Annotated in this window: 50 protein-coding genes and 7 tRNA genes (2 of these 57 running past the window's edge); 44 read left to right on the top strand and 13 right to left on the bottom strand. The window is 62.2% G+C overall.

Annotation, left to right across the window (positions count from 1 at the left end; all coding sequences use genetic code 11):
- The 5 genes from ACIQUF_RS16110 to ACIQUF_RS16090 form a co-directional block, all read right to left on the bottom strand.
- On the bottom strand, positions 1-3,460 hold the 5' portion of the coding sequence (locus ACIQUF_RS16110; RefSeq protein ID WP_403133083.1) for a hemagglutinin protein. It extends 179 nt beyond the left edge of the window; 3,460 of the gene's 3,639 nt are visible here — the first part of the coding sequence; it begins with the start codon at positions 3,458-3,460; the stop codon falls past the left edge of the window.
- A gap of 13 nt (positions 3,461-3,473) precedes the next feature.
- A complete protein-coding gene (locus ACIQUF_RS16105; RefSeq protein WP_403133081.1) occupies positions 3,474-6,704 on the bottom strand; it encodes a hypothetical protein in 3,231 nt (1,076 codons plus the stop codon).
- A gap of 75 nt (positions 6,705-6,779) precedes the next feature.
- On the bottom strand, positions 6,780-8,594 hold the full coding sequence (locus ACIQUF_RS16100; RefSeq protein ID WP_403133078.1) for a Hint domain-containing protein: 1,815 nt from the start codon (positions 8,592-8,594) through the stop codon (positions 6,780-6,782).
- Positions 8,595-8,888: 294 nt separating this feature from the next.
- Positions 8,889-9,299 (bottom strand): PA2817 family protein, encoded by a 411-nt coding sequence (locus ACIQUF_RS16095; RefSeq protein WP_403133076.1) that lies wholly within the window; start codon positions 9,297-9,299, stop codon positions 8,889-8,891.
- Between the two features lie 78 nt (positions 9,300-9,377).
- Entirely contained in the window at positions 9,378-11,825 is a 2,448-nt protein-coding gene (locus ACIQUF_RS16090) for an acyl-CoA dehydrogenase (protein WP_403133074.1), read from the bottom strand.
- 183 nt (positions 11,826-12,008) lie between these two features.
- Here ACIQUF_RS16090 and ACIQUF_RS16085 point away from each other — a divergent pair, with 183 nt between their 5' ends.
- The 3 genes from ACIQUF_RS16085 to ACIQUF_RS16075 all read left to right on the top strand — a co-directional run bounded on the left by ACIQUF_RS16085 (position 12,009) and on the right by ACIQUF_RS16075 (position 14,497).
- Positions 12,009-12,632 carry a glutathione S-transferase gene (locus ACIQUF_RS16085; RefSeq protein ID WP_403133071.1) on the top strand — a complete coding sequence of 208 codons (624 nt, stop codon included), beginning with the start codon at positions 12,009-12,011 and terminating at the stop codon, positions 12,630-12,632.
- A 156-nt stretch (positions 12,633-12,788) separates the two neighbouring features.
- Positions 12,789-13,721, top strand: coding sequence for an ABC transporter ATP-binding protein (locus ACIQUF_RS16080; protein WP_403133068.1), 933 nt, complete (start codon positions 12,789-12,791; stop codon positions 13,719-13,721).
- Positions 13,718-14,497: an ABC transporter permease gene (locus ACIQUF_RS16075; RefSeq protein WP_403133066.1), complete on the top strand. Its 780-nt coding sequence runs from the start codon at positions 13,718-13,720 to the stop codon at positions 14,495-14,497. Before ACIQUF_RS16080 ends, ACIQUF_RS16075 begins: the two co-directional genes overlap by 4 nt.
- Here ACIQUF_RS16075 and ACIQUF_RS16070 read toward each other — a convergent pair.
- Positions 14,381-15,019 (bottom strand): DUF2062 domain-containing protein, encoded by a 639-nt coding sequence (locus ACIQUF_RS16070; RefSeq protein ID WP_403133064.1) that lies wholly within the window; start codon positions 15,017-15,019, stop codon positions 14,381-14,383. The genes ACIQUF_RS16075 and ACIQUF_RS16070 overlap by 117 nt on opposite strands.
- A gap of 142 nt (positions 15,020-15,161) precedes the next feature.
- Between ACIQUF_RS16070 and ACIQUF_RS16065 the strand changes: the two genes are divergently transcribed.
- From ACIQUF_RS16065 to murB, 8 genes are all read left to right on the top strand, one after another.
- Complete coding sequence (locus tag ACIQUF_RS16065) at positions 15,162-17,387, top strand: DNA internalization-related competence protein ComEC/Rec2 (RefSeq protein WP_403133061.1); 2,226 nt, start codon at positions 15,162-15,164, stop codon at positions 17,385-17,387.
- A 67-nt stretch (positions 17,388-17,454) separates the two neighbouring features.
- Positions 17,455-18,090, top strand: a complete 636-nt coding sequence (locus ACIQUF_RS16060; protein WP_016391244.1) for a MotA/TolQ/ExbB proton channel family protein — start codon at positions 17,455-17,457, stop codon at positions 18,088-18,090.
- The gene (locus ACIQUF_RS16055) at positions 18,087-18,521 is read left to right on the top strand and encodes an ExbD/TolR family protein (RefSeq protein ID WP_403133058.1); all 435 of its coding nucleotides are present in this window, start codon (positions 18,087-18,089) and stop codon (positions 18,519-18,521) included. The genes ACIQUF_RS16060 and ACIQUF_RS16055 overlap by 4 nt, the downstream gene beginning before the upstream one ends.
- Entirely contained in the window at positions 18,521-19,531 is a 1,011-nt protein-coding gene (gene lpxK / locus ACIQUF_RS16050; protein ID WP_403133056.1) for a tetraacyldisaccharide 4'-kinase, read from the top strand. The genes ACIQUF_RS16055 and lpxK overlap by 1 nt, the downstream gene beginning before the upstream one ends.
- Before the next feature lie 43 nt (positions 19,532-19,574).
- Positions 19,575-19,760 (top strand): Trm112 family protein, encoded by a 186-nt coding sequence (locus ACIQUF_RS16045; protein ID WP_003247142.1) that lies wholly within the window; start codon positions 19,575-19,577, stop codon positions 19,758-19,760.
- Positions 19,757-20,521, top strand: coding sequence for a 3-deoxy-manno-octulosonate cytidylyltransferase (gene kdsB / locus ACIQUF_RS16040; RefSeq protein WP_403133053.1), 765 nt, complete (start codon positions 19,757-19,759; stop codon positions 20,519-20,521). Before ACIQUF_RS16045 ends, kdsB begins: the two co-directional genes overlap by 4 nt.
- Positions 20,521-20,985, top strand: coding sequence for a low molecular weight protein-tyrosine-phosphatase (locus ACIQUF_RS16035; RefSeq protein ID WP_403133050.1), 465 nt, complete (start codon positions 20,521-20,523; stop codon positions 20,983-20,985). The genes kdsB and ACIQUF_RS16035 overlap by 1 nt, the downstream gene beginning before the upstream one ends.
- Positions 20,982-22,001 carry a UDP-N-acetylmuramate dehydrogenase gene (gene murB, locus ACIQUF_RS16030; protein WP_403133047.1) on the top strand — a complete coding sequence of 340 codons (1,020 nt, stop codon included), beginning with the start codon at positions 20,982-20,984 and terminating at the stop codon, positions 21,999-22,001. Before ACIQUF_RS16035 ends, murB begins: the two co-directional genes overlap by 4 nt.
- An 82-nt stretch (positions 22,002-22,083) precedes the next feature.
- Here the strand turns inward: murB and rne are convergent, their stop codons facing one another.
- Complete coding sequence (gene rne, locus ACIQUF_RS16025; RefSeq protein WP_403133043.1) at positions 22,084-25,338, bottom strand: ribonuclease E; 3,255 nt, start codon at positions 25,336-25,338, stop codon at positions 22,084-22,086.
- Between the two features lie 743 nt (positions 25,339-26,081).
- Here rne and rluC point away from each other — a divergent pair.
- Genes rluC through ACIQUF_RS16010 form a run of 3 tightly spaced genes read left to right on the top strand, consistent with a single transcriptional unit; the run spans position 26,082 to position 28,731 of the window.
- The gene (gene rluC, locus ACIQUF_RS16020) at positions 26,082-27,038 is read left to right on the top strand and encodes a 23S rRNA pseudouridine(955/2504/2580) synthase RluC (RefSeq protein WP_400798978.1); all 957 of its coding nucleotides are present in this window, start codon (positions 26,082-26,084) and stop codon (positions 27,036-27,038) included.
- The gene (locus ACIQUF_RS16015; protein WP_403133037.1) at positions 27,028-27,699 is read left to right on the top strand and encodes an HAD family hydrolase; all 672 of its coding nucleotides are present in this window, start codon (positions 27,028-27,030) and stop codon (positions 27,697-27,699) included. The genes rluC and ACIQUF_RS16015 overlap by 11 nt, the downstream gene beginning before the upstream one ends.
- A gap of 6 nt (positions 27,700-27,705) precedes the next feature.
- Positions 27,706-28,731 (top strand): S49 family peptidase, encoded by a 1,026-nt coding sequence (locus ACIQUF_RS16010; protein WP_403133034.1) that lies wholly within the window; start codon positions 27,706-27,708, stop codon positions 28,729-28,731.
- Between the two features lie 6 nt (positions 28,732-28,737).
- Here the strand turns inward: ACIQUF_RS16010 and ACIQUF_RS16005 are convergent, their stop codons facing one another.
- Positions 28,738-29,316, bottom strand: coding sequence for a Maf family protein (locus tag ACIQUF_RS16005; RefSeq protein ID WP_403133032.1), 579 nt, complete (start codon positions 29,314-29,316; stop codon positions 28,738-28,740).
- A 96-nt stretch (positions 29,317-29,412) separates the two neighbouring features.
- On the opposite strand from ACIQUF_RS16005, the gene ACIQUF_RS16000 reads away from it, so the two are divergent.
- The 17 genes from ACIQUF_RS16000 to ACIQUF_RS15920 all read left to right on the top strand — a co-directional run bounded on the left by ACIQUF_RS16000 (position 29,413) and on the right by ACIQUF_RS15920 (position 43,174).
- Positions 29,413-29,940, top strand: a complete 528-nt coding sequence (locus tag ACIQUF_RS16000) for a YceD family protein (protein WP_403133029.1) — start codon at positions 29,413-29,415, stop codon at positions 29,938-29,940.
- 13 nt (positions 29,941-29,953) lie between these two features.
- Positions 29,954-30,136, top strand: coding sequence for a 50S ribosomal protein L32 (rpmF, locus tag ACIQUF_RS15995; RefSeq protein ID WP_346613720.1), 183 nt, complete (start codon positions 29,954-29,956; stop codon positions 30,134-30,136).
- Positions 30,137-30,139: 3 nt separating this feature from the next.
- Positions 30,140-31,150, top strand: a complete 1,011-nt coding sequence (gene plsX, locus ACIQUF_RS15990; protein ID WP_403133028.1) for a phosphate acyltransferase PlsX — start codon at positions 30,140-30,142, stop codon at positions 31,148-31,150.
- Positions 31,151-31,277: 127 nt separating this feature from the next.
- Positions 31,278-32,216 (top strand): ACP S-malonyltransferase, encoded by a 939-nt coding sequence (gene fabD / locus ACIQUF_RS15985; protein ID WP_403133027.1) that lies wholly within the window; start codon positions 31,278-31,280, stop codon positions 32,214-32,216.
- Between the two features lie 16 nt (positions 32,217-32,232).
- Positions 32,233-32,973 carry a 3-oxoacyl-ACP reductase FabG gene (fabG, locus tag ACIQUF_RS15980; protein ID WP_264362267.1) on the top strand — a complete coding sequence of 247 codons (741 nt, stop codon included), beginning with the start codon at positions 32,233-32,235 and terminating at the stop codon, positions 32,971-32,973.
- A 203-nt stretch (positions 32,974-33,176) separates the two neighbouring features.
- Entirely contained in the window at positions 33,177-33,413 is a 237-nt protein-coding gene (gene acpP, locus ACIQUF_RS15975) for an acyl carrier protein (RefSeq protein WP_403133025.1), read from the top strand.
- A gap of 174 nt (positions 33,414-33,587) precedes the next feature.
- Positions 33,588-34,832, top strand: a complete 1,245-nt coding sequence (gene fabF / locus ACIQUF_RS15970; RefSeq protein ID WP_403133022.1) for a beta-ketoacyl-ACP synthase II — start codon at positions 33,588-33,590, stop codon at positions 34,830-34,832.
- Positions 34,832-35,647: an aminodeoxychorismate lyase gene (pabC, locus tag ACIQUF_RS15965; RefSeq protein WP_403133019.1), complete on the top strand. Its 816-nt coding sequence runs from the start codon at positions 34,832-34,834 to the stop codon at positions 35,645-35,647. Before fabF ends, pabC begins: the two co-directional genes overlap by 1 nt.
- Positions 35,648-35,651: 4 nt before the next feature.
- On the top strand, positions 35,652-36,815 hold the full coding sequence (mltG, locus tag ACIQUF_RS15960; protein ID WP_403133017.1) for an endolytic transglycosylase MltG: 1,164 nt from the start codon (positions 35,652-35,654) through the stop codon (positions 36,813-36,815).
- 9 nt (positions 36,816-36,824) lie between these two features.
- On the top strand, positions 36,825-37,457 hold the full coding sequence (gene tmk, locus ACIQUF_RS15955) for a dTMP kinase (RefSeq protein WP_403133014.1): 633 nt from the start codon (positions 36,825-36,827) through the stop codon (positions 37,455-37,457).
- Complete coding sequence (locus ACIQUF_RS15950) at positions 37,450-38,436, top strand: DNA polymerase III subunit delta' (RefSeq protein WP_403133012.1); 987 nt, start codon at positions 37,450-37,452, stop codon at positions 38,434-38,436. The genes tmk and ACIQUF_RS15950 overlap by 8 nt, the downstream gene beginning before the upstream one ends.
- A gap of 30 nt (positions 38,437-38,466) precedes the next feature.
- On the top strand, positions 38,467-39,252 hold the full coding sequence (locus tag ACIQUF_RS15945) for a TatD family hydrolase (protein WP_403133009.1): 786 nt from the start codon (positions 38,467-38,469) through the stop codon (positions 39,250-39,252).
- 444 nt (positions 39,253-39,696) lie between these two features.
- A complete protein-coding gene (locus ACIQUF_RS15940) occupies positions 39,697-40,332 on the top strand; it encodes a TetR/AcrR family transcriptional regulator (RefSeq protein WP_400683149.1) in 636 nt (211 codons plus the stop codon).
- 107 nt (positions 40,333-40,439) lie between these two features.
- Positions 40,440-41,408, top strand: a complete 969-nt coding sequence (locus tag ACIQUF_RS15935; RefSeq protein WP_403133006.1) for a GTP 3',8-cyclase MoaA — start codon at positions 40,440-40,442, stop codon at positions 41,406-41,408.
- A gap of 65 nt (positions 41,409-41,473) precedes the next feature.
- Positions 41,474-42,079: a DUF4823 domain-containing protein gene (locus ACIQUF_RS15930; protein WP_400799018.1), complete on the top strand. Its 606-nt coding sequence runs from the start codon at positions 41,474-41,476 to the stop codon at positions 42,077-42,079.
- Positions 42,080-42,089: 10 nt separating this feature from the next.
- On the top strand, positions 42,090-42,650 hold the full coding sequence (locus ACIQUF_RS15925; RefSeq protein ID WP_403133004.1) for a DUF1285 domain-containing protein: 561 nt from the start codon (positions 42,090-42,092) through the stop codon (positions 42,648-42,650).
- Between the two features lie 107 nt (positions 42,651-42,757).
- Positions 42,758-43,174, top strand: coding sequence for a cupin domain-containing protein (locus ACIQUF_RS15920; RefSeq protein WP_403133002.1), 417 nt, complete (start codon positions 42,758-42,760; stop codon positions 43,172-43,174).
- Between the two features lie 57 nt (positions 43,175-43,231).
- Here ACIQUF_RS15920 and ACIQUF_RS15915 read toward each other — a convergent pair.
- A tRNA-Asn gene (locus tag ACIQUF_RS15915) sits at positions 43,232-43,307 on the bottom strand.
- A 74-nt stretch (positions 43,308-43,381) separates the two neighbouring features.
- Positions 43,382-44,578 carry an amino acid aminotransferase gene (locus ACIQUF_RS15910; protein ID WP_403132999.1) on the bottom strand — a complete coding sequence of 399 codons (1,197 nt, stop codon included), beginning with the start codon at positions 44,576-44,578 and terminating at the stop codon, positions 43,382-43,384.
- Positions 44,579-44,865: 287 nt separating this feature from the next.
- On the opposite strand from ACIQUF_RS15910, the gene uvrB reads away from it, so the two are divergent.
- Complete coding sequence (gene uvrB / locus ACIQUF_RS15905) at positions 44,866-46,881, top strand: excinuclease ABC subunit UvrB (RefSeq protein WP_403132996.1); 2,016 nt, start codon at positions 44,866-44,868, stop codon at positions 46,879-46,881.
- Positions 46,882-46,964: 83 nt separating this feature from the next.
- Here the strand turns inward: uvrB and ACIQUF_RS15900 are convergent, their stop codons facing one another.
- Positions 46,965-48,455: an MDR family MFS transporter gene (locus ACIQUF_RS15900; RefSeq protein WP_403133558.1), complete on the bottom strand. Its 1,491-nt coding sequence runs from the start codon at positions 48,453-48,455 to the stop codon at positions 46,965-46,967.
- Between the two features lie 49 nt (positions 48,456-48,504).
- Complete coding sequence (locus ACIQUF_RS15895; protein WP_403132993.1) at positions 48,505-49,560, bottom strand: HlyD family secretion protein; 1,056 nt, start codon at positions 49,558-49,560, stop codon at positions 48,505-48,507.
- Positions 49,561-49,703: 143 nt separating this feature from the next.
- On the opposite strand from ACIQUF_RS15895, the gene gltX reads away from it, so the two are divergent.
- From gltX to ACIQUF_RS15835, 12 genes are all read left to right on the top strand, one after another.
- On the top strand, positions 49,704-51,185 hold the full coding sequence (gene gltX, locus ACIQUF_RS15890; RefSeq protein WP_400799035.1) for a glutamate--tRNA ligase: 1,482 nt from the start codon (positions 49,704-49,706) through the stop codon (positions 51,183-51,185).
- Positions 51,186-51,418: 233 nt separating this feature from the next.
- A tRNA-Ala gene (locus ACIQUF_RS15885) sits at positions 51,419-51,494 on the top strand.
- 72 nt (positions 51,495-51,566) lie between these two features.
- A tRNA-Glu gene (locus tag ACIQUF_RS15880) sits at positions 51,567-51,642 on the top strand.
- A 53-nt stretch (positions 51,643-51,695) separates the two neighbouring features.
- Positions 51,696-51,771: transfer RNA gene (locus tag ACIQUF_RS15875), tRNA-Ala, on the top strand.
- Between the two features lie 42 nt (positions 51,772-51,813).
- Positions 51,814-51,889 (top strand) — tRNA-Glu (locus ACIQUF_RS15870).
- 65 nt (positions 51,890-51,954) lie between these two features.
- Positions 51,955-52,030, top strand: a tRNA-Ala gene (locus ACIQUF_RS15865).
- A 42-nt stretch (positions 52,031-52,072) separates the two neighbouring features.
- A tRNA-Glu gene (locus ACIQUF_RS15860) sits at positions 52,073-52,148 on the top strand.
- 174 nt (positions 52,149-52,322) lie between these two features.
- On the top strand, positions 52,323-52,862 hold the full coding sequence (locus ACIQUF_RS15855; RefSeq protein WP_403132990.1) for a TetR/AcrR family transcriptional regulator: 540 nt from the start codon (positions 52,323-52,325) through the stop codon (positions 52,860-52,862).
- A gap of 16 nt (positions 52,863-52,878) precedes the next feature.
- Positions 52,879-53,712 carry an alpha/beta fold hydrolase gene (locus ACIQUF_RS15850; protein WP_403132988.1) on the top strand — a complete coding sequence of 278 codons (834 nt, stop codon included), beginning with the start codon at positions 52,879-52,881 and terminating at the stop codon, positions 53,710-53,712.
- 43 nt (positions 53,713-53,755) lie between these two features.
- A complete protein-coding gene (locus ACIQUF_RS15845; protein WP_403132986.1) occupies positions 53,756-54,190 on the top strand; it encodes an acyl-CoA thioesterase in 435 nt (144 codons plus the stop codon).
- Positions 54,191-54,241: 51 nt separating this feature from the next.
- Positions 54,242-55,213: a tRNA dihydrouridine synthase gene (locus ACIQUF_RS15840; RefSeq protein ID WP_403132985.1), complete on the top strand. Its 972-nt coding sequence runs from the start codon at positions 54,242-54,244 to the stop codon at positions 55,211-55,213.
- 237 nt (positions 55,214-55,450) lie between these two features.
- A complete protein-coding gene (locus tag ACIQUF_RS15835) occupies positions 55,451-55,894 on the top strand; it encodes an Hsp20 family protein (protein WP_403132982.1) in 444 nt (147 codons plus the stop codon).
- Between the two features lie 45 nt (positions 55,895-55,939).
- Here ACIQUF_RS15835 and ACIQUF_RS15830 read toward each other — a convergent pair whose 3' ends face one another.
- Positions 55,940-56,530, bottom strand: the final stretch of a protein-coding gene (locus ACIQUF_RS15830) for a PAS domain S-box protein (protein ID WP_403132980.1). 2,706 nt of this gene lie beyond the right edge of the window; the window shows 591 of its 3,297 coding nt (coding positions 2,707-3,297); its start codon lies off the right edge, out of view — the gene reads right to left on this strand; its stop codon occupies positions 55,940-55,942.

Genomic DNA, 56,530 nt, shown 5'->3' with positions numbered 1-56,530 from the left:
GCAACAGGTCGCTATTGCCCGGTGGAAAGCTCCAAGCCAATACCGAGAGGGCAAAGCGGTGCATGCGCAGCAGATAATTCAAACGATTGTCAGCATCGCGCCAAGTCTCGAACTGGAAGCTGCGAAAACCCAGCTTGAGCACACCCTGCAACGGCAGGCTGCCGTTGAGTGCGTTGGATATGCCGAGCTTGAGCCCTAGATATACGGCGGCAGTGCCGGACTGCGGTTGCGGATCCCAGGCGGCAAGCAGGGTGACCTTGAGCCCGATCGCGCCGCTGAGGGCGCCCAGGGTGCCCACATTCAGGGCCAGGCTCAGGCCGAACCAAGGTGCCTTCAACGGTGTTTGTTCCAATGGCGCGCCGATGGAGGTGAACCCCAGGCTTTCCGGTGTTGCGCCTTCTGGCGGCTGACCTTCGGCGCCCAGGTCTGGCGCTGCCACCAGGCCGTCGACCGACAGCGGGAAGTTCTCCACCAGTGAGCCGCGGCGGGCTAGCGAGGCACCCGGCGCGTTCCCCAGCTCTACCCCGGCTTCGAATGAAGTGAAGTGCTGCTGATCAGGCGTTCCCAGGGGGAAGGAAATCGCCACCACCAGACCATGGAAGCTCAGGTAGCCGTTGAAGTCCGTACCCGGGCCGTAGCCGAACAGGTCGAACTCCGGCAACTCGACAAAGGCCAACCGCCCCGACAGCACAAAGTTGGCCGTAACCATCCCGTCTTCCGCTGCTTCGGCTATCTGCAGCCGGCAGTCACGGATGTCGACGGATGACAAGGCGGCGCCAGCGGTCTGGTAGCGGTTATCGCCGAGGACGCGAAATGCATAGTTCGGCTGGCCTCCAATGCGCTGGTAGCTGCCGGTCAGGATCAGGTTGTTGCCATGGACGGCCTCAACCTTGGTTAGCCAGGAGCCGAACAAGCGGTTGACCATCAGTTCGGCGTGCGCGGAAAAGTCCACTACTCGCGCATTTTCGAAGCGCACCTGCAAACCCTGGATCTTGTAGCCGAAGGGCACGTTGGTGGAGGCTAGAAGATCGTCCGGGTCGTTATAGTCGATCAGGCCGAACACAGCGGTCTGCCCGAGTTCGAGGAGAGCGTCACGAGGCATGAAGGGGGTATCGGAGAAGCCCAGATGATGGGCGTAGAAGTCTGTCGGGTCGACCCCGGCAGCGACGAAGGCCAAGGCAGTCGGCAGCGCCTGCAGATCGACCGGCGCATTAAGGAACAGCACGCCGCTCCAGCGTGGGTTGTCCAGTACGTCTTGATAAAAACGCTTTAGCGGGTTGTCGGCGGGTGTCGTGGGGTCCTGCGCGACCAGGCGCGCCTTGCTGATGATTGCCGCAAGCGCAGCCTGGGTCGATGTCAGCGAGCCGTCTGGCCCCTTGGCCACTTCCTGCCATGACCAGGCATCGGTGTCCGTCGCAAGGTCAGTGATGGCCCGGCTGCAATATTTGAACAGCATCAGCGTATCGGGGCGCCAGGCGCGTGGCGACAACTGGAAGGTCCAGCCCTCGATGTCGGCACGCAGCAGGCTGGCCGCAGCGCGGGCTTGTGGCAGGTAGTCGCTGGCGCCAGCGTACCTGATGACGCTGTCGAACGCCTTCTCATGGTCGAAGCGTGGATAGTGCGGCGTCATAGACGCCAGTACTGTTCTGATCTTCTCTATCTTCTCATCCGGGACACCTGCGGCCATCAACCGCTTGGAGGCGTTGTCGGCAGTGAGCTGATACGCCACCGAAGTTCCTTCCGTCATGAAGGTGTCGACATTGGCCACCACCATGAACAACTGGTTCGACTGCAGCGCTACCTGGAGCGGCGGTTTGACCTCGGTCAGGATCAGTTGCGCGGGGGCGGACTGTGGGAGGTTGGCGAACAGCACGCCGTTCCAAGCGGTTCGTGCGGGGTTAAGCAGGGCGACCAAACCGTTGGCGGTAACCCCCCAAGGCGGACTGTCAGCAGCTTGTTCGCTCGCCGTCAGAGTCGTTGAGCCCGGCTGCGTTTGTGCGCCGGTCTGACCGATCAGTCGTCTGCGTCGAGGTGCCAGAAAGGCGTCCTCCAGGTGCATCACCCTATCGATCGCTGCGGCGGCGATACGCCCGTATACCCCCATAGGCCAGACGGTAGGCGGGGTTTGCTGGCTGGCCTGAAGGGTCGGCAGGGTGGTTGCGGTCAGGTTCAGGTAGGGGAGAACCCCTTCTGCCGATGCCGTCGTTACGTCGAATAATGGCGAGCTTGGCGGCTGAGCCTGATAGTCGAAACCCTTGTCGCTGTCCGATAGCACGGTGGCGTAAGCAGTGGTGCCGAGGTCGGTCAGTGACATCATCGCGTTGTCATTGCTGGCGGGCGGCAAGTAGGCCGCGCCATTGGCCTGGAACAGCAGCAAGGCGACACCTGCCCGGGGCAGTACCACGGTTTCCGTACCTGTCATGCCGAGGGTCAGCCGGTAATGCTCGTCATTGCTCTGGTCCTCCAGCGATGGTTCCAGAACAAACAGGCCGTCCGGGGCGAGGTGGTATATCATGTCGGCGCTGTACGGGGCCTGGTTGTGATGCAGCGGTGTGCGGCCAAAACACAAACGCCCGCCAGGGAGCACGCCACTACCGGCACGCGGCGTCGCACGGGTGGCATGGCCATTGTTGGTGCGCTGGGCGAACTGCAGTGCCGGGGCCGGGCCGTCCTGGGTGTCAAAACTCAGTGCGGTGCGGCCTGGAGTGTGCGGGTTGAGCGGATCGAAGCTCAACAGCAGGTTGAACGGCGTTTGCTGAAGTTGCTGGAACAACGGCATGTCGATGATATTTACCGCATCCACCGGGCTTTGTGCCTCAGGCTCGCTGTAGCGCAGCATGACCCCAAGGCGTTGCATGTCGTCGTTGGGCGTCTCGCTTCCATGGCTGGCGTTGACAGTGAATGTCAGGCAACCCAGCTGCGCGCCGACCAGAGGCAGTGGGCAAAACTGCGAGATTGAGGGGTAGACATCGCCCGGTGCGGCAAAAGCCACCTCAGAACCGAGGAATGCAATGAAGTCAGTGCCCGCCTCGAGAATCGCCCCTGCGTTAATGACCACCGCATATCCGCCCAGGGGAAAGCGCGCGTTACGCACCACTCGCCAGGCGTGCGCCGGAAAGCTGTCGTTCACTGGCCGTGCGTCGATGCTCTGGGTGTGCCACTGGCTGGGGGCAGACATGGGATTGGAGATCCACAGAAAACGTAGCCAGCCTTCGGCCGACAGGGTAGGCCACAGGTTGCGTAGCTCGCTGACGAAAGTACTAGGGTCTGCAGGCGTGGCAGCCAGGAACAGATAAGCGCCGCCCTCATCTGCCCAGGTCTGTGCCAAGCTGGCACTCTGGCCCAGATTGCTGTCAGGGCTCGCCAGGTATCCCGCCCAATAGTTGGCCACGCCGCTGTCGCCAAGGCTGGACAGGCGGTACAACCCCGTTGCGATCTGTTCGAACGTCGCTTCACTCATGGCGGCTTCCTGCTCAGTGATCGAGATCGTCGGTCGACGTTGTGGTTACTCTGTCGCCAGGTAGCAGCGGCAGTGACAGCGGCGTCCAGCCCGGGCCGTAATGGCCAGCGCTATGCCAATCCAGGCGTAGCGGCCAGTGTGTCGCGCCGGCGGCTGCCTGTGGGTCAAGTACTGCCGCGCCAAGGCCGCGGAGCAGGCTAATGCCGGGGATCGGGAGGGGGGCGGCCATCGGCATGCGCCCTGACTGGGCCAGCAGATTGGCCACGGTGGTGCCCACGGGCACTACCAGGGGTGAGCCGTCAAGCGTCACCCGCAGGCATGCCCGCGGTACCGCGCGGCCGCGGAAGTAGGCCACGGGTACTGTGCCACCCTGGGCATTGCTGGCACTGGACAGCGCAGTGAAGCTGTTGGCAGCGGCAAGAGTGAAATTGCTCGATGGGGCGGTGGACGCAGGATCGCTGGCACTGTCCAGGCTGGTAGGCACAAACAGACGGTAGAAGGGGGCAATGAAGGCCGGGAAGTACAGGTCGGCGGCATCCGCCACACCGCCCATCTGCTGGGCGGTGGCGTGGGCGGGCGGCGGGTTGACCGAGAGCGCGCCGCCCGCCACCAGTTGGCCAACGAAGGAATCCCAGCCGGTGGTGATATTGCCGGAACTGTCGATGAACTGACCGATCTCATAAATCGCCATCGGCCCGTCAACGTAGCCGTTGCTCTGACGCAACGCAGCGGACGCCGAGATCGCCTGGTGGGAGCTGGCCGAGACCTGCAGGATCATGCCTGGCCGCAGGTCGACCGAGCCCAGGGCAACTTCGAGTTCTGCGGAAGGGATGGACAGGCCGAAGCCATAGTACAGGGTTTCCTCGAACGTCTGAGGCATCACCCGGGCCAGAGCATCCTGCAGCGCAAGAATGCCCCAGGCTGCAGCCCCCGCGCTTTCCAGCGCCTTGAGAAAGGCCACATAGGCCTGGCGCAGGGCCGAGCGGACCGGTTGTTGGTCGAACGTCCACGGCGAATCGGCGCCCGATGAGGCGATGGATAGGCAGTAGGGGTAATGAGTGTTATTGATTGCTGCCAGCGAGAACGGTCCTTCAGTGATGGGCAGGCCTGTGAGGGTGTCAGTCTTGCCGATTTGCGGCAGATACAGGGTCAGCGGCTGGCTCGGCGTGCCGCCGTTCAGGGCGGTGCGCAGGTCCTGGGCAGGGATGATGTGCGGGAAGACGCTGGTGGCGCTTTGCGTTGATGGAATAAAGGCGCTGTTATACAGGTCGACAGCCTGGCTGATCGGGCCGATGTTGTCGGCGCCAGTCACTTGCTGGTTGGCTTGGACCACCACCTTAAGAGCCGCCGAGGTATCGGTTGGGGTATAAGCCCAGTGCTGCTCGAGTACCCCAGGGTTGGAAGTGAAAGACGCATCCACGGACACGGTGCCTTGCACCGATTTGAGCACCGATACCTGGTAACTCCTAGCATCGGCTACGGCATTCCAGCGCGCGCCGAGGGTAGCGCCATCGTAGCTCACCGCGACTCCCGCTACCGGTGTGTTGGCCAACGCAAATCGGGCACTGGATGGACCAATCAGGGTACAACCGTCGACCACGCTACAGGCACGTACGGTTACCCAGGAAGGTGTTCCTGCGTTGCCCCATTGGCTGGCAGTCAAGGTAGTGCTGGCCTCGCCGACCTCAATCTCCTGGCCGTTGGGCAGGCGCAGGCGATAGCGGGTGATTCCCTCTAGCGCACCCCATTTCAGAGTCCCTTCACTGTTCAAAGCATCGACTTGCCAAGCGTTGAACTGCGGGGTCGCCAATGGTGCCGATACAGTGGCAGCAGCGGTATTGCGAGCCAGGAGTGTGCTGGGCGCCAAGCCGACGGTGATGGCAGGGGGGGCACCGCTGGCAAGCTGCATAGGCAGCGGCAGGCGCGCGGTGCTGCCGTTGACAGTGACACTGCTGCTCGGGACGCCGTCGAGTAACAGGGTTACGACAGTGCTGTCTGGCGCAACCTGGGATGCGGGGGGCTGCCAGGTCACATCCAGGCTACTGTTGTCGGCGCTTACCACCAAGCTGGTGAAGGTGGGTTTACCGGTGATGATGGGCACCCAGTCGCCTTCGGCGCCGACACCATCCGCGTTATTGGCGATGACCTGTGCGATCCAGTTGTGGTCTTCGGCCAATGGCGTTTCGAGCGTCACGCTACCGGACACCGTTAAAGGGTCATCAATGACTTGCCTAAAGCTCTCTCCGCTATTCAGGGAAACCGCCTGCAATAGGTAACCGCTCACGCCGGAGGTACTCGGCATCGACCAGTTCAATTTCAAGGCGCTACCGCTGTAATCTACCGCATTGATCACGGGACGCTTCGAAACAACGAGCTTCTGCTTACTGGCCAGGCCAGCGCCGTTGGCTGTTAGGGCGGTCACCGTCAGGTAAAAGGTATCGCTGACTGCAAGAGGGGCGGGTAGCGCCAAGGAGCCACTAAAGGCGCTACCGTTGGGCACCCTTACGCTATAGCAAGTTTCGGAGTATGGCGCAGCGGCAGTTATGCAAAAGCCGGTAATCTCGGGTGTTTCCATGCCTGCCCAGACCGTGATGATACTGGTGCCGCCGCGATACAGACAGGAGGTCAACGTTGGGCGCGTCATTTTAGTTGGGAAGACCGCCTTGTTCGAGCGTGCCGAAGCTGTATTTGCACCGAGAGCATCGACGCAGACAGCCCAATTAGCGTCGTCGCCCAGACCTCCGCCCAGTTTCGAATTGTCCATTATTGCGCTGGTAGTGCCCTGACCTGTAACCCGCATCTCGTACGTGGTTCCAGAGCTCTGCGAGTACACCACGATGTTATAGTCAATGGCCTGCCAGGACGGCTTCCAGTTAATGTGCAGGGCATCACCGTCATATTCCGCCGAAATCAGGGTGGGAGGGACGGTGGGTAGAATCACGGCAGTGCTTATCGGCCCCACGGTCTGGCCAATGTAAGCCTGGAGCCTGACCTGATGGATAACGGCAGTATTCAGCGGTTCACTCAGGTTAATGCTACCCAGCGAGAGGAAAACGGCGTCAAAGAGTTCGCTCTGTCTGATTAATGTCTGATCGTCGTTGAAATACTCGAGTTGAATGATATAACCGGTGACTTGAGAGTCCGACGAGGGAATCCAGGTGACCGTCACCTTGCTGCCGTCATAGATGGCCGAACGAATGGTTGGAACATTTTCATCGGTCAGCACTTGAGCGTGGGCGGCCATGTCAGCCTCCTGGAAAAAGGTGTTACCGAAGGATTGTGGGAAGTTGGGAGAGCGCGCTGGAGCGCTCCCCGTTAGTCATTGATTGTTGTCAAAGTCCTTCAACCATTCCTTTGGCACTAAGGCGCGTCGTTCCTCTCGGGTTAGCAGAGGCGCCCGTTCAGTGGTTTCGGCCAGTGCCTGCTGCATCGTGACGTCGCCTGTGAGGATGCCGCCAGCATAATAGGTACCGGGGGCCATGCGGGTCCCGACCACCAAATTGTGCACTTTGCCTGTGTATTTCTCGTAATCAACAGTGGTGATGGTCGCGACACCGTTCAGGGTGACAACTTCGTCACCGGGTTTCAGGTAACGCGCTTGCAGTTCAAGGCCGTTAGAAAGTACTACTGGGTGTGAGCGAGTCATCAACACATTCTGTCCGGCGTCCGTCTTGACCCGAATCATGGGGTGCGGCTCCGAGCCGGCGGTGGTACCAATCACCGGCTTATCCGTTCCATTGGCGGTTTTGACCAGCTCCCCGGCAGTGCCTTTGAAGGCTTCCACGCTCTTTGTACTGCCATCAGCCAGGGTAATCGGCGTACCTTCAGCAAGACAGCCCTGCATGACGTCCAGCTTTGGAATTATGGCAACTCCGGGCAGGCCTATAAAATTCTGATCACTAGTGAATATCACGCTCCCAAGTGATGGCTCTTCGGTGGGCGATCCATTCAGTTGGATGATGTGCTGGACGAACAGGTCGACAATTGCTCCATTCAGCGTTTGTACGCAATCTTGATCGTTTTCGAAGGAAGTCGCGTCGAATTTCCAGTTAATTCGTTCTTTGCCCTCCACCTGTTCTACTGACCAGTATTTAGGATCGAGGAGTCCGTCTTGTTCGGCTTTCACCGTGCAGCCGCCACCGGTGGAGTTTTTGATATAGATGGTTGTCTGCCCTGACAACGTGTTGGGGACGGAATTTTTGAAATTTACCCAGCCACTCATTGGGAATACAAAGTTTTCCGGGTACCCGGTGCTGTTCCAGTAATCGCACTCCTGTTGGCTACCGCGGTTCCAGCACAGTTTAACCGCTGGTTTTCTGGTTGCTTTGTTCGTACAGCTGGTTTCGTGCTCGCTTGTGCAAGAGCCGTCACCGTTGCGTTTGCAATAGTTGGGTTTATCAAGGCAACTATCCAGCGGTAGAGCGCTAAACTCGGCACTCTGCGTAATGATCTCTGGGACGTCGCTATTTTTGGGGTAGACCACGAAAAAGGCCATGGCTCGCGTGGTGAGATTTTGAACATCGGCCGGGGGCTGGCCAGAGACAGTGACGCTGAAGTTTGTGCCCTCGGCGAACTCCTTGCCTTGATTAGTGGCATAGATGTTGCCGGTCTCGACGGAGTACAAGTTCATGAGGATAGTAGTATTGTCGGAGCCGTTAACAGTCGAGGACATACCCACGGCCTTGAAGGTTGGGGCCACCTTCTCATTGCCTTGGAGCGTTGAATCATCCCGGGTCAATAGGCTAATGAAGTTCAAATTTTGAAGACCGCTGCCCTCGATGGCAAGTGCCTTGGCTGGGGCGGCGCCGGACTTTGCCAGTGCGGCTGTGCCCTCTGCGCGGGCATGATTAAGACTATTGTAAAGTTGCGGTGAGCGCTCTTTCGAGACTCCAGCCTGTTCGAGAGCAGCCATGATGACGCGAAAGTGCAACGGATTAGCCAGGTCCAATTTGTGGGGGATGCCGGATTTTATTTCTTCGTAAAAGGCGTCGAGGTCTTTTTTCGCCTCAGCGGAAAGCTGCTTGGGGACTTTGGAGGTATCGGCTGAAACCGATGAAACCCCAACCGGGGCAAACAGGAAACTGAGGGTGAGAACTATTCGAAGAAATATGGAGTTCAGCGTGCGAGGGGGCATGGTGATCTTCCCTTATAAGTTACCTGTTATGCCTGCGTGCGTGGGCCTATTGAGCGGCACTACATTGCTTGTCTCGCAGATACTTCAACAGGTTGTAAGGGGTGGTCGCAACTGGCAGAAATGACAGGTCCACCTGGCCTGCGAACGTGCTATATTCAAATGAATCTGCCGTACGCTTCACTCGCTCGATTGAGATCGTAATTGCCATCTCCGCTGGCGGGTTTTGAACCGGGCAGTGGCTATTTGAACCGGGGGCTAGCTACGGCCTCTGCCGTGAGGGCCGTAGCACCCTTGTCAATGATGGGTGTCAGGGGCGACGCCGCTCAGCAGCTGCTTTTCCAGGTGCCAGTCGAACGGCTCATCATTCTGCTCGGCTTCATAACGGCGTTCTTCCAGTTGCTGGTACAGCGCCAGCTCCTCATCAGGCATGAAGTGCAGGCAGTCACCAGCGAAGAACCACAACAGGTCACGTGGCACCAAGTGGGCGATCTGCGGGTAGCGCTGGATCACCTGGCAAATCAGGTCTTGGCCCAGGTACTGGCTTTCCAGCGGATCCTGCGGCAGCAGGGTCAGCAGTTCGTCGAAGCGTTCGAGGAACAGGGCGTGGCTTTCCTCCGGTACCTGCTCGGCTTCACCCAGCGCCACCAGGATGGTGCGCAGGTGGTTCAGCAGTTGCAGGTGGTAATCCAGGTGGGGGTTGGCCATGGGGCGGTCCTCGGTGTGGTTGAAACGGGCGCGGAGTATACGCGGGTTGGGGAAGGGGCCGCAAAGCGGCCCCCTGGGTCAGCGCACTTTGGCCGGTTCTGCGGTTAACTGCTCCTTGTCGAAGGCATCCACGTCGATCACTGCGCGTCGTGCCTTTTCCGCCTCGTGCAGCCGCTGGCCTTCGTCCGGCTGCAGCACACCGTCCTGGACCGCTGCCTCGATCACCGACTGCCCAGGCGCCGGTTGCACCTTGCCCTCCCTGATTGCCTGATGCAGCGCCTTGTGCAGCGGCACCGCTTCGTCCAACAAGTCGCTCGCCCGTTGCAAGGCAGCCACCGGGTCGCCTTCGGCCTGCGGCCTGTAGCAGCCGGCAAGCAACTCCTCTAGCGCTGGGTCGCCCTTGCTGCGGCCGATCAGCTCAGCTACCTCGGCATCCAGTTCATCGCTTGGCCCGGTGTGGCGGCGGCCAAAGGGGAAGACCAGCACGCGAAGGGCACAGCCGATGAAGCGATTGGGGAAGTTGTCGAGCAGGCGGTCCAGGGCATTTTCCGCCTGGCCCAGGCTTTCTTCCATGGCCCAGCGCAGCAGCGGCCGCATGTGTTCCGGCGAACCCAGGTCGTGATAGCGCTTGAGCGCGGCAGAGGACAGGTACAGGTAGCTCAACACATCCCCCAGGCGCGCGCTCAGCCGCTCGCGGCGCTTGAGGGCGCCGCCGAGCAGCATCATCGACAGGTCCGCCAGCAGGGCAAAGGCCGCCGCCTGGCGGTTGAGGGCGCGGAAGTAGCCCTGGCTCAGGCCATCACCAGGTACTCTTTCCAGATGGCCGAGCCCCAGGCCGTACACGAACGTACTGGCGGCGTTGCCGGCGGCGAACATGATGTGCTTGATCAGCAGATCATCGAACTCCTTCAGCGCCTGGTCATGGTCCTCGCGTCCGGCCAGGGCCATTTCCTTGAGTACGAACGGATGGCAGCGGATCGCACCTTGACCGAAGATCATCAGGTTGCGCGAGAGGATGTTGGCGCCTTCGACAGTAATGAAGATCGGCGCCCCTTGCCAGTTGCGCCCCAGGTAGTTGTTCGGGCCCATGATGATGCCCTTGCCGCCATGCACGTCCATGGCGTGCTGAATGCACTCGCGGCCGCGTTCGGTAAGGTGGTACTTGAGGATCGCCGACAGCACCGAAGGCTTTTCCCCAAGGTCCACGGCCTTGGCGGTCAGGAGGCGGGCGCTGTCCATCAGCCAGGCATTGCCGCCTATGCGTGCCAGCGATTCCTGGATGCCCTCGAAGGCGGCCAGCGGCACGTTGAACTGCTCACGAATGTTGGCGTACTGGCCGGTGACCAGGCTGGTGTACTTGGCGGCGCCGGTACCGACTGCGGGCAAGGAGATGGAGCGGCCTACCGACAGGCAGTTCATCAGCATCATCCAGCCCTTGCCGAGCATGGCCTGGCCGCCGATGAGGAAGTCCAGCGGCACGAACACGTCCTTGCCGCTGTTGGGGCCGTTCATGAACGCCGCGCCCAGGGGCAGGTGGCGCTTGCCGATTTCCACCCCGGGGGTGTCGGTGGGGATCAGCGCCAGGCTGATGCCCAATTCTTCTTCGTCACCCAGCAGATGCTCTGGGTCATAAGCCTTGAAGGCCAGGCCCAGCAGGGTAGCGACCGGACCCAGGGTGATGTAGCGCTTCTCCCAGTTCAGACGTAGGCCGATGACTTCTTCGCCGTTCCACTGGCCTTTGCAGATGACCCCGGTGTCGGGCATCGCTCCGGCGTCGGAGCCGGCCAGCGGGCCGGTGAGGGCGAAGCAGGGGATGTCATCGCCGCGGGCCAGGCGCGGCAGGTAATGGTTGCGTTGCTCGTCGGTGCCGTAGTGCAGCAGCAGTTCGGCCGGGCCAAGCGAGTTGGGTACCATCACGGTGGAGGCCAGGTCGCCGCTGCGCGTTGCCAGCTTCATCGCCACCTGGGAGTGGGCGTAGGCAGAGAACCCTTTGCCGCCATATTCCTGCGGGATGATCAGCGCGAAGAAGCCATGGGACTTGATATGCGCCCAGGCCTCGGGTGGAAGGTCCAGATCCTGGCCGATCTGCCAGTCGCTGACCATGGCGCAGAGTTCTTCGGTGGGACCGTCGATGAAGGCCTGCTCTTCATCGGTGAGCTTGGGCGTCGGGTAGTCGAGCAGCGTGCGCCAGTCTGGGCGGCCGCTGAATAGCTCGCCATCCCACCATACGGTGCCGGCGTCGATCGCTTCGCGCTCGGTTTGCGACATCGGCGGCAAGGTACGCTGGAACCATTTGAACACCGGGCCGGTGAACACTTTGCGCCGCCACTCGGGCAGCGCTACCAGGGTAATCTTCAGCGCCAGCACAATCCAGATCAGGGCCAGCAGCCAGCCGGGAGCGCTGCTGAAAATCCCCATCAGCAGCACGTAGGCCGCCAGGATGCCCAGTATCTGCAAGGGCGCCAGGCGCCGGTGCGTGAGGTATGCCGCGCCAATCACCAGCACCACCAACCACAACAGCAACATAATCGGTCCTCCTTGGAACCAGGGGCTTGAGCCGTCCCACAGAGCTTAGACGCAACCCGTTGAACGGCATTGTCAGAACAGTGACAGGGTGTGGCGGCAGGAGTTTCAGCCCATTCTTTGCCTGCACCGGTTGCTTGCCGGTGGAGTAGACTGTGCAACCTCCGCATTCATAAGGACGTTGCCATGCTGAAGATCTGGGGCCGCAAGAATTCGAGCAATGTGCGCAAGGCACTGTGGATCGCCCAGGAACTGGGCCTTGATTTCGAATCCATCGACGCCGGTGGCGCCTTCGGCGTGGTCAACGAGCCGCATTATCGCGCGCGCAATCCCAATGGGCTGGTGCCGATGCTCGAGGATGGCGACCTGACCCTGTGGGAATCCAACGCCATCGTCCGCTACCTCTGTGCAGAATATGGCCAGGAGCAGGGCTGGTACCTCGACGACCCTCGGCAGCGCGCCCTGGCCGACAAGTGGATGGACTGGACCACTTCGTCCTTCGCTACCCCGTTCCGCCCCTTGTTCTGGGGGCTGCTGCGCACACCTGAAGACCAGCGCGACTGGGTTGCGATCAATGCCGCACATAAGCAGTGCGCGCAGTTGCTGGCAATCGCCGATGAAACGCTGGCGCAGCAGCCGTACTTGTCCGGTGACCAGATCGGCATGGGCGACATCCCATTGGGCAGCTTCGTCTATGCCTGGTTCGAGATGCCCATCGAGCGCCCTGCCATGTATCACCTCGAAGCGTGGTACGAGCGGCTCAAGGCGCGCCCGGCCTACCAGGCGGCAGTAATGACTGCGCTGACCTGAAGGACCCTCAGGCTATTTTCGAACCCTCGTTAATAGCCACTATCAATAGACATGACTGTACTTGTGCGGCCGGGCCTTGCACCATTGGCCGCACTCACTGCGCCAGTGATCTGCCCTGGCGTGTCCTGCACCTTTTTCTTCGGTAAGTGACCCGCTATGAGTTCTGCCCTGTCCATCCGACAGTTGACCAAGACCTACGGCAACGGCTTCCAGGCCCTCAAAGGCATCGACCTCGATGTTGCCGAAGGCGACTTCTTCGCCTTGCTCGGCCCCAACGGCGCCGGTAAATCCACCACCATCGGCATTCTCTCGACACTGGTCAACAAGACCAGCGGCACGGTGAACGTCTTCGGCCATGACCTTGACCGCGAGCCTTCGGCGCTCAAGCGCTGCCTGGGCGTGGTGCCGCAGGAGTTCAACTTCAACCAGTTCGAAAAGACCTTCGACATCGTCGTGACCCAGGCCGGCTATTACGGCATCCCGCCGAAGCTTGCCAAGGAGCGCGCCGAGCAGTACCTGACCCAGCTGGGGTTGTGGGACAAGCGCGACGTGCAGTCGCGCTCGTTGTCCGGCGGCATGAAACGCCGGCTGATGATCGCCCGGGCTTTGATCCACGAACCACGTCTGTTGATTCTCGATGAACCTACCGCCGGGGTGGACATCGAACTGCGCCGCTCGATGTGGAGCTTCCTCACCGAGCTGAACCAGAAGGGCATCACCATCATCCTGACCACGCACTACCTCGAAGAGGCCGAGCAGCTGTGCCGCAACATCGGCATCATCGACCACGGCACCATCGTCGAGAACACCAGCATGCGCCAGCTGCTGGGCAAGCTGCATGTCGAGACCTTCGTCCTTGACCTCAAGCAGGACCTGCCTGCAGCGCCGGTATTGCAGGGTTACCCTTGCCGCCTGATCACCCCGCACACCCTGGAAGTGCAGGTGGACAAGGATATCGGCATCACCGCGTTGTTCGGCCAGCTGGCGCTGCAACGCATTGAGGTACAGAGCTTGCGCAACAAGACCAACCGACTTGAGGAGCTGTTCGTGTCACTGGTGGAAAAAAACCTGTCGAAGGTGGCCGTATGAGTGTGGAGCTGCGCACCAACTGGGTCGCCTTGAATACCATCGTCTACCGCGAGGTGCGGCGCTTCTTGCGAATCTGGCCGCAGACCTTGCTGCCACCGGCCATCACGATGGTGCTGTACTTCGTCATCTTCGGTAACCTGATCGGCCGGCAGATTGGCGACATGGGTGGCTTCACCTACATGGAGTACATCGTCCCTGGCCTGATCATGATGTCGGTGATCACCAACTCCTACGGCAACGTGGTGTCGAGCTTCTTTGGCAGCAAGTTCCAGCGTTCGATCGAAGAGCTGATGGTGTCGCCGGTGTCGCCGCACATCATTCTCGTCGGCTATGTGCTGGGTGGCGTGCTGCGTGGCCTGGCGGTGGGTGTGATCGTGACCCTGCTGTCGCTGTTCTTCACCCATCTGCAGGTGCACCACCTGGGTGTGACGGTTATCGTGGTGCTGCTGACCGCGACCATTTTTTCGCTGTTGGGCTTCGTCAATGCCGTGTTCGCGCGCAACTTCGACGATATCTCGATCATCCCCACCTTCGTGCTGACGCCGCTGACCTACCTGGGCGGGGTGTTCTACTCGATCAACCTGCTGCCGCCGTTCTGGCAGACCGTGTCGCTGGCCAACCCGGTGCTGCACATGGTCAACTCGTTCCGCTACGGCATCCTAGGGGTGTCGGACATCAGCATTGGCACGGCGATCACCTTCATGCTGGTCGCTACCGCCGTGCTCTACACGCTGTGCGTTCGCCTGCTGGTCAGCGGCCGCGGCATGCGTGCCTGAACACTTTACTGAACATTTGAGCTTGCGCCGGCGCCACTGCCGGCCAATCCACCAGCGCCAGTACAGCAGGGTGGTGAAGTAGGCGACGATGCCCAGCACCACCCCGCACACCACCGAACCCAACAGGAACGGTTGCCATACGGTCGACAGCTGGTCGGTGATCCATTCGAACGTGAGGTTCTCGGGCAGCGTGCGGGCCGGCGTCTGCAGCAGCCAGGCGCCGGTCATGTAGGTGACGAAGAAAACCGGAGGCATGGTAAGCGGGTTGGTCAGCCAGACTAGGCTGACGGCGATCGGCAGGTTGCCACGCACCGGGATCGCCAAGGCTGCCGCCAGCAGCATTTGCATGGGGATGGGGATCAGCGCCGCGAAAAGGCCTACGCCCATGGCCCGTGCCACCGAGTGGCGGTTGAGGTGCCAGAGGTTCGGGTCATGTAGCAGCTTGCCGAAAAAGCGCAGGGACTTGTGCTCCCGAATGCTGGTCGGGTCCGGCATGTAGCGTTTGAAAAGGCGGCGCGGCATGTAGGCTCCCGGAGCGTTGATCGAGGCAGTATGCCTTGATTCCATCTCGGTCTTGTTCAGACTTTGTGACAATTGTTGAGCAAGCCTGAGCGGATTTTCAGCTAAGCCTCAGTAAGCGATTGTGCTTCTGGAGCTCTACCTCATGCGCACAGGGATGTTTGCGCTCGCGCTCGGCCTGTTGTGCCTGGGCCTTCTTCCGCTGTTGCCATCGGTCGGATGGCTATTGCTGCTGCTTGTCGGCGGCCTGGCTTGCCTGTTCACGCGGCTGTGGCCGGTGGGCTGCTTCGTGTTTGGGTTGTGTTGGGCCTGCTGGTCGGCGCAACAGGCCCTGGATGATCGCCTGGCCCCTGAACTGGATGGCCGCACCCTGTGGTTGGAGGGCAGGGTGGTCGGATTGCCGAGCGGCACCGGGCAGGGCGTGCGTTTCGAACTGGACCAGCCCCAGTCACGCCGCGCCGAGTTGCCGCAACGACTGTTGTTGAACTGGTTTGATGGGCCACCTGTTAGAGCAGGGGAGCGTTGGCGCCTGGCGGTCACCCTGCAGCGCCCGGCCGGGTTGCTGAACCCGCATGGGCCGGACCGTGAGGCGCAGCTGCTGGCGCGGCGCATCGGTGCGACCGGCACGGTCAAGGCCGGTCATGTGCTGGAGGCTTACACCCCGGGTTGGCGGGACACGCTGCGTCAGCGTCTGCTGGCGGTCGATGCCAATGGCCAAGAGGCAGCATTGGTGGCCTTGGTGCTCGGCGACGGCGCCGGCTTGGCGCGGGACAGTTGGCAGGTGCTGCAGGCGACCGGCACGGTGCACTTGCTGGTGATCTCGGGGCAACACATCGGTCTGGTCGCCGGCTTTTTCTACGCCTTGGTCGCCGGCTTGGCGCGCTGGGGACTGTGGCCTCGAAGGTTGCCCTGGCTGCCCTGTGCGTGCGGCCTGGCCCTTGCGGCGGCATTGGCCTACGGCTGGCTCGCGGGGGCCGGTGTCCCCGTGCAGCGCGCCTGCCTGATGCTGGCGGTGGTGTTAGCCTGGCGGTTGCGTTTCCGTCATCTTGGGGCATTTTTGCCATTGCTCATAGCGCTCAACGGGGTGCTGATCGTCGAGCCCTTGGCGCCATTGCTGCCAGGCTTCTGGCTGTCGTTTGCGGCGGTTGCGATTCTGGTCTTCTGCTTCAGCGCCCGTCTTGGCAACTGGCGACCCTGGCAAGCATGGAGCCGCGCCCAGTGGGTGATAGCCATTGGCTTGTTGCCAGTGCTGCTGGCTACCGGGCTGCCTGTCAGCTTGAGTGCGCCTCTGGCGAACCTGTTGGCTGTGCCGTGGATCAGCCTGGCGGTGTTGCCGCTGGCCTTGCTCGGTACGCTGCTGTTGTCGGTGCCTGGCCTGGGCGAGGCCTTGCTGTGGCTGGCGGGCGGTTCGCTGGATGTGTTGTTCTGGTTGCTGGCGTGGGTCGCCGACGGGCAGCCCGCATGGATGCCGCCCGCGCTACCGGTCTGGGCCTGGCTGCTGGTATGCATCGGCGCGCTGCTGGTGCTGTTGCCTGCCGGTGTGCCATTGCGGGCGTTGGGTGGGGTCATGCTGTTCGTCCTGTGGGTGTCGGGTGAGCCGGTTATTCAAGGTCAGGTCGAAGTCTGGCAGCTGGATGTCGGTCAAGGCCTGGCTGTGTTGCTGCGCACACCCAATTACAGCCTGCTGTACGACGCCGGCCCGGCGCGGGGCGAGAGCGACCTGGGTGAGCGAGTGGTTTTGCCGACGCTGCGCAAGCTGGGCGTGCGGCAGCTGGACGTGATGTTGATCAGCCACGCCCATGCCGACCACTCAGGCGGGGCGCTGGCGGTTTTTCGCGGGTTGCCGGTCGGTCGGGTGCTCAGCGGTGAGGCGCAGGAAATGCCGGCGGAGCTGGGTGCTGAGACTTGTTCAAGTGGCGAAAGCTGGGAGTGGGAGGGCGTGCGCTTTTCCCTCTGGCACTGGGCGCACGGGCAGGGCAGTAACGACCGCTCCTGTGTATTACTGGTCGAGGCCAATGGCGAGCGGCTGCTGCTGGCCGGTGACATTGAGGCGGGCGCCGAGCAGGCCTGGTTGGCGGCGAACGACGCACTCGCGGTCGACTGGCTGCAGGCGCCTCATCATGGCAGTCGCACTTCGTCGACCGAGGCCTTCGTTGGTGCAACCGGGCCGCGCGGGGTGTTGGTTTCGCGTGGGCGCAACAATGGCTTTGGTCATCCCCATGCCCAGGTCATCGAGCGTTATCGACGCCATGGCCTGGCGATCCACGACACGGCAGTGCAGGGGGCGTTGCGGCTGGTGTTGAGTAGCCACGGCGAGGCCCAGGGTCTGCGGGCGCAGCGGCGGTTCTGGCGCAGCCAGGCAATTCCCTGACCTTCGGCAGATGAGGCCCCGGCGCGTGTATGGTAGAGTGGCGACCTTTTTCAAAGGGGCGATTACTGTGTGGGAATTGGTCAAGTCCGGTGGTTGGATGATGCTGCCGATCATTCTGAGTTCCATCGCTGCCATGGCTATCGTCGTCGAGCGCCTGTGGACCCTTCGCGCTAGCCGTGTTACCCCGCCGCACCTGCTGGGCCAGGTATGGATGTGGATCAAGGACAAGCAGCTCACCAGTGACAAGCTCAAGGCACTGCGCGCCGATTCACCGCTGGGCGAGATCCTTGCCGCAGGCCTTGCCAATTCGCGGCATGGTCGCGAGATCATGAAAGAGTGCATCGAGGAGGCCGCCTCGCGGGTCATCCACGAGCTCGAACGTTACATCAGCACCCTTGGCACCATCGCCGCGATGGCCCCGCTGCTCGGCCTGCTCGGCACCGTGCTGGGCATGATCGATATCTTCAGCGCCTTCATGGGCTCGCAGATGACCGCCAATGCCGCCGTCTTGGCCGGCGGTATCTCCAAGGCCCTGGTCACCACGGCCGCCGGCCTGATGGTCGGTATCCCGGCGGTGTTCTTCCACCGCTTCCTGCTGCGCCGCATCGATGAACTGGTGGTGGGCATGGAGCAGGAGGCGATCAAATTGGTGGAAGTGATCCAGGGCGACCGCGAAGTGGAAGTGGCCGGAGGCAAGGCGTGAAGTTCCGGCGCAATCGCCAGCGAGAGAACGTCGACATCAACCTGGCGTCGTTGATCGACGTGGTGTTCGTCCTGCTGCTGTTTTTCGTGGTCACCACCACGTTCACCCGCGAAACCCAGCTGCGCGTAGAGCTGCCCGAGGCGGCCAGCGCCGAGCAGCCGCCAGCGGACCAGGACAAGCTGGTGGAAGTCACCATCAGTGCCGAGGGTGTGTATTCGGTGAACAACCATCTGCTGCCCAAGAGCGACCTGGCCACGTTGAGCGAAGCGATCGAACGCGAGTCAGGCGGTGACAACACGCTGCCGCTGGCGATCAGTGCCGACGGCAAGACCCCGCACCAGGCCGTGATCACTGCGATGGATGCCGCCGGCAAGCTCGGTTTCAGCCACCTGCGCATGACCACTGTCGAGGCTGCCCAGGGGACACCTTGATGGCCTTCGGCGACCGCCTGTTAGCCGCCTGGTACGCCGGGCATCCAGCCCTGGCCATGCTGCGCCCGCTTGAGGCCCTTTATCGACGTGTGGTGATGCGTAAACGGGCGCGTTTTCTCAGTGGCGAGAGCGCCAGTTACCGTGCTCCGGTGCCGGTCATCGTGGTGGGCAACATCACCATTGGCGGCACCGGCAAAACGCCGATGATCCTCTGGCTGATCGAGCATTGCCGGCGCCAGGGGCTCAAGGTTGGCGTAGTCAGCCGGGGCTATGGCGCCAAGCCGCCGCAACTGCCCTGGCGGGTCGAGGCACATCAGGGGGCCGAACAGGCCGGCGATGAACCTTTGTTGATTGTCCAGCGCACCGGGGTGCCGCTGATGATCGACCCTGACCGATCCCGCGCCGTGCAGGCGTTGCTGGCCAGCGAGCCGCTGGATCTGATCCTGTGCGATGACGGCATGCAGCACTACCGCCTGGCGCGCGACCTGGAGCTGGTGCTGATCGACGCCGCCCGTGGCCTGGGCAATGGCCGCTGCCTGCCCGCCGGGCCGCTGCGCGAGCCGGCTGAGCGCTTGCAGGCGGCGGATGCGGTGCTGTTCAACGGGGCGCTAGCCGATCGCCCCGACGGCTTCGCGTTCAGCTTGCAGCCCAGCGCCCTGGTCAACCTGCGCAGCGGTGAACGCCGCGCGCTCGACTATTTCCCCGCAGGCCAGCGCCTGCACGCGGTGGCCGGTATCGGCAACCCGCAACGTTTCTTCAATACCCTGCTGGGGCTAAACTGGCAGCCGGTGCCGCATCCGTTCGCCGACCATGCGCAGTTCAGTGCGCAAAGCCTGGCCTTCAGCCCGCCGCTGCCGCTGGTGATGACCGAGAAGGATGCGGTGAAATGCAGGGTATTCGCGGCCGATGACTGGTGGTACCTGGCTGTCGAAGCGCAGCCTACTCAGGCATTCACCGACTGGTTCGACCGTCAGCTGCAACGCTTGCTGCCAGGGCATTGTACGCCCTGACCTCGTATTCAATTTCCGGCCATCTGGCCTCAAGGATGCTTCCATGGACACCAAACTGCTCGATATCCTCGCCTGCCCGATCACCAAGGGCCCGCTCAAGCTCAGCGCTGACAAGACCGAGCTGATCAGCAAGGGCGCGGGCCTGGCCTACCCGATCCGCGATGGCATCCCGGTGATGCTGGAGAGCGAGGCGCGTACCCTGACCGACGACGAGCGTCTGGACAAATGAGCCTGAACTTCACCGTGGTGATCCCGGCCCGGCTGCGTTCCACGCGCCTGCCGGGCAAGCCGTTGCTGCTGATCGCTGGCAAACCGATGGTTCAGCACGTTTGGGAGCAGGCACGCAAGAGCGGTGCCAGCCGTGTGGTCATCGCCACCGACGACGCCAGTATCTTCGAGGCCTGCCAGGCCTTTGGCGGCGAGGTACTGATGACCCGCGCCGACCATGAATCGGGCACTGATCGCCTGGCCGAAGTGGCCGCGCAGCTTGGCTTGGCTGCCGATGAGATCGTGGTCAACGTCCAGGGTGACGAGCCGCTGATCCCGCCGATGATCATCGACCAGGTCGCTGCCAACCTCGCTGCGCACCCTGAGGCCGGCATCGCCACGTTGGCCGAGCCGATCCATGACCCGGAAACCGTGTTCAACCCCAACGCGGTCAAAGTGGTGAGCGACAAGCATGGCCTGGCCTTGACCTTCAGCCGCGCGCCGCTGCCATGGGCGCGCGATGCCTTTGCCAAGGATCGCGATCAACTACCAGAGGGCGTGCCGTATCGCCGCCATATCGGCATGTACGCCTACCGCGTCGGTTTCCTGCAGGACTTCGTCAGCTGGGGCCCGTGCTGGCTCGAACAGACCGAAGCGCTGGAACAGCTGCGAGCACTGTGGCACGGCGTGCGCATTCACGTCGAAGACGCCATCGAGGCGCCGGCCGTGGGTGTCGATACGCCCGAAGACCTTGAGCGCGTGCGGCGCTTGCTGGAGGCCTGATGCGCGTACTGTTCGTTTGCCTGGGCAATATCTGCCGTTCGCCGACCGCCGAGGGTGTGTTGCGCCATCAGTTGCATGCCGCAGGCCTGGCCGAGCGGGTTCAGGTGGCCTCCGCCGGTACCGGTGACTGGCATGTGGGCAAGGCGGCCGACAGTCGTACCTGCAAGGCCGCGCTGGCGCGGGGTTATGACTTGTCGCAGCAACGCGCGCAACAGGTCAAGGCGGCGCACTTTGCCGAGTACGACCTGATCCTGGCCATGGATGAAAGCAACCTCGGCCACCTGCGCGCCATGCGCCCGCACGCTGCAACCGGTGAGCTCGACCTGTTCCTGCGCCGCTATGGCGCGGCGCTCGATGAGGTCCCGGACCCGTACTACGGCGGTGCAGAGGGCTTCGAGCACGTGCTGGATCTGATCGAGGCGGCTTGCCGCGAGTTGGTGGTGGAAATCAAGGGGCGGCTATGACAGCGCAATGGCAAGAGCAGGTATCGCTGAAACCCTTCAACACCTTCGGCATCGATGTGAAAGCCCGGTACTTCACCCAGGTGCACAACGACGACGAGGTGCGCGAGGCGCTTGCGCAAGCGCGCCGGCTTCAGATTGACGTACTCGTGATCGGCGGTGGCAGCAACTTGCTGCTGACTCGTGATATCGACGCGTTGGTGCTGCACGTGGCCAGTCGCGGCCGTCGCGTGCTGAGCGATGAGGCGGGGCGGGTGATTGTCGAGGCCGAGGCGGGTGAGCCTTGGCATCCGTTCGTGCAGTGGTCGTTGCAGCAAGGTTTTTGCGGCCTGGAGAACCTCAGCCTGATCCCCGGGACCGTGGGGGCGGCACCAATGCAGAACGTCGGTGCTTATGGGGTCGAAATCAAGGATGTGTTCGCCGGGCTGACGGCGCTTGACCGCCAGACCGGTGAGCTGCGCGACTTCAGCCTGGACGAATGCGCGTTTGGTTACCGCGACAGTGCGTTCAAGCGCAACCCGGGGCGCTGGCTGATCTTGCGTGTGCGCTTTGCCTTGAGTCATGCCTTGCAGGCTCACCTGGACTACGGTCCGGTACGTCAGCGCCTGGCGGAGCAAGGTGTGCAGCAGCCGAGCGCGCAGGCGATCAGCGATGCCATCTGCAGCATTCGCCGTGAGAAGTTGCCGGACCCGGCAGAGCTGGGCAATGCCGGGAGTTTCTTCAAGAACCCGGTGGTGTCTGCCGAGCTTGTGGCGCGCATTCGTGCGCAGTATCCAGGCGTGGTCGCATATCCCCAGGCGCATGGCCTGGCCAAGCTGGCGGCGGGCTGGTTGATCGAGCAGGCCGGGTGGAAAGGCTATCGCGATGGCGATGCTGGTGTGCACCGTCTGCAGTCGCTGGTGCTGGTCAATTATGGTCAGGCGAGTGGGGCGCAGTTGCATGGCCTGGCGCAACGCGTTCAGGCGGACATCCTGGAGAAGTTCGGGGTTGAGCTGGAGATGGAGCCAAACCTGTACTGATTGCCGGGACTGCAAAAACAGCCGGCCAAGAAAAAGCCCCGCCAGTTCGCACTGGCGGGGCTTTTTCATTCAGCCGTGGCTATCAACCGTGATGAGGCTTTTGCTCATCGGCGGTTTCCAGGGCTGGCTCGCCAGCAGCAGCGGCGGCTTCCTGCGCGGCTTTGGCAGCAGCTTCGGCTTCACGCTTGCGGCGACGCACTTCACGTGGGTCGTTAGGCGCGCGGCCGTTTGGCAGCACGCCGGTAGCGGCTTCGACCACGGCCGGTGCTGGCGCCGGGGCAGGTTCGACAACCTCAGGCGCAGCTTCGACAGCGGCTGGTGCGGCCTCTACAGCCACTTCCGGCTGTGCTTCGACGACCACAACGGCAGGCTGCTCGGCAACCGGCGTTTGTTCGGCGACGACCGGTGCAGGCTCGGCTTCGCCAGCTTCGACGGCAGGCGCTTCGACCAGGGTATGTACAGGCGCTTCGGTAACCACGACCGGCTCGGCCGCGGGGGCCTCTTCGGCAACTGGCTGCGGCGCTACTTCGACCACAGGCTCGGCGCTGGCTTCGACCATGGCGACCGGTTCGCTGACGGGCTGCTCGACTACCGGTGCGATGGCGACTTCTTCGGCCCGGGCAGCCGCTTCAACCTGCTCGGCCGGCTGGGCGGCTTCGCTGTTGTCGGTAACGGCTACTTCGGCGCTGGCACGTTCAGCCTGCTGGTTTGCTTCGGCTTCGGCGCCGGCACTGATGTTGCTGCTGGCAACTGCAGCGGTCACGGCCAGGCCGGCAGCCAGCTCTGCACCCAGCGCGGTGGCCTGGTGCTGTTGCGGCTGCTCGTCGCTGCCATCTTCTTCGCTGCCGTCGATCAGGTCGCCATTGGCGTTGCGCTGGCGTTCACGACGGTTGCTGCGGCGACGCTGGCCACGGGAGCGGCGGCGTGGGCGCTCGTCATCGGAACCTTCCTGCTCGTCCTGCAGCAGCTCTTCGTTCGGCAGTTGCTCTTCAGCGAGCTCGGCAGCCTTCTCGATGGCGTCTTCGTTTTCACGTGGTTGGCGCTCTTCACGCGGTGGGCGTGGTTGGCGTTCTTCACGTGGGGCGCGTTCTTCACGTGGAGCACGCTCTTCACGTGGAGCACGCTCTTCACGTGGAGCACGCTCTTCACGTGGAGCACGCTCTTCGCGAGGTGCGCGTTCTTCACGTGGAGCACGCTCTTCACGTGGAGCACGCTCTTCACGTGGAGCACGCTCTTCGCGAGGTGCGCGTTCTTCACGAGGTGCACGTTCTTCACGGGCAGCAGGTGCGGCGTCCAGAGGTTCGCGCAATTCGCGCACGCGCTCTTCGCGGTTGCCGCGACGGTCTTCACGTGGCTGGCGTGGTGCGCGTTCTTCACGCGGTGCACGTTCTTCGCGAGGAGCGCGCTCTTCACGCGGTGCACGCTCTTCACGAGGTGCGCGTTCTTCGCGCGGAGCACGCTCGGCACGCTCTTCGCGCGGCTTGCGCTCTTCGTCGCGGCGACCGTTGCGGTTGCGGCTCTGCTGGCGACCGTTACGGCGCTCTTCGTTGCGCTGAGTGCGTTCGGCAGCTGGCTTCTCGGCAGCAACCACCGGTGCGGCGGCCGGTTCTTCCTTGCCGGCGAACAGGCTGACCAGCGACTTCACCAGGCCCTTGAACAGGCTTGGCTCCGGCACGCTTGGCGCTGGCGCTGCGGGGGCGGCAGGCTGTTGTGCTTCGGCTGCGCTCGGCACTGGGGCGTTGGCGCGGGCCGGGGCGGTCTTGACGGCGGCTTCCTGGCGAACCAGGGTGCGGGTAGCGGTTGGCTGCGGCGCTTCTTCGGTTTCGCTGGCGGCGATCTCGTAGCTGGACTGGTTGTTCAGCACTTCCGGGTTGTCGTCGCGCAGGCGCTGGACTTCGAAGTGCGGGGTTTCCAGGTGATCGTTCGGCAGGATGATGATGCGCGCACGCGTGCGCAGTTCGATCTTGGTGATCGAGTTGCGTTTCTCGTTGAGCAGGAAGGCGGCCACCGGGATCGGCACCTGGGCGCGAACCTCGGCAGTGCGGTCCTTCAGGGCTTCTTCTTCGATCAGGCGCAGGATGGCCAGCGACAGCGACTCGACGTCACGGATGATGCCGGTGCCCGAGCAACGTGGGCAGACGATGCCGCTGCTTTCGCCAAGCGACGGGCGCAGGCGCTGGCGGGACATCTCCAGCAGGCCGAAACGCGAAATGCGGCCAACCTGGACGCGGGCGCGGTCGGCCTCCAGGCACTCACGCACGCGTTCTTCGACGGCGCGCTGGTTCTTGGCCGGGGTCATGTCGATGAAGTCGATGACGATCAGGCCGCCGATGTCACGCAGGCGCAGCTGGCGGGCGATTTCTTCGGCCGCTTCCAGGTTGGTCTGCAGTGCGGTTTCCTCGATGTCGCTGCCTTTGGTGGCGCGCGCCGAGTTGATGTCGATGGAGACCAGAGCCTCGGTCGGGTCGATCACGATCGAGCCGCCGGACGGCAGGTCGACGACGCGCTGGAAGGCGGTCTCGATCTGGCTTTCGATCTGGAAGCGGTTGAACAGCGGCACGCTGTCTTCGTACAGCTTGACCTTGCTGGCGTACTGCGGCATCACTTGGCGGATGAAGGTCAGGGCTTCTTCCTGGGCGTCGATGCTGTCGATCAACACTTCGCCGATGTCCTGGCGCAGGTAGTCGCGGATAGCGCGGATGATGACGTTGCTTTCCTGGTAGATCAGGAACGGCGCGGCGCGGTCCAGGGACGCTTCCTTGATGGCGGTCCACAGCTGCAGGAGGTAGTCGAGGTCCCACTGCATTTCTTCGCTGCTGCGGCCAAGGCCGGCGGTGCGCACGATCAGGCCCATGTCGCCCGGCACGGTCAAGCCGTTGAGGGCTTCGCGCAGTTCGTTGCGCTCTTCGCCTTCGATGCGGCGGGAGATGCCGCCAGCGCGCGGGTTGTTCGGCATCAGCACCAGGTAGCGGCCAGCCAGGCTGATGAAGGTGGTCAGGGCGGCGCCTTTGTTGCCGCGCTCTTCCTTCTCGACCTGGACGATGACTTCCTGGCCTTCGCTCAGGACTTCCTTGATGTTGACCCGGCCTTCAGGGGCTTTCTTGAAGTATTCGCGGGAGATTTCTTTCAGCGGCAGGAAGCCGTGACGTTCAGAGCCGAAGTCGACGAAGGCGGCTTCGAGGCTGGGCTCGATCCGGGTGATCTTGCCTTTGTAGATGTTGGCCTTTTTCTGCTCACGTGCGCCGGACTCGATGTCCAGGTCGTACAGACGTTGGCCGTCCACCAGGGCTACACGCAACTCTTCGGGCTGAGTTGCGTTAATCAGCATTCTTTTCATGTTGTACCGTCGGTTTCCGGGCTGCCGGAAACGGCGTTCGGCACACACGACTTCTCATGGTCGGTGCCAAGGTGCGCAAAGGGTGGCAGGGCCACCCCCGTGTCGAAGAACGTTCGGCACCAGCCGGTTGCCCAGCCTGCCGTTGTCGCGACGACGCGTCCTGTTTGCTGCGGTGCCAACCAGGCCCCGGTGGTTTCGAATTGGAATCCGAATCAACCAAGCGGGCCTCGTGCACTCAGTCAGGAGGAGGAATCAACCGCCGGCCGTGGACGCTCGAGGGCATCTGCTACACGGACCGAGGGCTGTGCATCTCCACCCTGCACGTATCCCTGATAATTCGGGTGCTGCCGCGCGCTGAATCCGCAACGGGTTGCATTTTTCGCCAGTTCCGGTTCAAGAACTGACGCCATTCATGTCCAAGGCAGGTATTTCCGAAGCATTCGCCGTGCGTTGCGTGGAAGCGACGGGCGGGCAGAGGTACAGCGAAAAGAAGCGGTTAAGCAGGTGAAATACCGCACTTGTCGTTTTTTTTCGGTCTTCTCTACACAGCGCTGGTGGCGATTCCAGGCAATTCGGTAAACTGGCGAAAACCCCGTAGGACGGCCTCGCGTCCTGGAGAACTGCGTTGGTCAGGGACCGGCTAAGGGCCTGGTGCCGCTGGCCTGCCGCTTATGGCGGCGTTCGCGACTATAGCAGTAATGATTAAGTGCTTCAATTCCATAAAAAATTGTTATGATCCCGCCATGACGACCAATACCCCTCCGACTTCCGGCGTTCAGCTGATCGAAGTCGCGCCGGAGCTTGCCGGCCAACGCATCGACAATTTCCTCATCACGGCGCTCAAGGGCGTGCCCAAGACGCTGGTCTATCGCATCCTGCGCAAAGGCGAGGTGCGGGTCAACAAAGGCCGCGTCAAACCTGAGTACAAGATCCAGGCCGGCGACATCGTGCGCGTGCCGCCAGTGCGCTTGCCCGAACGCGACGAACCGGCGCCGGTGGCCCAGGGTTTGCTGCAGCGCCTGGAAGCCGCCATTGTCTATGAAGACAAGGCGCTGATCGTGATGAACAAGCCTTCCGGCATCGCCGTGCATGGCGGCAGCGGCCTGAGTTTCGGTGTGATCGAGGCGCTGCGCCAACTGCGCCCGGACGCCAAGGAGCTGGAACTGGTGCACCGCCTGGACCGCGACACCTCGGGCCTGCTGATGATCGCCAAGAAGCGCAGCATGCTGCGCCATCTGCATGCCGCGCTGCGCGGCGATGGCGTCGACAAGCGCTACATGGCGCTGGTCCGCGGTCACTGGCCGACCTCGAAAAAGCAAGTCAACGCACCGCTGCTGAAGAGCAACCTGCGTTCGGGCGAGCGCATGGTCGAGGTGAACGAGGAGGGCAAGGAGGCGCTGACCCTGTTCCGCGTGCTGCGCCGTTTCGGCGAGTTCGCAACCATTGTCGAGGCGCGTCCGATCACCGGTCGTACCCACCAGATTCGTGTGCATACGCTGCATGCCGGCCACATGATTGCCGGTGACAGCAAGTACGGTGATGAAGATTTCAGTCGCGAGATTCGTGAGCTGGGTGGCAAGCGCCTGTTCCTGCACGCTTACGCCCTGACCGTGCCGCTGCCCGATGGCGGCGAGCTGAAGCTCGAAGCGCCGGTGGATGAGGTCTGGGCCAAAACCGTGGAGCGACTCAGTGCGCCGTGACTATGAACTGCTTATTTTCGATTGGGATGGCACCTTGGCCGACTCCATTGGCCGCATCGTCGAATCGATGAATGCCGCCGCCGAGCGGGCGGGCGAGGCGCCAAGCCAGGAGGATGCCGTCAAGGGTATCATCGGCCTGGCGCTGGATGAGGCTATCTCGACCCTTTACCCTCATCTCGATGCCGTGCAGGTCGCGCGCTTCCGTCAGCACTACGCCGACATTTATACGACCCTGGATCAGCAGCCGTCGCCTTTGTTCGAAGGTGTGGTCGAATCGCTGGATGCCTTCCGTGCTCAGGGCTACCGCCTGGCTGTGGCGACCGGCAAGGCGCGTCGAGGTCTGGATCGAGTGCTCAAAGCCAATGGCTGGGAGCAATTCTTCGACATCACCCGCGCCGCAGATGAAACCCGTGGGAAGCCACACCCACTGATGCTCGAAGAGATCCTTGAGCATTGTGGCACCGAACCAGGCCGGGCACTGATGGTCGGAGATTCGGCATTCGATCTGCAAATGGCCAGCAATGCTGGCATGCATTCGGTGGCGGTGGGCTATGGTGCCATGTCGCTGCAGGCGTTGGCCGAATTCGGGCCGCAGGTGTGCATCGATCATTTTTCCCAGCTGCGCGAGTGGCTGGCCGGTTCCTCGCAATTTCCAAGGTAGGTGAGCATGGTTGACGAGTGGAAAGCGCCCAGTAACGAAACGGAAGAGGAGCGCCTCGCCCGTGAGGATCGCGAGGAGGATGTTCGCGTCGAGCGCAAGAGTTGGAAGCTGCTCGAAAAGACCCTGCTGGCAGGTGTCCAGGAGCAGCGTCGAGCCAGGCGCTGGGGGATCTTCTTCAAGCTGCTGACCTTCGTCTACCTGTTCGGCATTCTGGCGTTGTTCCTGCCGTTAACCGACATGGACAAGGCTGCTTCGCGCAGCACTAGCCATACGGCCCTGGTGGAGGTGCGCGGGGTGATCGCCGATCAGGAGGCCGCCAGTGCCGACAACCTGGTCAAGAGCCTGCGCGAAGCGTTCAAGGATCCCAAGACCAAGGCGGTGGTCATGCGCATCAACAGCCCGGGCGGCAGCCCGGTGCAGGCGGGTTACGTTTATGACGAGATCCGTCGTTTGCGCGGCGAGTATCCGGACATCAAGCTGTATGCGGTCATCGCTGATCTGGGGGCGTCGGGTGCTTACTACATTGCCAGTGCGGCGGACGAAATCTACGCCGACAAGGCCAGCCTGGTGGGCTCCATTGGTGTGACGGCCGCCGGCTACGGCTTCGTCGGTTCGATGGAGAAGCTGGGTGTCGAGCGACGCACCTATACCGCCGGTGAGCACAAGGCCTTCCTCGATCCGTTCTCGCCAGAGAAGCCGGAAGAGCGGGCGTTCTGGCAGGGCGTGCTGAACACCACGCACCAGCAGTTCATCGCCATGGTCAAGCAGGGGCGGGGTGACCGCTTGAAAGACAAGGAGCACCCGGAGCTGTTCAGTGGCCTGGTGTGGTCGGGCGAGCAGGCCAAGGCGCTGGGGTTGGTCGATGGTCTGGGCAGCGCCAGCTACGTGGCGCGCGAGATCGTCGGGGAGAAGGAGTTGGTCGACTTCACTGTCCAGGAGTCGCCGTTCGATCGTTTCTCCAAGCGCATCGGTGCCAGCGTTGCTGAGAAGCTGGCACTGTACATGGGGTTCCAGGGGCCTGTTCTGCGCTGATTCGGCTCAGGGGATCTCAACACCTTCCTTGATCAGCATGTCCACCAGCCGAATCAGCGGTAGCCCGATGAGGCTGGTGGCGTCGCAGCCGTGGGTGCTCTTGAACAAGCTCACTCCCAGCCCCTCGGCCTTGAAGCTGCCTGCGCAATCGAGCGGTTGTTCGGCGCTCACGTAGCGTTCAACGCGCTCCCGATTCAGTTCCCGCATCGTTACCGTGAATGGCACGCAATCGACCTGGCATTGCCCTGTGGCGCTGTTGAGCAGTGCCAGCCCGGTCAGAAAGGTAATCTGCTGCCCGCTGGCCTCCAGCAACTGCTCGCAGGCGCGCTCAAAGCTGTGTGGCTTGCCGAGGATCTGTTCGCCGAGCACGGCCACCTGGTCGGAGCCGATGATCAGGTGCCCCGGGTGGCTGCTCGCCAGAGCCTCTGCCTTTTGCCTGGCCAGGCGCCGCACCAGCTCGGTTGCTGGCTCGTCTGCCAGGCGCCGCTCGTCTAGATCGGGGCTTGCCCAGGTAAAGGGCAGGCGCAGGCGCGCAAGCAGTTCGCGCCGGTAAGGGGAGCTGGAAGCCAGTAACAAAGGAAGCATGATAGACTCCTGATCAAGTGAACCAAATTCTAACATGCGAGATGCCGCCTAATTTCCTTTGACAGGGGCGGGGGGCATCCCTAGAATGCTGCGCCTATGTTGAATGACCCGATTCCACCTCACGTTGACCCGCGCAAATTAGCCGATCGTGGCGTAACCCTTAAGGGTTCGCTGCAACTCGCTGATTTGGAAAGACTCTGCGACCCGCTTTCCGACAATGTCGGTACGGTGCAGGCGAAGTTCGATTTTGAACGAGATGAGCAGCACGCTGTGGTTATCCACACCGAGCTGGACGTCGAAGTCAAAATGGTTTGCCAGCGTTGTCTTGAGCTGGTCACCCTGCCGATCCATAGCGAATGTACTTACGCTGTGGTGAAGGAGGGTGCGAATACCCAGTCGTTGCCGAAAGGCTATGACGTGCTGGAACTGGGCGAAGATCCATTGGATCTGCAGGCCTTGATCGAGGAGGAGCTTTTGCTCGCCTTGCCCATCGTGCCTGCTCATCATCCGGAAGAATGCCAGCAGCCGGCGGGCGCAGACGAGCCCGATTCGAGCAAGGACGAGGTATCGCGGTCCAACCCGTTCAGTGTTTTGGCGCAGTTAAAGCGTGACCCAAACGTTTAGGAGTTAATCAATTATGGCTGTTCAGCAGAACAAAAAATCCCGCTCTGCCCGTGACATGCGCCGTTCGCACGACGCCCTGTCGGAAAACGCGCTGTCGGTAGAAAAAACCACCGGCGAAATGCACCTGCGCCACCACGTTTCGCCAGAAGGCGTATACCGTGGCCGCAAAGTGATCGACAAGGGCGCTGACGAGTAATCCTTGTCCGCTCAGATCATCGCGATCGACGCAATGGGCGGGGACTTCGGTCCCCGCAGCATTGTCCAGGCTAGCATTGCCTGTCTCTCGGCTACCCCCTCGCTTCACCTGACCCTCGTCGGTCAACCCTCCCTTCTGGAAGATCTTGTCAGTGGCCTTGCGGCTGCGGATCGCGCGCGCCTGCAGATTGTCGCCGCCAGTGAGGTGATCGGCATGGACGAGCGGCCTTCCCAGGCGTTGCGCGGCAAGCCGGACTCGTCGATGCGCATCGCTCTTGAACTGGTGCGAGATGGCAAGGCTCAGGCCTGTGTCAGTGCCGGGAATACTGGCGCGCTGATGGCGCTGTCGCGCTTCGTGCTCAAAACCCTGCCGGGCATCGATCGGCCTGCGATGGTGGCGGCGATTCCGACCCAGGCCGGGTATTGCCAGTTGCTCGACCTGGGTGCCAACGTCGACTGCAGTGCAGAAAACCTCTACCAGTTCGCCGTAATGGGCTCTGTGGCCGCGCAGGCCCTGGGCATTCATCGCCCGCGCGTGGCGCTGCTGAACATCGGTACCGAAGATATCAAGGGTAATCAGCAGGTCAAGTTGGCCGCCACGCTGCTGCAAAATGCGCGAGGCCTCAACTATGTGGGCTTCGTCGAGGGTGATGGCCTGTATCGTGGCGAGGCGGATGTGGTGGTGTGCGACGGTTTTGTCGGCAACATCCTGCTCAAGTCCAGCGAGGGACTGGCAACCATGATCGGGGCGCGCATCGAGAAGCTGTTCAAGGGTGGTGTGCTGGCCCGTGCCGCTGGGGCCTTGGCCATGCCGTTGCTCAAGCGTCTGCAGGCCGACCTGGCGCCGGCGCGGCACAATGGTGCGAGCTTTCTCGGCTTGCAGGGGATTGTCATCAAGAGCCATGGCTCGGCGGGTGTGCAGGGCTTCCAGAGCGCGATCCAGCGAGCGCTGATCGAGATCCAGGAAAACCTCCCGCAGCGGCTGCACGGCCGCCTCGAAGATTTGTTGCCTTAGGCATTTCGCCGATGAAGTGCTTAAATGTGACCGCTTGGTCTGGGTTTCCATCCAAGTTTTCAGATTCCGCGTCCGGCCCGAGGCCTGGCGCACCCTATCCGACGACAAGATCATAAGGGCTTGTTCAATGTCTGCATCCCTCGCATTCGTCTTTCCCGGTCAAGGTTCCCAGTCGCTGGGCATGCTCGCCGAACTTGGCGCTGAGAAGCCGGTAATCGTCGAAACCTTCAAGGAGGCTTCCGAGGCTCTGGGCTATGACCTGTGGGATCTGGTCCAGAACGGGCCGGAAGAGAAACTCAATCAAACCGACAAGACTCAGCCAGCGATCCTTACTGCCTCCATCGCCCTGTGGCGTCTGTGGCTGGAAGAAGGTGGCGCGCAGCCGGCCTTCGTCGCCGGTCACAGCCTGGGTGAATACAGCGCACTGGTTGCCGCGGGCAGCCTGTCGCTCAAGGACGCGGTCAAGCTCGTTGAGCGTCGCGGCCAGCTGATGCAGGAAGCCGTGCCTGCTGGTCATGGCGCCATGGCTGCCATCCTAGGCCTGGACGACGCTGTCGTGGTCGAGATTTGCGCTGAAGCCGCTGAAGATCAAGTGGTCAGTGCCGTCAACTTCAACTCGCCGGGCCAGGTGGTCATTGCCGGTAACAAGGCTGCTGTCGATCGCGCCATCGAGCTGTGCAAGGCAAAAGGTGCCAAGCGTGCTCTGCCGCTGGCTGTCAGCGTGCCGTCGCACTGTGCCCTGATGAAGCCGGCCGCCGAGCGTTTCACCGACGACGTCAACGCCATCGAATGGAAGGCGCCGCAAATCCCGGTGGTGCAGAACGTGACGGCTGCCGTTGCTGCCGACCTCGATGCGCTCAAGCGTGACTTGCTGGCACAGCTGTACCAGCCGGTGCGTTGGGTCGAGTGCGTGCAGACCCTCGCCGCCAATGGCGCGGTCAACCTGGTCGAATGCGGCCCGGGCAAGGTCCTGGCTGGCCTGAACAAGCGTTGCGCCGACGGTGTGACCACCTACAACCTCAATACCCCTGACGCCGTCGCCGCCACCCGTGCGGCGCTGGCCTGAATTTGGAGAAGCTTGCATGAGCCTGCAAGGTAAAGTTGCACTGGTTACCGGCGCCAGCCGTGGTATCGGCCAGGCCATCGCCCTCGAACTGGGCCGCCAGGGCGCGACCGTGATCGGCACCGCCACCTCGGCCTCCGGCGCCGAACGCATCGCCGCCACCCTGAAAGAGCACGGCATCACCGGCACCGGCATGGAGCTGAACGTGACCAGCGCCGAGTCCGTGGAAGCGGTATTGGGCGCGATTGCTGAGCAGTTCGGCGCGCCGACCATTCTGGTCAACAACGCTGGCATCACCCGTGACAACCTCATGCTGCGCATGAAGGACGACGAGTGGTTCGATGTGATCGACACCAACCTGAACAGCCTTTACCGTTTGTCCAAGGGCGTGCTGCGTGGCATGACCAAGGCGCGTTGGGGTCGTATCATCAGCATCGGCTCGGTCGTCGGTGCCATGGGCAACGCCGGTCAGGCCAACTACGCAGCCGCCAAGGCTGGCCTCGAAGGCTTCAGCCGCGCCCTGGCGCGTGAAGTGGGTTCGCGTGGCATCACCGTCAACTCGGTGACCCCAGGCTTCATCGACACCGACATGACCCGCGAACTGCCAGAAGCGCAGCGCGAAGCCCTGCAAACCCAGATTCCGCTGGGCCGCCTGGGCCAGGCCGATGAGATCGCCAAGGTGGTTTCGTTCCTGGCATCCGACGGCGCAGCCTATGTCACCGGCGCCACCGTGCCGGTGAACGGCGGGATGTACATGTAACACTGCAACTCAATGTGACGGATTGGTTCAAAAAAGAGTCATACTCCGAGCCTAAAATCCGTTATAAAGCTGCAACCAGATTCCAGGCAGAGGGCAGGGTGGCTAATCGGGAGGTGCGTTGCGCTTGAAAAGCGAACGTCTTCCTATAAACTTGGTCACCGGCCAGCTGCCTGACATATGTCCATTAGGAGTGAAAACTAGGTATGAGCACCATCGAAGAACGCGTCAAGAAAATCGTCGCCGAGCAACTGGGCGTCAAGGAAGAGGAAGTGACCAACGAGAAGTCCTTCGTCGATGACCTGGGTGCCGATTCGCTTGACACCGTTGAGCTGGTGATGGCTCTGGAAGAGGAATTCGAGACCGAAATCCCTGACGAAGAAGCCGAGAAAATCACTACCGTTCAAGCTGCTATCGACTACGTCAACAGCCACCAGGGCTAAGACGCTGTAGTCGTCGCTTCTTGACGAGAAAAACCGCACTGCCTTGACCGGCGTGCGGTTTTTTCTTTGCGAAGGCCTTGCTTCGATCTGCGGGCTTCGAGAGCTTGTTGCCATTTCATTCCCTTGCTTGAATGCAATGGCAAGAGACTCTGGATATTAGAAAAGGAGAGTACTGTGTCGCGTAGACGCGTCGTGGTCACCGGTATGGGTATGCTGTCGCCACTGGGTACCGATGTACCGAGCACCTGGCAGGGCATTCTGGCTGGCCGCAGTGGCATTGGTCCGATCGAACACACGGACTTGACTGCCTACTCCACCCGTTTCGGCGGCTCGGTGAAGGGCTTCGAGGTCGAGCAATACCTGTCGGCCAAGGAGGCTCGCAAGCTTGACCTGTTCATTCAGTACGGGCTGGCGGCCGGGTTCCAGGCGGTGCGTAATGCCGGTCTGGAAGTCACCGACGCCAACCGCGAGCGTATCGGCGTGGCCATGGGCTCGGGCATTGGTGGCCTGACCAATATTGAAGAAACCAGCCGTACCCTGCACGATCAAGGTCCGCGGCGCATTTCGCCGTTCTTCGTGCCGGGTTCGATCATCAACATGATCTCCGGTTTCCTGTCGATTCACCTGGGGCTGCAGGGGCCGAACTACGCCATTGCCACCGCCTGTACCACTGGCACTCACTGCATCGGCATGGCTGCGCGCAACATCGCTTACGGTGAAGCCGATGTGATGATTGCCGGCGGCGCCGAAATGGCTGCCTGTGGCCTCGGCATGGGCGGCTTCGGTGCTTCGCGCGCGCTGTCGACCCGCAACGACGAGCCAACCCGTGCCAGCCGTCCGTGGGACAAGGGCCGTGACGGCTTCGTGCTGTCCGACGGCGCGGGTGCGCTGGTGCTGGAGGAACTGGAACACGCCCAGGCCCGTGGCGCGACCATCTACGCAGAGCTGATCGGTTTCGGCATGAGCGGTGACGCCTACCACATGACGTCGCCACCCGACAGCGGTGAAGGCGCCGCGCGCTGCATGGCCAACGCCCTGCGCGATGCCGGCATCCAGCCGGATGCGGTGAGCTACATCAACGCCCACGGTACGTCGACCCCGGCCGGCGACATCGCCGAAGTCGCGGCGATCAAGCGTGTGTTCGGCGAGCACGCCTACAAGCTGGCGGTCAGCTCGACCAAGTCGATGACCGGCCACCTGCTGGGCGCCGCCGGTGCGGTAGAGGCGATCTTCAGCGTGCTGGCGATCAACAGCCAGATGGCGCCGCCGACCATCAACCTGGACGAGCCGGACGAAGGTTGCGACCTTGACTTCGTGCCACATGAGGCGCGCAGCATGCCGATCGACGTGGTGCTGTCCAACTCGTTCGGCTTTGGTGGCACCAACGGCTCGCTGGTGTTCCGCCGGTTCGCCGGTTGATGCACAGCTGGATCGACGGCCAGCCTGCGACTGCGGTCAATCTGCAGAATCGCGGCCTGGCCTACGGCGATGGTCTGTTCGAGACCATCGCCGTGCGCGGTGGCCGGCCCAGCTTGCTGGACGGCCACCTGGCCCGCCTGGCCTTGGGCTGTCAGCGGCTGGCTATCGATGTCGACCTGGCGTTGGTGCGCGATGAGATCCTGCGTTATGCCAGCCAGCTGGGTGAAGGTGTCGCCAAGCTGATCCTCACCCGTGGCGACAGCCAGCGTGGTTATGCCCCGGTTGCGGATGCCGCGCCGCGGCGCATCCTCCAGGGCAGCCCGCTGCCCAGCTACCCTGCCGAACATGCCGAGCACGGCGTACGTCTTTTCCCCTGTCAGACTCGGCTGGGGGAACAACCGCTACTGGCCGGCCTCAAACACCTCAACCGCCTGGAGCAAGTGCTGGCCCGTGCCGAATGGCAGGACAGCGAACATGCCGAAGGCCTGATGTGTGACGGGCAAGGCAGGTTGGTCGAAGGCGTGTACAGCAATCTTTTCCTGGTGCGCGACGGCGTGCTGCTTACCGCTGATCTCGGCCGCTGCGGTGTTGCCGGGGTGATGCGTGGCGCCTTGCTGGAGCAGGCGCAGGCACTGGCAATCCCGGTTCAGGTGCGTGACGTGCCGTTCGACGAACTGGCGCAGGCGCAAGAAGTATTCGTCTGCAACAGTGTCTACGGTGTATGGCCTGTGCGGGCATTTGCCGCGCTGAACTGGTCGCCAGGCCCACTCACTCGTAAACTGCAGGCCGTTGCCCGTACGTTACTGGATACCTGAATTCGTGAGACGCAAATTCCTGCTGCTGCTGGAAATGGGTTTGATCCTCGCCGGCCTGGCCTTGGGCTGGTCGGCCTGGAAAGTCAACTCGGTGCTGGAGCAGCCCTTGCACGTGACGCAGGAGCGCCTGCTCGACGTGCCCAATGGCACCAACCCCAACCGCATGTTCTATCGCATGCAGAGCGAGGGGCTGCTCGACGACGCCTTCTGGTTGCGCCTCTACTGGCGCTTCAACATGGCCGGTACGCCGTTGAAGACCGGCGAGTACCGCCTCACCCCTGGCATGACTGTTGAAGACCTGTTCGACGCCTGGCGCCGGGCTGATGTGGTGCAGTACAACCTGACCCTGGTCGAGGGCTGGACCTTCCGCCAAGTGCGTTCGGCGATCGCCAAGCACGAAAAGATCAAACACACTCTCGACGGCCTGGCCGATTCGGAGGTCATGGACAAGCTTGGCCATACCGGGGTGTTCCCGGAGGGCCGCTTCTTCCCTGACACCTACCGATTCGTGCGGGGCATGAGCGATGTCGAGCTGCTTCAGCAGGCCTACATGCGCCTGGACGAAGTGCTGGCCAAAGAATGGGCAGAGCGCACCACCGACCTGCCTTATCGCGACCCGTACCAGGCGTTGATCATGGCCTCGCTGGTCGAGAAAGAAACCGGCATCCCCCAGGAGCGCGGCCAGATCGCTGGCGTGTTCGTCCGTCGCCTGCGCCTGGGCATGATGCTGCAGACTGACCCTACGGTGATCTACGGCATGGGCGAACGCTACAACGGCCGGATCACCCGTGCCGACCTGCGTGAGCCGACCCCTTACAACACCTACACCATCAGTGGCCTGCCGCCGACGCCGATTGCCATGGTCGGGCGCGAGGCGATCCACGCTGCACTCAACCCGTCCGATGGCACCAGCCTGTACTTCGTTGCCCGCGGCGATGGCAGCCATGTGTTCTCCGACGACCTCGACGACCACAACTCGGCAGTACGCGAGTTCCAGCTCAAGCGGCGCGCGGACTACCGGTCCAGCCCGGCACCGCAAGCGCAGCCGGATGCCCAGGACATGCCTGCCGAAGGCTCGCCAGAACCGGCTGAGCCCTCCGTTCAGGACCCGGCACCGGCCAGCGAACCTGCCCCGGTCGAAACGCCGGCGCCTGTCGAACAACCTTAAGGACTGCCTGTGAGCGGCTTGTTTATTACCCTGGAAGGCCCCGAAGGCGCGGGCAAGAGCACCAACCGCGACTACCTGGCCGCACGCCTGCGCGAGCAGGGGCTGGATGTTGTGCTGACCCGCGAGCCTGGCGGCACACCACTGGCCGAAAAGGTCCGCGAACTGCTGTTGGCACCAAGCGACGAAACGATGGCGGCTGACACCGAGTTGCTGCTGGTGTTCGCCGCACGCGCCCAGCATCTGGCGCAGGTTATCCGTCCGGCGCTGGAGCGTGGCGCCGTGGTGCTGTGCGATCGCTTCACGGACGCCACTTACGCCTATCAAGGCGGCGGACGTGGCCTGTCAGTCGAGCGCATCGCCACGCTTGAACAATTCGTTCAGGGCGACCTGCGCCCCGACCTGACTCTGGTGTTCGACCTGCCGGTGGAAGTCGGCTTGGCTCGTGCAGCCGCGCGTGGCCGCCTTGACCGGTTCGAACAGGAAGGCCAGGCCTTCTTCGAGGCTGTGCGCCAGGCCTACCTGCAGCGCGCCCAGCGCGAGCCGCAGCGCTACGACCTGCTTGACGCTGCGCAACCACTGGAAGCCGTGCAGCGCGCCATTGACGCGCTGTTGCCGAGCATTCTGGAACGCTGTCGTGGCTGAGGCCTACCCCTGGCAGCAGGCGCTGTGGCAGCAGTTGGCCGGGCGTGCCCAGCATGCCCATGCCTACCTGCTGCATGGGCCGCAGGGTATTGGTAAACGCGCCTTGGCCGAACGGCTGATGGCCCGATTGCTGTGCCAGCAGCCGCAGGGGCTGGATGCTTGCGGGCAGTGCAAATCCTGCCTGCTGCTCAAGGCGGGCAGCCACCCGGACAACTTCGTGCTGGAGCCGGAAGAGGCCGACAAGCCGATCAAGGTCGACCAGGTGCGTGAGCTGGTGTCTTTCGTGGTGCAGACGGCGCAACTGGGTGGGCGTAAAGTCATTCTGATCGAGCCGGTCGAAGCGATGAACATCAATGCCTCCAACGCTCTGCTCAAGAGCTTGGAAGAGCCCTCCGGTGATACCGTTCTGTTGTTGGTCAGCCACCAGCCCAGCCGCTTGCTTCCCACTATCAAGAGCCGCTGCCAACAGGTCACTTGCCCGCCGCCCAGCTCGGTCCAGAGCCAGGCTTGGCTGGCCTCGGCGCTGGCCGATTGCGACGAGGCCGAGCGTGACGAGCTGCTGGCCCTGGCCGCCGGATCGCCGCTGTTGGCGGTGAAGCTGCAGGCCCAGGGCGTGCGCGAACAGCGAGTACTGGTCACCGATGGGGTGAAGAAGTTGCTCAAGCAGCAGCAATCGCCCAGTCAGTTGGCCGAGGCCTGGAGCGGCGTGCCCTTGTTGTTGCTGTTCGACTGGTTCTGCGAGTGGTCGCACCTGACCCTGCGTTATCAATTGACCCAGGACGAGGAGGGGCTAGGCTTGGCCGATATGCGCAAGGTGGTGCAATACCTAGCGCAGAAGAGCCGGCAGGCCAAGGTGCTAGAGGTTCAGGCGTGGATCCTCGAGCAACGCCAGAAGGTGCTGGGCAAGGCCAACCTCAACCGCGTCCTGCTGCTGGAAGCCCTGCTCGCCCACTGGGTGCAGCTGCCGGGTTCCCGCTGATTTTCCATTTCTTCATGTGTGCCGTATCCCATGCTCGTAGATTCCCATTGCCACCTCGACCGTCTTGACCTCAGTGCCCACCAGGGTTCCCTTGATGCTGCCCTGCAGGCGGCGCGCGAGCGCGGTGTCGGGCACTTCCTGTGCATCGGCGTCAGCGCCGAGAACGCCGGTGCGGTGAAGGCCCTGAGCGAGCAGTACGCGGACGTCGACTGCTCGGTGGGCGTGCACCCTCTCGATCTGGCACCCGGCGAAACCCCGGCGCTGGAATGGCTGTTGCGTGAATTGGCGCATCCGCACGTCGTCGCGATCGGTGAAACCGGGTTGGATTACCACTACGAACCGGAAGCCGCCGAGTTGCAGCAGGCCTCGTTCCGCCTGCACCTGGAAGCTTCGCGCCAGACTGGCAAACCGGTGATCGTGCATACCCGTGCAGCCAGGGCCGACACGTTGGCGCTGCTGCGCGAGGCAAACCTGCCTCAGGCCGGCGTGCTGCACTGCTTCACCGAGGACTGGGACATGGCGAAGGCGGCGCTGGACCTGGGTTACTACATTTCGCTGTCCGGCATCGTCACCTTCCGCAATGCCGACGCATTGCGCGAAGTCGCGCGGCAAGTGCCGGCCGACCGGCTGCTGGTGGAGACCGATTCGCCGTACCTGGCGCCGATCCCCTACCGCGGCAAGCCCAACCTGCCGCAGTACGTGCGTGAGGTGGCGGAGTATGTGGCCTCGTTACGGGGCGTGAGTTATGCGCAGCTGGCGGAGCAGACTACTGGCAACTTCAAGCGGCTGTTTCCTTTGGCGCGGGTGGTGGGGTAGGGGCGCCTGGCTGGGGTTTTCCGGTGGTGCTGAAATCGAGCGCCGCCCGCGCGGCGCTCGATCTTGAGAGCGCTATCAATCCATCGCCAGGCACATCCTGCTGCACAAAAAAAACCCGGGTTCTGGGGGAGGAATCCGGGTTAAGACCATTAGGAGTAAAACAAAGGTACGCGGTCCCTGAGCACCTTTATCGGCGCGCCACTTGGGGGGGATGCGCCGCGCCAACACTTCAAGTATTGGTCAGGTTTGGCGCAGTGCCAGTGTTCATTGGTCGTTTTTTAAACAGATTTGGAATACGCCTGCTGTCGCTTCCTTCCTCAAGGCATCTGTACAGCCCCTGCGCTTGCTCGAACTCATCGTGAAACACAGACATGGTTGGATGATCCGTGCAATTTGCTGCAAGTTAGGCATAATAAACCGCTTCAATGTCATCCAGTCCTTCCCATGCAGAAAGAACCTCGTAAGGTCCGTGAGTTTCGCCGTCGCGAACAGGAAATCCTCGATACTGCGCTCAAGCTGTTTCTCGAACAGGGTGAAGATAGCGTCACCGTCGAGATGATCGCCGACGCGGTAGGTATCGGCAAAGGTACGATCTACAAGCACTTCAAGTCCAAGGCGGAGATTTACCTGCGCCTGATGCTCGACTACGAGCGCGACTTGAACGGGCTGTTGCATTCGGCCGATGTCGACCGCGACAAGGAGGCGCTGTCGCGCGCCTATTTCGAGTTCCGCATGCGCGACCCGCAGCGCTATCGGCTGTTCGACCGCCTGGAAGAAAAGGTGGTCAAGGGCAACCAGGTGCCGGAAATGGTCGAGGAGCTGCACAGCATTCGCGCCTCCAACTTCGATCGGCTGACCCAGCTGATCAAAGGGCGTATCAGCGAAGGCAAGCTCGAAGACGTGCCGCCGTATTTCCACTACTGCGCCGCCTGGGCGCTGGTGCACGGCGCTGTGGCGCTTTACCACTCGCCGTTCTGGAGCAATGTGCTGGAGGACCAGGAAGGTTTCTTCCAGTTCTTGATGGATATCGGCGTGCGCATGGGCAACAAGCGCAAGCGCGACCCGGAACCCGCGAACTGAAGCGCCTCGCCCTTTGCGGTTGAAACCGGCATGAAGCCGGGGCTTGCAAAAACCTGAATTTTGAGTCAGGTTTCGCCAGCCCCGATTCATCCATGCCGGAGTCATTCATGATTGTCGATCGTCAAGGCAGGCGTTTTCGCAACCTGCGCGTCAGCCTGACGGCTGCCTGTAATTACGCCTGTAGCTATTGCGTGCCCAATGGCAAGCGTCTGGTGGCGGCACAGGATGAACTGTCGGCAGAGGCGCTGGCGCGCGGCGTGGCCTATCTGATCGAAGCCGCAGGTATCGAACGCCTGCGTATTACCGGTGGCGAGCCCTTGGTCAGCCCGAGGCTTGATGCGTTTCTGGCAGCGGTGGCCAGGCTCGATCTGCAGGACATCTCCCTCACCACCAATGGTCAGTTGCTCTCGCGCAAGCTGCCGCAGTTACAGGCTGCCGGTATCCGTCGCCTGAATGTTTCTCTCGATACCCTCGACTCCTCGGCGTTCCGGCGTATCGCCCGGGGAGGTGACTTGGCCAGTGTGCTTTCCGGCATGCAGCAGGCGAGTGCCATGGGTATGCAGATCAAGGTGAACATGGTGCCCATGCGCGGGGAGAACCTCGATCAGGTGGTGCCCATGCTCGACTATTGCCTGGATCGCGGCTACGAGTTGCGTTTCATCGAATTGATGCGCATGGGCCATCTGGCTCGCGACCCCAACACCTTCTTGCAACAGTTCGTAGGGCTGGATCAGCTGCTGGACCTGATCGGTCGCAAGCATGGCTACCAGCAGGTCGATGCGCCGCTGGATGCCACCGCGCTGCGGTACCAGATTCCGGGCAAGGGCCATTTTGGCGTTATCGCCAACGAAAGCGTGCCGTTCTGCCGCACCTGTTCGCGGTTGCGCCTGTCCTCTACCGGCTGGCTGCATGGCTGCTTGTCGTCGAGCAACCGTCACTTTGTCGGCGACTTGCTCGAACAGCCCCGACACCAGGCGCTTCCCGCATTGCAGCGACTGTTGGTCAAGGCCCTGGCCGACAAGCAGGAGCTGGCGTTTTCCGGCGATGTGATGGTGATGAAGGTGATCGGCGGCTGATCTGGCGCAAAAGCTGCATCCGCCGGCTATTCGCCGGTTTTTCGTCACCGGCCACTGGAGGGAAGATGCGTAGCCTGGTCTTGCCGCTGGCGCTGTTGGCGCTGGGCGGCTGCATGAATGTCAGCGATATGGGCGAGGGCGTCCGTTACCACATGAGCGATGCCGGCCTGCTGGATCACAGCGATACGCGCCGCACCCTGTCGATCCGCCTGCAACCCGATTCGTTCATCTTCATCGGCCAGGGCGCGTTCATGCCACCGAGCAAAGGGCCGGTGCCGAAACAGAACGTGGTGGCCGAGGAGGCCTTCAAGAGCTTCGTCGAGTATTTCCCGTTGGTACGGCGCGCCCAAGGGCCGCTGGGCTTGGAAGAAGCCATTGCCGAGGCACGTGCAGTCGGCGCCGATTATGTGCTGTACACCCGTTTCGCTCGCACCGATGACCGCATCTCCAATGGCGATGAATGGTATGACGAACAGGCGGTCGATCGCCTGGGCTGGGACACCGGCGTGGTGCAGATGATGCTGATTGAAACCAGCACCCGTTACCTGATCGACAGTGCACGCATCAAGAGCCGTGGCGGTTTGTTGACGTTCCACGACAATACGCCTCAGGATTTGCTCGCGGCACCGATGCGCGAGTACGCTCGTAGCCTTCTGGGCATGAGTGAGTGAGGGCAGGGTGATGACGGATTCCGGCAAGGCCAACGATCTACTGGCACAGATCCCCAAGCACAAGGGCCTGCCGCCGGTGCATCTGTGGAATCCGGATTTCTGCGGTGACATCGACATGCGCATCGCCCGTGACGGCACCTGGTATTACCTGGGCACGCCAATCGGGCGCAAACCGATGGTGCGGCTGTTTTCCACGATCATTCGCCGCGATGGCGATGACTACTTCCTGATCACGCCCGTGGAAAAGGTGGGTATTCGCGTCGACGATGCGCCGTTCGTTGCCGTGGCCCTCGATGTGCGGGGCAGTGGCGAGCAACAGGTGCTGACCTTCACCAGCAATGTCGAGGATCAGGTCGAGGCTGGCCCGGCGAATCCTCTGCGAGTGGAGATCGACTCGGTCACTCAGGAGCCATCGCCTTATGTGCTGATGCGCAGCAATCTTGAGGCGTTGATCCATCGCAACGTGTTCTACCAGTTGGTCGAGCTGGCGGTTCCGCGCGATATCGATGGCGAAGAATGGCTAGGCGTCTGGAGTCATGGCACGTTCTATCCCATTGGCCCTAGCGGCTGAGATTGCTGGGCTGCCAAGCGGCCCCCTGCTTTTTCCCTGAATTGGCCGTTTGTCCCGGTTGCCCATGGGCCTAACCTGCTGGCAGACGCCAATCAGGAGAAGCTCCAATGAAAACCTCGATTCTTTCCCTTGCCTTGCTTGTCAGTGTCGGTCTCCTCACGGCTCAGCCCAGCGCCTGGGCGCATGGCGATGTGGCTGACCAGGTCAAGGTCCTGCAAGAGCAGCAACCGAGCAACGCCCCCGGCAAGAAAGCCGTCATGCTCACCGTCAGCTATGCGCCCGGTGAAGCTTCGCCCGCTCACCAGCACCCTGGTGCAGTGATGGCCTACGTGCTCGAAGGGGCGGTGGTCTCGAAGCTCAACGGCGAGCAGGAAAAGACTTACAAGGCCGGTGAGTACTGGTACGAAGCGCCAGGCACCGTGCACAGTGTGTCGCGCAATGCCAGCAAGACCCAGCCTGCCAAGCTGTTGGTGTGGAGCCTGGTGGATGAAGGCAAGGCAGTGACCGAGCAACTGCAGAAATAGTCCGTGCAGAAATGAAAAAACCTCCAGTGCTTGCGCAACTGGAGGTTTTTCAGAATTTGGCTCCGCGACCTGGACTCGAACCAGGGACCCAATGATTAACAGTCATTTGCTCTACCGACTGAGCTATCGCGGAATCTGCGTGCATTTTACTGATTGCCAGCGGCAAGTCAACCCACCCCTGGCAATTCAATCAGCTAAATCAAGCAGTTACAGCACTTCGACGATGGCCTTGGTGACCACGTGGATGTTGCTCTGGTTCAGCGCGGCAACGGCGATACGGCCGGTGTCCAGCGCATAGATGCCGAAGTCGTTCTTCAGGCGTGCCACCTGCTCCACGGTCAGACCCGAATAGGAGAACATGCCCGCCTGGCGGCCGACGAAGCTGAAGTCGCGCTTGGCGCCGTATTCGGCCAGCAGTCTGACCATTTGCTGACGCATGCCGTGGATGCGCTGGCGCATTTCACCCAGCTCGGCTTCCCACATTTGACGCAGCTCGTCGCTGTTGAGCACGGTGGCGACGATGGTCGCGCCGTGGGTCGGCGGGTTGGAGTAGGTGGTGCGGATCACGCGCTTGACCTGCGACAGCACGCGGGTGCTTTCGTCCTTGTTGGCGGTGACGATCGACAGGGCGCCGACGCGCTCGCCGTACAGCGAGAACGATTTGGAGAACGAGCTGGAAACAAAGAACTCCAGGCCCGACTCGGCAAACAGGCGCACGGCGAAGGCGTCTTCGGCGATGCCATCACCAAAGCCCTGGTAGGCCATGTCGAGGAACGGCACGTGGCCCTTGGCCTTGACCACTTCCAGGACGTTTTTCCAGTCGTCCAGGCCGAGGTCGACGCCGGTCGGGTTGTGGCAGCAGGCGTGCAGCACGACGATCGAGCCGGACGGCAGGGCGTTCAGGTCTTCGAGCATGCCGGCACGGTTGACGTCGTTGCTCGGCGCGTCGTAGTAGCGGTAGTTCTGCACCGGGAAGCCGGCGGTCTCGAACAGCGCGCGGTGGTTTTCCCAGCTCGGGTCGCTGATGGCAACCACAGCATTGGGCGACAGGCGCTTGAGGAAGTCGGCGCCGATTTTCAGAGCACCGGTGCCGCCGACGGCCTGCACGGTGACCACGCGGCCGGCGGCCAGCAGTGGCGACTCGGCGCCGAAGATCAGTTTTTGCACAGCCTGGTCGTAGGTGGCGATGCCGTCGATCGGCAGGTAGCCGCGCGAGGCATGCTGGGCGGCACGCTGGGTTTCGGCTTCGATCACGGCGCGCAGCAGCGGAATGCGGCCTTCCTCATTGCAGTACACGCCCACGCCCAGGTTGACCTTGTCGGTACGTGGATCGGCGTTGAATGCTTCGTTGAGGCCCAGAATGGGGTCGCGGGGTGCCAGCTCGACAGCGGAAAACAGGCTCATTGTTACCTTGGCTCTGAATGGAGAGTGATAGGGCGTACACGCTCCAGCCGAATGCACTGAAGCGGTGCACAAACGGGGAGTCAGTATAGTGATACCGACCGGTCACTGCGACAGTGTGGCGCAGCTTTTCCGGCAATTTGCGCAAATATTTTTCAACCATTGGTCGAATTGCCGTGTCCACCGCAATAGGCGCTCACACCTCGACCTTGAATCCGGTCCCAGGCGGGCGCATTTGGGTATAGACTACTGGCTAAATTTACAGTTGCTGCGTTACCGCGAGGTCCGACATGTCCGAGTTCCAGCTCGTCACCCGTTTCCAGCCGGCCGGCGACCAGCCTGAGGCCATCCGCCAGATGGTCGAGGGTATCGAGGCGGGCCTGTCGCACCAGACCCTGCTCGGGGTGACCGGTTCCGGCAAGACCTTCAGCATCGCCAACGTCATCCAGCAGGTGCAGCGGCCTACGTTGGTGCTGGCGCCGAACAAGACCCTGGCCGCGCAGTTGTATGGCGAGTTCAAGGCGTTCTTCCCGAACAACGCGGTGGAATACTTCGTTTCCTACTACGACTACTACCAGCCCGAAGCATATGTGCCGTCGTCGGATACCTTCATCGAGAAGGATGCCTCTATCAATGACCACATCGAACAGATGCGCCTGTCGGCGACCAAGGCGCTGCTGGAGCGGCGCGATGCGATCATCGTCACCACCGTGTCGTGTATCTATGGTCTGGGCAGCCCCGAGACCTACCTGAAGATGGTGTTGCACGTCGACCGTGGCGACAAGCTCGACCAGCGCGCGCTGCTGCGTCGCCTGGCTGACCTGCAGTACACCCGTAACGAGATGGACTTTGCCCGCGCCACCTTCCGCGTGCGTGGAGATGTGATCGACATCTTCCCCGCTGAATCGGACCTTGAAGCCATCCGTATCGAGCTGTTCGATGACGAGGTGGAGAACATCGCTGCGTTCGACCCGCTGACCGGCGAGGTCTTCCGCAAGTTGCCGCGCTTTACCTTCTATCCCAAGAGCCACTACGTCACCCCGCGGGAAACCCTGCTGGAAGCGGTGGACGGCATCAAGGACGAACTCAAGGACCGCCTCGAATACCTTCATCAAGGCAACAAGCTGGTCGAGGCCCAGCGCCTGGAGCAGCGTACCCGTTTCGACCTGGAGATGATCCTCGAACTGGGCTACTGCAACGGTATCGAGAACTACTCGCGCTATCTGTCCGGGCGCCCGGCTGGCGCACCGCCGCCGACCCTCTATGACTACTTGCCCCCGGATGCCCTGCTGGTGATCGACGAGTCACACGTCAGCGTTCCGCAGGTCGGGGCAATGTACAAGGGCGATCGCTCACGAAAGGAAACCCTGGTCGAGTACGGCTTCCGCCTGCCGTCGGCGCTGGATAACCGGCCCATGCGTTTCGATGAGTGGGAGTCGGTCAGCCCGCAGACCATCTTCGTTTCCGCTACCCCAGGGCCCTATGAAGCCGAGCACGCTGGGCGCGTGGTCGAGCAGGTGGTGCGCCCGACTGGCCTGGTCGACCCCCAGGTCGAAATACGCCCGGCGCTGACCCAGGTCGACGACCTGCTGTCGGAGATTCGCAAGCGTGTCGATCAGGGCGAGCGGGTTCTGGCCACCACGCTGACCAAGCGCATGGCCGAAGACCTTTCCGATTACCTGGCCGACCACGACGTCCGGGTGCGCTACCTGCACTCGGATATCGACACGGTGGAGCGGGTTGAGATCATCCGTGACCTGCGCCTGGGCACCTTCGACGTGCTGGTGGGCATCAACCTGCTGCGTGAGGGCCTGGACATGCCCGAGGTATCGCTGGTGGCGATTCTCGATGCCGACAAGGAAGGTTTCCTGCGTTCCGAGCGCTCCTTGATCCAGACCATCGGTCGCGCCGCACGAAACCTCAATGGTCGGGCGATTCTCTATGCCGACCAGATTACTGGCTCCATGCAGCGGGCAATCGACGAGACCGAGCGTCGGCGTGAAAAACAGATCGCCTTCAACGAGGCCAACGGTATCGTGCCCAAGGGCGTGGTCAAAGACATCACCGACATCATGGAAGGCGCCACTGTGCCGGGTTCGCGCAGCAAGAAGCGCAAAGGCATGGCCAAGGCGGCGGAGGAGAGCGCCCGTTACGAGGCCGAACTGCGCACGCCGGGTGAGATCACCAAGCGCATCAAGCAGTTGGAAGAGAAAATGATGCAGTTTGCGCGCGATCTGGAGTTTGAAGCTGCGGCGCAGTTGCGTGATGAGATTACCCAGCTTCGGGAGCGGTTGATTACTTCCTGATGGGTCTTTCCTGAGCCGGCCTCTTCGCGGGCGGTCCGACGTCTCGGCAAGCCCGCGAAGAGGCCGGTAAAGGCAGCCTAAGTTTAATGGGCCTCCCCAGCTTTCAGCCCTTGAGGCAGCTTGCGAGTCAGTAGCACCGCCACCATGCTCACCGCCAACCCGATCCCTACAAAATGGAAAGCGTCGTTGTAAGCCATGATCAGCGCCTGCTGATGCGCAATCTCACTCAACTTGCCCAAGGCCGCATTGTCATTACCCAACCGCTCCGCCAGTTGTGCCAGCCGCTCGGCCACCTGCGGATTGCTCGGCACCACCGCCTCGCGCAGGTAATCGAAATACACCTTGGTCCGCGCATCCAGCAAGGTGGCGAGCAAGGCGATGCCAATGGCGCCGCCGAGGTTTCGCAGAATATTGAACAAGCTCGACGCCGACCCGGCATCCTGCTGCTGGATATAGGCCGTGGCGATTAAAGAAATGGTCACCATGATCATCGGCTGGCCAAGGGCCCTGATAATTTGAATGTGGTTGAACTGCGGCCCGGCAAAGTCGGGGTTGAGCACGCCGGAACCGAAGCTGGCCGCGCCAAACAGGCAGAAGCCGAGCGCGCACAGTATTTTCGGCGACACCACCTTCATCAACTGCGGCACCAGCGGGATGAGGAACAGCTGCGGCACACCCATCCACATGATCACCTCGCCGATCTGCAGAGCGTTGTAGCCCTGGATCTGTGCCAGGTACAGCGGCAGCAGGTAGATCGACCCATACAGCCCGACACCCATACCCAGGCTGGCGATGCTCGAAAGCCCAAAGTTGCGGTTGCCGAGGATGCGCAGGTTGATCAGCGGATGCGGTTTGGAAAACTGCAGAATGACAAAAGTGATCAGGCTGATCAGGGCAATGCTGCCCAAGGCAACGATCAGGTTCGATTCCAGCCAATCCTTGCGGTGGCCTTCCTCAAGGAAAACCTGCAGGCAACCCAGGCCTACGCCCAGCGTGACGATCCCAGCATAATCGGTGCTCTTCAGCAGCTCCCAGTGCGCTTCCTTCTTCTCAAGCCCGTACATCAGGCCGGCGATCATCACCAGGCCAGGCGGGATGTTGATGTAGAAGATGTATTCCCAGCCCCAGTTCTCGGTCAGCCAGCCGCCCAGGGTCGGGCCGATGGAAGGGGCGAAGGTCGCGGTCATGGCGAACATGGCCATGCCTTTGGCGCGGTGGTGTTCGGGCAGCTTGATCAAGGTCAGGGTAAAGGCCAGCGGGATCAGCGCCCCGCCGGTGAAGCCCTGCAGCGCGCGGAACAGGATCATGCTCTCCAGGTTCCAGGCCATCGAGCACAGCAGCGACGAAAACAGGAAACCGGCCGATACCCACACCGCCAGGCGCCTGGCGGACAATAACTGCACCAGCCAGGCGGTCAGCGGAATCATGATGATTTCCGCCACCAGGTACGAGGTGGAAATCCACGAGCCTTCCTCCAGGGTCGCCGACAGCGCGCCCTGGATGTCCTTGAGCGAAGAGTTGGTGATCTGGATGTCCAGCACCGCCATGAAGGCGCCGAGCATCACGCTCATCACCGCAATCCAGTCGCGCCGTGTCGGCTCCCCGGTTGGCCGGAGCAGCTGATCACCGGCCATCGTGGCCTGCATCCTCTGCGCGCAGATCGACGGTAGCGGTCACCGACATGCCTGGGCGAATGCGGCCATGCAACGGATTGTCGGCGGCAAAGGTCAGCTTGACCGGGATGCGCTGCACTACTTTGGTGAAGTTGCCGGTGGCGTTGTCCGGTGGCAGCAGGCTGAACTGCGCGCCAGAGGCAGCGAACAGGCTGTCGACGCGGCCTTCGATCGGCGTGTCGGGGTAGCTGTCGAACACCAATTCAGCGCGCTGGCCTGGCTGCATGTGGCCGATCTGGGTTTCCTTGAAGTTGGCCTGCACCCAGATGTCCTGGTCGGGCACGATCGACAGCAGATAGGCGCCAGCCTGCACCACCTGGCCATTGCGGGCATTGCGCTGGCCGATGATGCCGCTGATTGGGGCGCGAATCTCGCAGCGGGTCAGGTTCAGCTCGGCCTGGGCCAATTCAGCGCGGGCATTGGCGATCTGCGCATCCAGGCGCTTGAGGTCGGCGCTGAGGGCATTGACCTGCTGGCGCTGGCTTTGCAAGTCGGCGCGGGCCTTGTCGACCTGGGAGCCGGCGACGTGGCTTTCCGCTGAAAGGGTGGTGACCTGCTGCTCGGATACGAAACCTGGCTTGCGCAGTTTCTCCACGCGGTTCAGGTCCAGGCGCGAGCGGTCGAACGTCGCCTGGTTGGCGGCGACCTGCGCCTGACCGGCGGCAATCAGGCTGCCCTGCTGGGTCAGCCGGCTTTCTGCCTGCACATGTTCGGCTTCGCGGGTGGCCAGGGCGGCGCGGGCGCGTTCAACAGCCAGTTCGAAGTCGGCGACTTCCAGGCGCACCAGCAGGTCGCCCTTGTTGACATGCTGGTTGTCTTCCACACGCACCTCGTCGATTCGAGCGCCAAGCTGGCTCGAAATGCGCGTGATCTCGCCCTGAACGTAGGCGTTGTCGGTGCTCTCGTAGAAGCGGCCCTTGAAGAACCAGTGGGCGAGGAAGGCGAGGGCGATGATCGCCACCAGGGTGAAGAAGATCAGCAGGCGGCGTTTGAGTTGAGCGGGCATGGGGACTATCGTTCCAGAAATGTAAGCAAATTTAACAGCGACATGGCGCCCGTCCACAAGTGACGTTCGCGCCATTGCTGGAGCCCGGTGCCTGCTCCCTGCTAACATCCCGCCTTTGTTTCATCTTTCGTTCGAGACTCTCCATGACCACCGTACGCACGCGTATCGCGCCATCGCCCACTGGCGACCCCCATGTCGGCACCGCCTACATCGCCCTGTTCAACTACTGCTTTGCCAAGCAGCATGGCGGTGAGTTCATCCTGCGCATCGAAGACACCGACCAGTTGCGCTCGACCCGCGAGTCGGAGCAACAGATCTTCGACGCCCTGCGCTGGCTCGGCATCGAATGGAACGAAGGCCCGGATGTCGGCGGCCCGCACGGCCCGTATCGGCAGAGCGAGCGTGGCGAGATCTACGCCCAGTACGCCAAGCAACTGGTCGACGCCGGCCACGCCTTCTACTGCTTCTGCACCGCCGAAGAGCTGGAGCAGATGCGCGCCGAGCAGATGGCTCGCGGCGAAACCCCGCGCTACGACGGCCGCGCACTGCTGCTGAGCGATGAGGAAGTGCAGCGCCGCCTGGCCGCTGGCGAGCCCCATGTGATCCGCATGAAGGTGCCGAGCGAAGGTATCTGCGTGGTCCCGGACATGCTTCGTGGCGACGTCGAAATCCCGTGGGACCGTATGGACATGCAGGTGCTGATGAAGAACGACGGCCTGCCAACGTACTTCCTGGCCAACGTGGTCGATGACCACCTGATGGGCATCACCCACGTGCTGCGCGGCGAAGAGTGGCTGCCGTCGGCACCCAAGCTGATCAAGCTGTACGAATACTTCGGCTGGGAGCAGCCCAAGCTGTGCTACATGCCGCTGCTGCGTAACCCGGACAAATCCAAGCTGTCCAAGCGCAAGAACCCCACCTCGGTGACCTTCTACGAGCGTATGGGCTTCATGCCCGAGGCGATGCTCAACTACCTCGGCCGCATGGGCTGGTCGATGCCGGACGAGCGCGAGAAGTTCTCCCTGGCGGAAATGGTCGAGCATTTCGACCTGTCGCGCATCTCCTTGGGTGGCCCGATTTTCGACATCGAGAAGCTGTCCTGGCTCAACGGCCAATGGCTGCGTGAACTGCCAGTCGAGGAATTCGCCGCGCGCCTGCAGAAGTGGGCGTTCAACAGCGACTACATGATGAAGATCGCCCCGCACGTGCAGGGCCGGGTCGAAACCTTCAGCCAGGTCGCTCCGTTGGGCGGGTTCTTCTTCGAAGGCGCGCTGAAACTCGACGCCAAGCTGTTCGAAAGCAAGAAACTGTCTGCCGATCAGGTGCGCCAAGTCATCCAGCTGATCCTGTGGAAGCTGGAAAGCCTGCGCCAGTGGGAAAAAGAGCGCATCACCGGTTGCATCCAGGCGGTGGTTGAAGCGCTGGAGCTGAAACTGCGTGATGCCATGCCGCTGATGTTCGCCGCCATCACTGGCCAGGCCAGCTCGGTATCGGTGCTCGATGCCATGGAAATTCTCGGCCCGGACCTGACCCGTTACCGCCTGCGCCAGGCGCTGGACCTGCTGGGTGGCGTGTCGAAGAAAGAAAACAAAGAGTGGGAAAAGCTGCTGGCGAACATCGCCTGATAGCTCTAGGGGTTACCCTGCAGGGGCGGGCGTGCCTGCTTCTGCATGGGAAAACCCGAGAATCATTGGGGCAGGGCGGTAAGTGATTGTTATCTGTGAAAAAACTTTTGAATATTTTCAAAATTTCGTTTGACAGCCCTGCAATCCGATCTTAATATGCGCCCCGTCCACAGCGATGAACGAAAACGAAGCGCCAGGTACTCAGCCGGTGATTCAGTTCAAAGCGACATTGTGGGGCTATAGCTCAGCTGGGAGAGCGCCTGCATGGCATGCAGGAGGTCAGCGGTTCGATCCCGCTTAGCTCCACCAAATTCCGCTTAACAGCCAAGGCTGGTAAGCAAGACCGGGTCCAGCAACCGGGTCTTGAAGGTAAGAAGGTTCGTCCCCTTCGTCTAGTGGCCTAGGACACCGCCCTTTCACGGCGGTAACAGGGGTTCGAGTCCCCTAGGGGACGCCAGTTTTGCACAAGCGATGTTTCAGTATGTCGCTGGGCCGAGAGGCTAGAAATCCGGGGCTATAGCTCAGCTGGGAGAGCGCCTGCATGGCATGCAGGAGGTCAGCGGTTCGATCCCGCTTAGCTCCACCAATTTAGCCAGGGTTCGCAATAGCGAATCTTCGCGAAGGTTACGTCCCCTTCGTCTAGTGGCCTAGGACACCGCCCTTTCACGGCGGTAACAGGGGTTCGAGTCCCCTAGGGGACGCCACTTTTACCCGCGCTTTGCGGGACTTAAAGAGGCTCATTCGCATATTGGATGAGCCTTTTGTTTTCGGGGCTATAGCTCAGCTGGGAGAGCGCCTGCATGGCATGCAGGAGGTCAGCGGTTCGATCCCGCTTAGCTCCACCAATTTAGCCAGGGTTCGCATCAGCGAATCTTCGCGAAGGTTACGTCCCCTTCGTCTAGTGGCCTAGGACACCGCCCTTTCACGGCGGTAACAGGGGTTCGAGTCCCCTAGGGGACGCCACGTTTACCCGCGTTTTGCGGGACTTTAAAGGCTCATTCGCTTATTGAATGGGCCTTTTGTTTTTCTCCCTTCCCTAAAAACATGGCTGCGCCGATGAGTGGCGGCAAATTCTGCTTGCCAAAAAATATGATGAGAATAATATTTCGATCATCATATTTTGGCTGGTGAATGTTCATGAGCGACAAGAAGACCAGAACGCGCGAGCGTATCCTCGAAGCTGCCCGTAGCGCATTGATCCAGCACGGCCCGGCTGAACCGAGTGTCAGCCAGGTCATGGGTGCTGCCGGCCTGACGGTCGGGGGCTTCTACGCCCACTTCGACAGCAAGGACGAACTCATGCTTGAGGCTTTCCGCCAGTTGCTCAGCGAGCGCCGGGCACTGTTGGCCCAGGTTGACCCGAGCCTGGACGGGGCAGGGCGGCGAGCGCTGGTGAGCGCCTTCTACCTGTCGCGCAAGCACCGTGATGCCGAGGTGCATGCCTGCCCGTTGCCCAACTCGATTGGCGAGATGCAGCGCCTGCCGGAGGTGTTTCGCGAGGTGCTGGCCGAGCATATCGAGCTGATGACTGCGGCGATGGTCGATCGCCCGGAAGATGCCGACAAGGCCCTGGCCGACCTGGCCCTGATGATCGGTGGTCTGGCGCTGGCCCGTGCCCTGGGCACCGGCGAGCTGTCCGACCGTATCCTGCGCGCCGCCAAATCGGCGGTCGTTTGAAACCTGGAGCAAGGCGATGACTACCCTCAGCTGGATTCGTGGTGTCAATGGCACCCTCGGCCACCTGGCCCCCGAGCACGTCGCCGGCAAGATGCGCCGTGCGTTCATGACCCCGCGCACGCTGCCACCAAGGGAGTGGGAGCTGCCTCTGCTGGCCAGCGCAGAGCGCGTCACCCTGCGCTTTGGGCTGTCTGCCTTGCGCTGGGGTCAAGGCCCGACGGTGCTGTTGATGCACGGTTGGGAAGGGCGGCCGACCCAATTTGCCGCGTTGATCGAAACCCTGGTGAAGGCTGGGCACACCGTGGTCTCGCTGGAAGGGCCTGGCCATGGCCGCTCGCCGGGTGAGCAAGCGAATGTGGTGCTGTTTGCCCGGGCGCTGCTGGAGGCTGCCGCTGAGCTGCCGCCGCTGCGTGCGGTGATCGGCCATTCGATGGGCGGTGCCAGTGTCATGCTGGCGCTGCAGATGGGGCTGCGTGCCGAAGCCGCAGTGAGCATCGCTGCACCGGCTCAGTTGCTCGGTGTGTTGCGAGGTTTCGCTCGCCACCTTGGCCTGCCAGCACGCGCCAGGGCGGCGTTCATTCGCCAGGTGGAGCGGGACGTCGGTATGCAGATTAACCGCCTCGATGTCAGTGGTTATCAGCTGGAGCTGCCAGGATTGATCGTGCATGCCGCTGATGACACGCTTGTGCCGGCCAGCGAGGCGGAGCTGATCCACAAAGCCTGGTTCGACAGCCGTCTGCTGCGGCTGGAGGCGGGTGGCCACCAGCGCGTGCTGGCCGACCCGCGCGTAAGCGGGGCGGTGCTCGAATTGCTCGAGCGTGCCAGCGCACCCGCGCGGCAAAGCGCTTGAACATCCGATACACTCTGCCCGTTCACTGACATTGGGAGCGGGCATGAGCTGGGACCTGGCAACGCCATTCATCATCGACCTGCGCGTCGGCAGCGAGGACATCGACGGCCTCGGTCACGCCAACAACGCGGTCTACGTCACCTGGCTGGAGCGTTGCGCCTGGCGCCACTCGCAGCGCCTGGGCCTGGACCTGGCTGAATACCGACGGTTGGACCGGGCCATGGCAGTGGTGCGCCACGAAATCGACTACCTCGCCGCCGCCTACGAGGAAGACGAGCTGCAGCTGGCGACCTGGATCATCAACTGGGATCAGCGCCTGCGCATGACCCGGCGCTTCCAGCTCAAGCGCCCGCGTGACGGCGTGACCCTGTTGCGTGCGCAGACCACCTTCGCCTGCATCGAGCTCTCCAGCGGTAAACCCAAGCGCATGCCGGCGGAATTCGTCGACGGTTACGGCCCGGCGCTGATCGGCGCCTGAACTGCCGGCATTTTTTGTTAGACTGCCGCCTTTTCTCGCCGAGACCGCAACATGCAAATTGCCCTGGCCCCGATGGAGGGGCTGGTCGACAACATCCTGCGCGACGTTCTGACGCGCGTGGGCGGCATCGATTGGTGCGTCACCGAATTCATCCGCGTCTGCGACCGCCTGCTGCCCGCTTCCTCCTTCGACAAGCTCGCGCCTGAGCTGCGCCAGGGCGCGCGCACGGCTGCCGGCGTGCCCATGCGCGTGCAGTTGCTGGGGTCCGATCCGGTCTGCCTGGCCGAAAACGCGGCGTTGGCCTGCGAGTTGGGCGCCCCGGTGATCGACCTGAACTTCGGTTGCCCGGCCAAGACCGTGAATAAATCCCGGGGTGGCGCGGTGCTGCTCAAAGAGCCGGAATTGCTGCATGCCATCGTGCGCGAGGTGCGTCGCGCTGTGCCCGCGCACATCCCGGTCACCTCGAAAATGCGCCTGGGTTTCGACAGCCCAGATGGTGCCCTGGATTGCGCCAGGGCCCTGGCCGAGGGTGGTTCAGCGCACTTGGTGGTGCACGCCCGCACCAAGGTCGAGGGCTACAAGCCGCCGGCGCATTGGGAGTGGGTGGCGCGGGTGCAGGACGTGGTCAAGGTGCCGGTGTTCGCCAATGGCGAGATCTGGACCGTGGACGATTGGCGGCGTTGCCGCGAAGTCAGCGGCGCCGAAGACATCATGCTCGGGCGCGGCCTGGTGTCGCGGCCGGACTTGGCCTTGCAGATCGCCGCCGTGCGGGACGGGCGGGACTACCAGCCGATGAGCTGGGAGGCGCTGTTGCCGCTGCTGCGTGAATTCTGGCGCCAGGCCCAGGCCAAACTGTCGCCGCGTTATGCGCCGGGGCGGATGAAGCAGTGGTTGGCGATGCTGACGCGCAGCTATCCGGAAGCGGTGGTGCTGTTTGCCGAGCTGCGGCGTGAGGATAGTTGCCAGCGGATCAGTCAGTTGCTTGGGGTTGAAATGCAGGCATTCGAGGAATGTGTTGCCTGACCTGGCTCTGTGGGAGCGGCTTCAGCCGCGAACACCGGCGATGCCGGTGCCATCCACCGCGTGGCATGCTTTGCGGCTAAAGCCGCTCCCACAGGGTTGGGCGGACTTGCCCGCGAAATCGCAAATTTTTACTTTTCACCCTTGAAAGCCCTCTCCTGAACCCTATTTATTCAGTGCGCGATGCCGAAGTCGGGTCGCGTAATGACTTTACTTGCTGAATTTCAGGAGTTTATGACCATGACCAGCGCTTTCTCTCTCGCACCTCTGTTCCGCCATTCCGTAGGCTTCGACCGTTTCAACGACCTGTTCGAGTCTGCGGCACGTAACGAGGCGGGTAGCAGCTACCCTCCCTACAACGTTGAAAAACATGGTGATGACCACTACCGCATCGTGGTTGCCGCAGCCGGATTCCAGGAGCAGGACCTCGACCTCCAGGTCGAAAAAGGTGTCCTGACCGTCATCGGCGGCAAACGCGAAAACAACGCTGCAGAAGTGACCTATCTGCATCAGGGCATTGCCCAGCGCGCCTTCAAGCTGTCGTTCCGCCTGGCTGACCACATTGAAGTCAAATCCGCCGGGCTGGCCAATGGCCTGCTCAGCATCGACCTGCTGCGCATCGTGCCGGAAGAAGCCAAGGCCAAGCGCATCCCGATCAATGGTGAAAAGCCTGTGCTGAACTAAGTTCGGCGTGATGAACAAAAGGGCACCTTCGGGTGCCCTTTTGCGTTAGTAGTCCGCCGGCGCCTCCAGCAGCATCTGCCTGAACTCAGGCAACGGCAGCGGCCGACTGTGCAGGTAACCCTGATACAGGTGGCACCCCAAACGCTCGAGAAACTCCAGTTGTTCGGTCAACTCCACCCCCTCTGCGATCACTGCCAGGTCCAGGCTGCGCGCCATGGCGACGATGGCGCGGACGATCTCGGCGTCGTTTGGATCCACCGGCGCGTCGCGAACGAAGGTCTGGTCGATCTTCAGTGCGTCCACCGGCAAGCGCTTGAGGTAGGTCAGCGAGGAATAGCCCGTGCCGAAGTCGTCCATGGCGAAGCTCACCCCATAGCGCTTGAGTTCGCGCATCTTGCTGATGGTGTCTTCCAGGTTCTGGATGACGATGCCCTCGGTGATCTCCAGCTTGAGCATCTGCCGTGGCAGCCGGTAATCGTCCAGGCTGCGCAGTACCCGCTCGACGAAGTCGTTCTGGCGAAATTGCCGCGGGCTGATGTTCACGCACAGGCTGAAGTCATCGGCATCGATCAGCCCATCCTCGAGCATGCGTGCACAGGCATCGCAGGCTTCGTCGAGTATCCAGCTGCCAACTTC

This window comes from Pseudomonas sp. NPDC090233 (assembly GCF_044772285.1).
GTDB lineage: Bacteria > Pseudomonadota > Gammaproteobacteria > Pseudomonadales > Pseudomonadaceae > Aquipseudomonas.
The sequence above is the reverse complement of the archived record's forward strand: the minus strand, read 5'-3'. Positions and strand labels throughout refer to the sequence as shown.

What these genes read in the sequence shown, in the direction of transcription:
- fabG (WP_264362267.1), top strand. Translation starts at nt 32,233, where the DNA reads ATGAGCCTGCAAGGTAAAGTTGCACTGGTTACCGGCGCCAGCCGTGGT.
- ACIQUF_RS16005 (WP_403133032.1), bottom strand. Translation starts at nt 29,316, where the DNA reads ATGCTTCCTTTGTTACTGGCTTCCAGCTCCCCTTACCGGCGCGAACTG.
- rpmF (WP_346613720.1), top strand. Translation starts at nt 29,954, where the DNA reads ATGGCTGTTCAGCAGAACAAAAAATCCCGCTCTGCCCGTGACATGCGC.
- ACIQUF_RS16080 (WP_403133068.1), top strand. Translation starts at nt 12,789, where the DNA reads ATGAGTTCTGCCCTGTCCATCCGACAGTTGACCAAGACCTACGGCAAC.
- acpP (WP_403133025.1), top strand. Translation starts at nt 33,177, where the DNA reads ATGAGCACCATCGAAGAACGCGTCAAGAAAATCGTCGCCGAGCAACTG.
- ACIQUF_RS16045 (WP_003247142.1), top strand. Translation starts at nt 19,575, where the DNA reads ATGGACACCAAACTGCTCGATATCCTCGCCTGCCCGATCACCAAGGGC.
- rluC (WP_400798978.1), top strand. Translation starts at nt 26,082, where the DNA reads ATGACGACCAATACCCCTCCGACTTCCGGCGTTCAGCTGATCGAAGTC.
- gltX (WP_400799035.1), top strand. Translation starts at nt 49,704, where the DNA reads ATGACCACCGTACGCACGCGTATCGCGCCATCGCCCACTGGCGACCCC.
- ACIQUF_RS16090 (WP_403133074.1), bottom strand. Translation starts at nt 11,825, where the DNA reads ATGTTGCTGTTGTGGTTGGTGGTGCTGGTGATTGGCGCGGCATACCTC.
- ACIQUF_RS16035 (WP_403133050.1), top strand. Translation starts at nt 20,521, where the DNA reads ATGCGCGTACTGTTCGTTTGCCTGGGCAATATCTGCCGTTCGCCGACC.
- ACIQUF_RS16085 (WP_403133071.1), top strand. Translation starts at nt 12,009, where the DNA reads ATGCTGAAGATCTGGGGCCGCAAGAATTCGAGCAATGTGCGCAAGGCA.
- ACIQUF_RS16065 (WP_403133061.1), top strand. Translation starts at nt 15,162, where the DNA reads ATGCGCACAGGGATGTTTGCGCTCGCGCTCGGCCTGTTGTGCCTGGGC.
- ACIQUF_RS15940 (WP_400683149.1), top strand. Translation starts at nt 39,697, where the DNA reads ATGCAGAAAGAACCTCGTAAGGTCCGTGAGTTTCGCCGTCGCGAACAG.
- ACIQUF_RS15925 (WP_403133004.1), top strand. Translation starts at nt 42,090, where the DNA reads ATGACGGATTCCGGCAAGGCCAACGATCTACTGGCACAGATCCCCAAG.
- ACIQUF_RS15935 (WP_403133006.1), top strand. Translation starts at nt 40,440, where the DNA reads ATGATTGTCGATCGTCAAGGCAGGCGTTTTCGCAACCTGCGCGTCAGC.
- ACIQUF_RS15850 (WP_403132988.1), top strand. Translation starts at nt 52,879, where the DNA reads ATGACTACCCTCAGCTGGATTCGTGGTGTCAATGGCACCCTCGGCCAC.
- ACIQUF_RS15855 (WP_403132990.1), top strand. Translation starts at nt 52,323, where the DNA reads ATGAGCGACAAGAAGACCAGAACGCGCGAGCGTATCCTCGAAGCTGCC.
- ACIQUF_RS15945 (WP_403133009.1), top strand. Translation starts at nt 38,467, where the DNA reads ATGCTCGTAGATTCCCATTGCCACCTCGACCGTCTTGACCTCAGTGCC.
- lpxK (WP_403133056.1), top strand. Translation starts at nt 18,521, where the DNA reads ATGGCCTTCGGCGACCGCCTGTTAGCCGCCTGGTACGCCGGGCATCCA.
- murB (WP_403133047.1), top strand. Translation starts at nt 20,982, where the DNA reads ATGACAGCGCAATGGCAAGAGCAGGTATCGCTGAAACCCTTCAACACC.
- ACIQUF_RS15910 (WP_403132999.1), bottom strand. Translation starts at nt 44,578, where the DNA reads ATGAGCCTGTTTTCCGCTGTCGAGCTGGCACCCCGCGACCCCATTCTG.
- ACIQUF_RS16095 (WP_403133076.1), bottom strand. Translation starts at nt 9,299, where the DNA reads ATGGCCAACCCCCACCTGGATTACCACCTGCAACTGCTGAACCACCTG.
- ACIQUF_RS15930 (WP_400799018.1), top strand. Translation starts at nt 41,474, where the DNA reads ATGCGTAGCCTGGTCTTGCCGCTGGCGCTGTTGGCGCTGGGCGGCTGC.
- rne (WP_403133043.1), bottom strand. Translation starts at nt 25,338, where the DNA reads ATGAAAAGAATGCTGATTAACGCAACTCAGCCCGAAGAGTTGCGTGTA.
- ACIQUF_RS16075 (WP_403133066.1), top strand. Translation starts at nt 13,718, where the DNA reads ATGAGTGTGGAGCTGCGCACCAACTGGGTCGCCTTGAATACCATCGTC.
- ACIQUF_RS15840 (WP_403132985.1), top strand. Translation starts at nt 54,242, where the DNA reads ATGCAAATTGCCCTGGCCCCGATGGAGGGGCTGGTCGACAACATCCTG.
- fabD (WP_403133027.1), top strand. Translation starts at nt 31,278, where the DNA reads ATGTCTGCATCCCTCGCATTCGTCTTTCCCGGTCAAGGTTCCCAGTCG.
- uvrB (WP_403132996.1), top strand. Translation starts at nt 44,866, where the DNA reads ATGTCCGAGTTCCAGCTCGTCACCCGTTTCCAGCCGGCCGGCGACCAG.
- ACIQUF_RS16100 (WP_403133078.1), bottom strand. Translation starts at nt 8,594, where the DNA reads ATGCCCCCTCGCACGCTGAACTCCATATTTCTTCGAATAGTTCTCACC.
- ACIQUF_RS16000 (WP_403133029.1), top strand. Translation starts at nt 29,413, where the DNA reads ATGTTGAATGACCCGATTCCACCTCACGTTGACCCGCGCAAATTAGCC.
- ACIQUF_RS16070 (WP_403133064.1), bottom strand. Translation starts at nt 15,019, where the DNA reads ATGCCGCGCCGCCTTTTCAAACGCTACATGCCGGACCCGACCAGCATT.
- ACIQUF_RS15895 (WP_403132993.1), bottom strand. Translation starts at nt 49,560, where the DNA reads ATGCCCGCTCAACTCAAACGCCGCCTGCTGATCTTCTTCACCCTGGTG.
- ACIQUF_RS16105 (WP_403133081.1), bottom strand. Translation starts at nt 6,704, where the DNA reads ATGGCCGCCCACGCTCAAGTGCTGACCGATGAAAATGTTCCAACCATT.
- ACIQUF_RS15920 (WP_403133002.1), top strand. Translation starts at nt 42,758, where the DNA reads ATGAAAACCTCGATTCTTTCCCTTGCCTTGCTTGTCAGTGTCGGTCTC.
- ACIQUF_RS15845 (WP_403132986.1), top strand. Translation starts at nt 53,756, where the DNA reads ATGAGCTGGGACCTGGCAACGCCATTCATCATCGACCTGCGCGTCGGC.
- ACIQUF_RS16010 (WP_403133034.1), top strand. Translation starts at nt 27,706, where the DNA reads ATGGTTGACGAGTGGAAAGCGCCCAGTAACGAAACGGAAGAGGAGCGC.
- pabC (WP_403133019.1), top strand. Translation starts at nt 34,832, where the DNA reads ATGCACAGCTGGATCGACGGCCAGCCTGCGACTGCGGTCAATCTGCAG.
- ACIQUF_RS15835 (WP_403132982.1), top strand. Translation starts at nt 55,451, where the DNA reads ATGACCAGCGCTTTCTCTCTCGCACCTCTGTTCCGCCATTCCGTAGGC.
- kdsB (WP_403133053.1), top strand. Translation starts at nt 19,757, where the DNA reads ATGAGCCTGAACTTCACCGTGGTGATCCCGGCCCGGCTGCGTTCCACG.